This window comes from Frigidibacter albus (genome assembly GCF_009908165.1).
Classification (GTDB): Bacteria; Pseudomonadota; Alphaproteobacteria; order Rhodobacterales; family Rhodobacteraceae; genus Frigidibacter; species Frigidibacter albus.
The window spans coordinates 55,355-109,306 of the sequence record NZ_JAAAUC010000007.1 but is presented as its reverse complement, the minus strand read 5'-3'; the positions used below and the strand labels follow the sequence as shown (position 1 = coordinate 109,306).

Genomic DNA, 53,952 nt, shown 5'->3' with positions numbered 1-53,952 from the left:
GCCACGGCTTTCCCTGGATCTATGCCGACGAGCTGGTGACCGACCGACGCACGCAAGGACTCGCCCCCGGCACCATCGCCCGGCTGGAAGACAGCGAGCGGCGCGCCATGGGCACCGTCACCGTCAATGGCAATTCCAAGATCATCGCCCGGATGCTGGACCGCGACCCCGAGGCGGTGATCGACCGCGCCTGGATCGCGGCGCGGCTGACCCGCGCGCTGGCGCTGCGGGCGCGGCTGTATCCCGAGCCGTTCTACCGGCTGGTCCATGCCGAGGCGGACGGGTTGCCCGGCGTGGTGATCGACCGCTTCGGCGATGTCGCGGTGATCCAGCCCAATGCGGCCTGGGCCGAGGCGCTGCTGCCCGAGATCGCGGCTGCGCTGGCCGAGGTGACGGGGGTGACCGCCATCGTCAAGAACGGCCAGGGACGCTCGCGTACCCTGGAAGGGCTGCCGGAGGAGACGCTGCTGCTGCAGGGCGCGGTGGAGGGCCCGGTGCCGGTGCGGATGAATGGCGCGACCTATATGGCGGACGTTCTGGGCGGGCAGAAGACCGGCCTGTTCTTCGACCAGCGCCCGAACCATGCCTTTGCCGCCTTGCTTGCCAAGGATGCGAGGGTTCTGGACGTCTTCGCCCATGTCGGCGGCTTTGCCCTTGCGGCGCTGGCGGGTGGCGCTGCTTCTGCGCTGGCGGTTGATGGCTCGGTCCCGGCCTTGGCGCTGGCCGAGAAGGGCGCCGAGGCGGGCGGGATGGCAGATCGCTTCGCCACGCGGCAGGGCGATGCCTTCGAGGTGATGGACGCGCTGGCGGCCGAGGGCGAGGTCTTCGACCTCGTCGTCTGCGATCCGCCGGCCTTTGCGCCCGCGAAACCGGCACTGGAGGCGGGCCTTCGCGCCTATGAGCGAGTGGCGATGAAGGCCGCGGCGCTGGTGGCGCCCGGCGGCTATCTGTGCCTCTGCTCTTGTTCGCATGCCGCCGACCTCGCCAGCTTCCGCAACGCCAGCGCCCGCGGCATCGGGCGGGGCGGACGGCGCAGCCAGATCCTCTATACCGGGTCGGCCGGGCCGGATCATCCGGTGCTGCCGCAGCTGGCGGAGTCTGGCTACCTCAAGACGGTGTTCTTCCGGCTGGATGGCTGATGCGGGCGGTTCTGGACGCCTGCGTCCTTTACCCGACCGTGCTGCGCGAGGTGATGCTGGGGCTGGCGGGGCGGGGGCTTTACACCCCGCTCTGGTCGCCGCGGCTGCTGGAGGAATGGGCGCGGGCGGCGGCCCGGCTGGGGCCGGGGCAGGAGGTCGTGGCGCGCGGCGAGGCGGTGGCGGCGGCGCTGCGGTTTCCGGGGGCGAGCGTGGAGTTTGCCCCGGGCGCGGACCTAGCGCTGGACCTGCCCGATGCGGATGACCGGCATGTTCTGGCGGCCGCGATTGCGGCGGATGCCGATGCGATCATCACCTTGAATTTGCGCGACTTTCCAAGCTGGGCGCTGGCGCCGAAGGGCCTCCGCGCCGTGCATCCCGATGAGTTTTTGCTGGACCTGTGGCGGGCGCATCCTGCCGCGGTTGCCGCTGTGGTCGAGGCGGTGCGGGCTGAGGCGGAGCGGCTCTCGGCGGAGCCGCAGCCGCTGCGGGCGCTGATGAAGCGGGCGCGATTGCCGAGGCTGGGCAAGGCGTTGGCGGGCTAAGGGGGGCGCTGCCCCCCGTCTCCTGGCGGAGACTCCCCCCGGGATACTTGGACCAGCAAGAATGGGAAGAGGGATCAGCGCAGGCCCCAGCGGGCCTCGTTTGCCTCGATGGCGGCGATGCGGTCGGCTGTCGCCGGGTGGCTCAGCAGCCAGGCGGGGGCGCTGCCGCGGTTGCCGGTGAGGGCGTTCAGCTTGGTGAAAAGGGTCTTTTGCGGGGCGGTGCCGATGCCGGCCTTGACCAGCAGCGCCGAGGCCCAGGCATCCGCCTCATACTCATCGCCGCGCGACAGGCGGGCGGCGAGCAGGCCGGCAACGAAATTGGCGATGACGGCGCCGAGGCCGGGGATGACGCGGCCGATGACGGCCATCAGCAGCATCCGCACCGCGTTCTGCCCGGTGAAGTCGATCATCCGCCGGCGGGAATGGCCAAGCGCCACATGGCCAAGCTCATGCGCCACCACAGAAGCCAGTTCATCGGCGCTGACTGCGCCCTCGCGGAATTTCTGGTAGAAACCGCGGGTCAGGAAGATGCGGCCGTCGGGGGCGGCGAGGCCGTTCACCGCCTCCATCTCGTAGATCTGCACCGGGATCGACTGTACCCCCGCCGCTGCCGCCAACCTGTCCAGCACCGGGCGCAGGGTGGGATCGACGAGGCGGGCGGATTTCTGGTCCAGCTCCTTGCGCAGTTTCCACGAGGAGAACTGCCACATCAGCAGGCCATAGCCGAGCATCAAGAGGATCGGCAGGAATTTCAGCATGGGCGGTTCACCTTGTCAGGACCAGCGTGTCGCGGCGGATCTCGATGCTGGAGAAGCGCGAGAGATAGCCCATGCCCAGAAGCGATTCCTCCAGCCCGCCATCGGTAACGGTGGCGCGGACATTGCGGTCCTCGACCCCGCCCAGGACCACGCTGTCGATGCGGATCGGCGCGGTGGCGACGCGGCCATTGGCGGTCATCGCCGAGCCGACATAGGCCAGCGTTTCGGGGTTGATGCCGATGCGGGCGGCGTCGGCCCGGCTGAGCACCATGTCGGTCGCACCGGTGTCGACGACGAAGCGCACCGGCTTTGCGTTCAACTCCAGCGTCAGGTGGTAATGGCCATCGCGGCTGACCGGCACCTGGACGCGGGCGCCTTCCTCGAAGGCGGATTGGCGGGGGATCACCTCATGGCTGATGTCGTTCCACAGGCCGCGCGCGGCGATGACGCCGAGGAAGATCAGCACCCAGATCGCGGCCTGGCTGGCCATGCGGGCGCCGTTGCGGCGGGCGGCGAGGAACACCGATCCGCCGACGACCAGCGCCAGCAGCCCCAGGTAGATCAGCCTTGCATAATCGTCGCCGGTCATCGCGCGCCTCCCCGGTGGAATGTAGGGTGCCGGGGGGCAAATGTCAGGGGCCGAAAGGTCACCGTCCTGTGGGGATCATGCCGATCATCCCGGCGCCGCGCATTCCGTCGAGCACGAATTGCACGGCGAGGGCGGCGAGCAGCATCCCCAGCAGCCGGGTGACGACCAGCGTGCCGGTGCGGCCAAGCGCGCGCTCGATGGGGCCGGCGATGAGGAACAGGGCCATCACGCAGGCGAGCACCGAGAGCATCACCCCATGGATGGCGGCGACATGGCCCCAGCCGGCGCCGGGGCTGCCGACCAGCAGGATCATCGTCGCCATGGCGCCGGGGCCGGCGATCAGCGGGGTCGCCAGCGGGAAGATCGAGGGGTCATCTGCTTGATCTGCCGCGGATTCTGCCGATTGCCCCTCTCGCCTTTGGGTGCGGCGTTCGAAGAGCATGTCGAGCGCGGTGAGGAAGAGGAGCAGGCCCCCGGCGATGCGGAAGGCGGGCATGGAGATGCCGATGCCGCCCAGAAGCTGTTCACCGAGCAGGCCGAAAAGGGTGAGCAGCACGGCCGCGACACCGCAGGCGCGCAGGCCGACGGCGCGGCGCTGGCGGGGGTTCATGCCTTGGGTCAGGGCGATGAACAGGGGGGCGAGGCCGATGGGATCGACCACGATGAACAGGGTGACGAAGGCGGTGATGTAGAGCGAGAGGTCGGCCATGGGGGGAGTGTGCGGCGGCGGCGGGCGGGGTGCAAGCGGGGTTGTGGGGGAGGGAGGTAGGGTGTCCGGAGTGCGGCAGAAGCCGTTGGATTTGCCAAAAACTCGTATGTGGAAACCATACAGAAGCTATATGGATGTCATATGTATAGCAAAAAAGTCAGGATCGCGGAGACGCCGGACGCCCGCCGCAGGTTGCGAGACCGGCAGCTGGGCGCTGCCAAAAGCGGTCATCGCACCATGAGGCAACAAGCCCGGTGCGCGCGGGTCGCTGTTCGGCAATCCCCGGCGGGATTGCGGGAAGGCTGGTTCAGCGCTCGTAGTCTTCCAGGCGCGGCGCGGGGCCCGGCTTGCCGGACCTTATCCAGTCGAGCTTGCCGAGAAGAAAGGCCAGAGCGGCATCCATCGCCTCCTTGCGGTGCTGGAGTCTTTCGATCTGCAACTGGATGACTTCGATGGTGCGTTCCGAGGAGTGCTCTCCTGCGCGGTATTCCTCGTTGAGAGCAAGGATTTCTCCAAGCGTGTAGCCGAGCTTCTGCTGAAGCTTGATCATCCGAGCGGCGGTCACATCCTCGGGCTTGAACAGCTGATACGGATTTGAGCCGCCCTTGAGGGCGCGGTCAGGCTTCAGCAGACCCTTGGCGATATAGAACCGGATCGTATCGACGGGGAGCCCCGCCTTTCTTGCAAATTCCGAGATGAGCATTCTAAACCATTGACCATGGAGCGCACTCCACGCTTATAGACAGGGCTTGTCGAAATGTGGAGACCCAACATGACAAGCGAAAACACGTCCATGCCTCAGGTTCAACTTGGCCAGGATGGCCCCATGATCGGCGTTCAGGGCCTTGGTTGCATGGGCATGAGCGAATTCTACGGAGAGACCGACCAAGCCGAGTCGCGTTTGACGCTGGAGCGGGCGATAGAGCTCGGGATCAGCATGTTTGATACCGCCGACATGTACGGCGTCGGTGCCAACGAGGAGTTCCTGGCCCCCTTCGTCGCGGCCAACCGCGAGCGCGTCATCATCGCTACGAAATTCGGCTATCGTCGCACGCCGGAAAGCCCCGACGACTGGAGCATCGACAATCGTCCGGACTTCATCCGGGCGGCCGTTGACAGGTCGCTCCAGCGGCTCGGGGTCGAGGTGATCGACCTCTATTACATGCATCGCCGGATCGACAGCGTTCCGCTGGAGGAGTCGGTCGGCGCAATGGCCGAACTGGTCGATGCGGGAAAGGTGAAGTGGCTCGGCTTGTCCGCTGTCAGCGCGCCCGAGCTGCGCGCGGCCCATGCTATTCATCCCATCGCGGCCCTGCAGTCGGAATGGTCGATCTTCACCCGCGATATCGAACGGGACGTGGTCCCGGCCGCGGCCGAACTCGGGGTGACGGTGGTGCCCTACTCCCCGCTTGGGCGCGGGATGCTGACCAGCCAAGCTTTTGCAACATCCTTGGCCGATACCGATGCGCGCCAGCAGTTCCCGCGGTTTTCCGCCGAGAACCGGGCGGCGAACATGCGGCTGGTCGCAAGGATCGAGGACATCGCGTCGGCGCGCGGCGTTTCGGCAGCGCAGATCGCGCTTGCCTGGCTCTATGCGCAAAGCCGCAAGCTCAAGGTCAAAACGGTGCCGATCCCGGGAACGCGGAAGCGCAGCCGTCTGCAGGAAAACGTCGCGGCGGCGTCCATGATCCTGACCGTGCCGGAAATGGAAGCCCTCGCGCCTCTCGCTGCCGCAGTCGAGGGGATCAACGTCTAGACGATCTGGCCGCAGGTGGCGCGGGTGGCGGCACAGGCCGCTGGCCGCCCGTCCCCCTCACGCCGCCTCGGCAGCCTCCAGCCGTTCCTGGGCCTTCATCCACATCGCCTCGGCGCGGTCGAGGCCGTCCATGACTTCGGAATATTTCTTCTGCCAGGTCTCGACCTCGCCGCCGCGGCCCTTCTCGTAGAGCTCGGGGTCGGCCAGCTTTTTCGCCAGCCGGTCGCGCATCTCGTTGATCTTGGCGAGGCGCTCCTCGCATTTGCGCAACTCGGCCTTCAGCGCCAGGATCTCGTCGCGGCTGGCGCGTTTCTTCTCGGCCTTCGGCTTTTCGGGTTTGGGGTCGTCGGATTGCAGCAAGAGGGCGCGGTAGGCCTCGAGGTCATCCTCATAGGGGGCCACGGCGCCGCCCTTGACCAGCCAGAGCCGGTCGGCGACGAGGCTGAGGAGGTGCATGTCGTGGCTGACGAGGATCACGGCGCCGGAATAGTCGGTCAGCGCCTCGACCAGCGCCTCGCGCGATTCGATGTCGAGGTGGTTGGTGGGCTCGTCGAGGATCAGGAGGTGCGGCGCCTCGATGGTGGCGAGCAGCAGCGACAGGCGGGCCTTCTGGCCGCCCGAGAGGCGGGCCACCGGCGTTTCGGCCTGATCGGCGCCCAGGCCGAAGCCGGCGAGGCGGGCGCGCAGGCGCGGCTGGCCTTCCGCCGGGCGGATGCGCATGATGTGCTGGAGCGGTGTTTCCTCCAGATGCAGCTCATCGACCTGATGCTGGGCGAAATAGCCGATGCGCAGCTTGTTCGAGCGGGTGACCTTGCCGGTGCTGGCGGTCAGCTTGCCGGCGAGCAGCTTGGACAGCGTCGACTTGCCCTCGCCATTGCGGCCCAGAAGCGCGATGCGGTCATCCTGGTCGATGCGCAGCGACAGGTTGCGCAGCACGGGCGGGCCGCCATAGCCCACCGAGGCATCTTCCATGTTGATGATCGGCGGCGGCAGCTCTTCGGGCGCGGGGAAGGTGAAGACGTGCTTGGCGGCCTCTTCGGGGGCCGTGATCGTCGTCATCTTTTCCAGCATCTTGACGCGGCTTTGCGCCTGCTTGGCCTTGCTGGCCTTGGCCTTGAAGCGGTCGACGAAGGCCTGCAGGTGCTGGCGGCGGGCGTCCTGCTTGCGCGCCTCGGCGGCCTGCACGGCGAGCGAGGCGGCGCGGTTCTTGGCGAAGGTGTCGTAATTGCCGGTCCAGAGCGTCAGCTTGCGGTTGTCGAGATGCAGGATGGCGCCGACGGCGCGGTTCAGCAGGCCACGGTCATGGCTGATGATGAGGACTGTATGGGGGTATTTCGCCAGATAGGCTTCGAGCCAGAGCGCGCCTTCAAGGTCGAGATAGTTGGTCGGCTCGTCCAGCAGCAGATAGTCGGGCTGCGCGAAGAGAACGCCGGCCAGTGCCACCCGCATCCGCCAGCCGCCCGAATAGTCGGAACAGGGGCGCAGCTGCGCTTCGGCATCGAAGCCGAGGCCCTTGAGGATGGCAGAGGCGCGGCCCTCGGCGGACCAGGCGTCGATATCGGTAAGGCGGGTCTGGATCTCGGCGATGCGGTGGGCGTCGGTGGCGGTGTCGGCCTCGGCCATCAGGCTCGCGCGTTCGACATCGGCGGCGAGCACCGTGTCGATCAGCGAGGTGCCGGAGGAGGGGACTTCCTGCGCGACGCCGCCGATGCGGGCGCGGTTGGGCAGGGTGATGGTGCCCCCCTCCAGCGCCAGCTCGCCCCGGATCAGGCGGAACAGCGTGGTCTTGCCGGCGCCGTTGCGCCCGACGAGGCCGACCTTGTGGCCGGTGGGAATCGTGGCCGTGCCGCCTTCGAACAGCGGGCGGCCTTCCACGGAATAGGTGATGTCGGATATCTTGAGCATGGCGTCTCCCTGCCTGAGGCGCGCGCGAAGGTCAATTGCTGCTTGGCAGCATGGTTGCGGTTGTTTGCCTGGCCGAGGCCGGGGGGCCAGCCCCCCGGACCCCCCGGGATACTTGGACCAGCAAGAAGGGGGGAGGGGCGCAGGGCGGGCCTGCCGGAAAGGCGGGTTTTCAACGCGGGGCGGGCGTGGTAGCAGGCGCGGGCAATGACCGCTGCGGGCAGGGGCTCGCAGCCGAACGGAAAAAGGCAAGGCACATGGCCATCGAACGCACCCTTTCGATCATCAAGCCCGACGCGACCCGGCGCAACCTGACCGGCAAGATCAACGCGAAATTCGAGGAAGCCGGTCTGCGCATCATCGCGCAGAAGCGGATCTTCCTGAGCCTGGCGCAGGCGCAGAAATTCTACGAGGTCCACAAGGACCGGCCCTTCTTCGGCGAGTTGACCGAGTTCATGGCGTCGGAACCGGTCGTCGTGCAGGTTCTGGAAGGCGAGGGCGCCATTGCCAAGAACCGTGAAGTGATGGGCGCGACCAACCCGGCCAATGCCGAGGATGGCACGATCCGCAAGGAATTCGCGCTGTCGGTCGGCGAGAACTCGGTCCACGGCTCGGACGCGCCGGAAACGGCTGCCGAAGAGATCGCGTATTTCTTCTCGGGTCTTGAGCTGGTCGGCTAAGCCGCACAGTCGGTCAGCGCGCTGACCGCACCCCAAGCGCATCGAGGGCCGCTTCCAGTTGGGAGCGGCCTTTGTCGTTTGGAGCGGCCGCGGCTTTGATCTTGTCGAAGCGGGCGCGCAGAGCGTCCTTCTCGGTCCCGCGGCAATCGTTCCAGGGGCGTCCCTGCAGCCCCATGACCAGCGCGTAATACATGATGAAATGCGGGCGGGTGCCGCCCGCCAGCAGCCGCGCATAGGCGGCATCGGCGCCAAGGGCGATCAGCGCCTCGGCGGAGGTGATGCCGATGCGGGCGAAATCGGCCTCGGCCGCGGGGCCGAGGTTGGGGATGGCGGAGACGGGGCGCGCGCCGTGCGGGCTCAGCCGTTCGGCGGGGCTTGCGGCGCGGGGCCGGCTGGTTTTGGGCACAGCGGGCTTGGGCTCGGCTGGCATCGCAACGCTCCTCAGGCTTGCGGCGATGCTGCCGCGGCGCCCGAGGCGGCGTCAAGCGATCAGATCGAGGCCCAGTCGGTGAAGCGCGGGGCGGGCGCCGCGGCCTGCATCTGCTGCGGGGCATTGGCCTCGCGCTTGGCCTCGGGCTTCGGGGTGGGCTCTGCGCCCTGTTGCTGCGCCGGGGCGCTGCTGGAAGACATCTGGGAAATGGTCATGCGCGTTGATCCTGTTGCCCCGATGATTCGGGGTCTTTCTGCTGCCTCTGCCCCAGCGTGACAAGCGTGCCTGTCTGAAGCGAGGCGCAGATATGACGGGATCATGGCTGCGTCAATGGGTCTGCGCGGCCAGCACCGGGGTGCAGGCGGGCGCCCGCCGCGGGGTGACCAGGAACAGCAGATGTTCGAGAGGCACGTTATCCTCGACCAGATCGGCGAGGCTGAGCCTGTCGAGCGAGGAATAGAAGGCCTCCAGCGCATCGACGAGGCCTTTGCGCAGGCGGCAGCAGGCGGCCAGCGGGCAGGTGTTCACTTCGGGATCGAAACATTCCGTGAAGGGCACCCCGGTCTCGAACGCGCGGCAGACCTGGCCGACGGTGATGGTGTCCATCGTCCGCGCAAGGCGCAGACCCCCGGCGCGGCCGCGCTGCGTGTCGACGAAGCCCAGTTGCGCCAGCGTGTTCACCACCTGCGCCAGATGGTTTTCCGAGGCGTTGCAGGCGCTGGCAATCTCGTGCTTGCGGACATAGCGCCCCTCGTTCACCGCACAGAACATCAGCGCGCGCATGGCGAGGTTGGTGCGGATGGTCAATCTCATTGCGGAATGTCCTCGGAGGGGCTGCGGTTGTAGATGACCTTAGGCGCGTCCTGCACCCGGCGAATTGACGCAGATCACATATTCGGGATGTATGTTTTGATCTGCATCAAGTAGCTCCCCGCAAATACATGCTAGCTTTTGCATGTGTAGCAGGGAGACGGCTTTGATGAACGGATTTGACGGGGTGGTTTCGTCCCGCCGGGGATTTTTGGGGCTTGCGGGCGGATCCGCGGCGCTGCTGGCCTTGGGCTCTGCCCCGGTGCAGGCAGCGCGGGTGAAGACCGCGGCCAGGATCATTATTCTGGGCGCGGGGGCCGCCGGCACGGCGCTGGCAAACCGGCTGGTGGACCGGCTGGAGGGGGCCGAGATCACGCTGCTGGATGCGCGCAAGCAGCACCTTTATCAACCGGGCTTCACGCTGATCGCGGCGGGGCTGAAGCCGGCGGGCTATTCGGTGTCGGCCACGAAGGACTGGCTGCCACAGGGCGTGACCCTGATCGAGGAGGCCGCGGCCGAGATCGACCCGGTGGCGCGAACCGTCACCTCGACCGGCGGCACGGTGCTGGCCTATGACTTCCTGGTGGTGGCGACCGGGCTGACGCTGGACTACGATTCAATTCCCGGCATGTCGCTGGACCTGATCGGCAGCAACGGGATCGGGTCAGTCTATGCCGGGCCGGACTATGCGGCCAAGACCTGGGAGGCGATGGACACATTCACCTCGGAGGGCGGCGTCGGCCTGTTCTCGCGCCCCGCGACCGAGATGAAATGCGCCGGCGCGCCGCTGAAATACACCTTCATCACCGATGACTATGCGGTGCGCAAAGGCACCCGTGACAAGGTGGAAATCAAGTATTTCGCCCATAACAAGGCCTTCTTCTCAGTCCCGATCGTGTCGGAAAAGGTGCGGATGCTGTTTGGCGAGCGGGATATCCAGACCGCGTTCGAGCATGTCCTGATCGCGCTGGACCCGGGCAAACGCATCGCCACCTTCCAGACGCCCGAGGGCACCAGGGAAGAGGGCTATGACTTCATCAACGTGATCCCGCCGATGCGGGCGCCCGATGTGGTGCGGGCCTCCGGCCTGTCCTGGGCGGACAAATGGACCGATCAGGGCTGGATCGAGGTGGACAAGGGCACCCTGCGCCATGCCCGCTTCCCCGAGGTGTTCGGGCTTGGCGACATCTGCGGCGTGCCCAAGGGCAAGACCGCGGCCAGCGTCAAATGGATGGTGCCGGTGGTCGAGGATCATCTGGTCGCGCAGATCGAGGGCCGCGAGGGCACGCAGATTTACAACGGCTATACCTCGTGCCCGCTGATCACCCGGATCGGCAAGGCGATGCTGGTGGAGTTCGATTACAACGACAACCTGACCCCGTCTTTCCCCGGCGTGATCGCGCCGCTGGAGGAGTTGTGGATCTCCTGGCTGATGAAGGAAATCGCGCTGAAACCCACCTATAACGCCATGCTGCGTGGCTTGGCCTGAGGAGAGACGGGAATGAAAGACCTGACATTCGAGACGCTTCTGGCCGTGTTCGAGGAAATCTTCGGCTTTGGCCTGTTCTGGGCGATGGTCGTGGCGGCGGCACTGGGGACGGCCGCCTTCGTCTTTGTGCTGATCCGCGACCGCAACCTTGTCAGCCGCCGCCTGGTGCGGGCCGAACTGCTGGCCCCCATCGGCGCCTTTGCCGCGATCTGGTTCGTGCAGGCGATGACCTCCTCGGGCTTCCGCGACATCGGCGGCCCGATCGACGTGATCGTGCTGATCGGCATCGGCGCGGCGGGCGCGGTCGGGCTGACGATCTTTGCCTATGTCGCGCAGGCGCTGATCGGCGGGCCGCAGCGCGGCTGACGCAGGTCCGGGCGACCGAAACCTGCCCTTGCCCGCGCAGCTGTCGCCGCGCGCTGGCCCCCCTTTGCCGGAGTTGTCCCGATGATCTCGTCCAGTCCCACCGCCTCTGCCCCCGCCGTGCCACACGCAAGGCTGGAGCATTTCCCGATCACCTTCTTTGCCACGACCATGGGCCTTGGCGGCTTCACGCTGGCGGTTCACGCGGCAGAGCGGGCGCTTGGCCGTGGCCCCGGCCTGTCGCATCTGCTGCTGGCGGTGACGGTGGCGGTGTTCGCCTCGCTGATCGCGCTCTATGCCGCCAAGGCGCTGCGCCATCCGGCGGCGGTGCGGGCGGAGTGGCAGCATCCGGTGCGGCTGGCCTTCTTTCCCACCGTGTCGGTGTCGATGCTGCTGCTGGCCACGGCCTTGCTGGGGGACTGGCGGCGGCTGGCGCTAGGGGTCTGGGCTTTGGGGACGCTGCTGCAGGGTGCGCTGACGCTGGCGGTGATTTCGGGCTGGATCGGCACCCGGGCCTTCCAGCACGGGCATCTGAGCCCGGCCTGGTTCATTCCGGCGGTGGGCAATGTGATCGTGCCGGTGGCGGGGGCGCCGCTGGGATACATGGACCTCTCGTGGTTGTTCTTCTCGGGCGGGCTTTTGTTCTGGCTGGTGCTGCTGACGCTGGTGTTCAACCGGCTGGTGTTCCACGACCCGCTGCCGGGGCGGCTGCAGCCGACGCTGGTGATCCTGATCGCGCCGCCGGCGGTGGCCTATGTCGCCTGGCTGCGGTTGATGGCGCCTGCCACGGGCGTGGATGCGTTCGGCCATATCCTGCTGAGCCTTGGCTACGTCTTTGCCGCCATCGTCGCGCTGCAGGCGCCGCGCATCCTGCGGCTGCCCTTTGCGATGTCGTTCTGGGCGCTGTCCTTCCCGCTGGCGGCGCTGACCATTGCCAGCTTTGCCCATGGCGCCGCGGCAGGCTCGGCGGCGCATCAGCGCATCGGCTTTGCGCTGCTGGCGCTGCTGGCCGTGGTGATCGCCGGGCTGGTCGGGCGCACCGCGCTGGCCATCGCCCGGGGCGAGATCTGCCGGCCCGAATGACCCTGTTTTTCCCTCACCTGAAAAGGACGACCCAATGACCCTTACCCGCTTTCTGCCCGCCGCGATTGCCGCACTGATGATCGCCCAGCCTGCCGCCGCCGACGAGGCGCAAAAGCTGATCACCATCCTGACCGCGCCCGAGCCGCAGACCCAGCTGATGGCGATGGTGCTGACGATGAATGCCGTCGCCGCGGGGGCCGAGGCGCGGATCCTGCTCTGCGGTCCGGCTGGCGATATCGCGTTGAAAGAGGCGCCGGACACCGCCACCGCCGGCCAGCCGCCGAAGGGCGCAAGCCCGCAGGGGCTGATGAAGATGCTGATGGAGAAGAACGGCGTGCAGGTCGAGGTCTGTGCGATCTACCTGCCGGGCAAGGGGGCCGATGCCTCGGTGCTGATGGACGGCGTGACCGCTGCGGCCCCCGATGCGATGGGCGCGGCGATCGTTGCGGAAGATACGCAGGTGATGAGCTTCTGATCCGGGGATCAGCGCGAGGATGGGGGCCGCCGGCTGTGCCGCGCGGCCCTTGGCATGTGTGGGGGGATTGGCGCGGAATGGCAGCTTCGAGCCAGTCGCGTAATTCGGATCGCGCAGTTCGGGCGGGAAAAGGCGAGGCACTGCCTCGCCCCGCCCGTGCGGGACCTGTCCCCCGGAGCCATCGGCAGCAAGAGACTGTGTGAGGACAGCGCCCGACCTGGCGGGCGAGAAGCGCCCGCCAGGGGCGGGGCGGGCGCTGGCCGGGCCCTTTGGGGGCCCGTCCGGGTGGGTTGATATGGCGGGAAGTGGCGAAGGCGATGGCCTTCGCCAAGGCAAGCGGCGCGAGCTGACTGACTAACGCCCGCATCTGCCTGCGCAGCAGGCCGTCAAGGTCTTCATACGGAGGGCCGTATCAAGCCGAAGCTGACTCGGCCGCTTTCGCTCCTCAGAACGGAATGTCGTCGTCCAGATCCTGCCGCGCAGCGCCGCCACCGCCGCCGCCCGACCGGCTGCCCGAGGAGCCGCCCGAACCGCCGCCATAGCCGCCCGACGACCCGCCGCCATAGCTCTCGCCGCCGCCATAGCCCTCATCGCGGTCGCTGGAGCCACCGCCGCCGCCGCCCGAGGCATCGCCGCGGCCGCCGAGCAGGGTCAGCTCGCCGCGGAACTGGCGCAGCACGATTTCCGTCGTGTATTTGTCGGCCCCCGACTGGTCCTGCCATTTGCGGGTTTCCAGCTGGCCCTCGATGTACACGGTCGAGCCCTTGCGCAGGTATTGCTCGGCGATCTTGGCGAGGTTCTCGTTGAAGATCGCCACCGAATGCCATTCGGTGCGCTCTTTCCGCTCGCCGCTTTGCTTGTCGCGCCAGGTTTCCGAGGTGGCGATGCGCAGGTTGCAGACCTTGCCGCCATTGGGGAAGTTGCGCACCTCGGGGTCGCGCCCCAGATTGCCGACCAGAATGACCTTGTTGACCGAGCCCGCCATTGCGTGCCTCCCCTGAGCTTGTGCCGGTGCGCGCCCGTGGGGCGGCCCCGCGAATCCCGAAAATTGGCTTCCGGTTAGACCATCCGATCAGGGTTAAGGAAAGCCTAATTCTCCCCCGCGCCGCGGGCACCACGCCTGAAGACTCGCGTAGACGAGAAAAACCGCTATAGTCCGCCCCCGGGACCAGGGGCAAAACGGGTGGGCGAAACGTGACGAGAGCCATGGTGCGAGTTGGAGCCGGTGCGCCCCGGTCCGTGTCTTCGTCAGTATCCTTGCCGGTTGGCCTTGCGCTGGTGGCCTTGTTGATCGCCGGGCCGGCCTTTGCCGAGGGGCTGTCTGCATCAGGATCCGCCAAGAACCGCGCGATCCTGTTCCAGAACCAGACCCGCCTGCTCGATACCCGCGGCGCGCAGCAATATGAGAACTCGGTGCGCTACCAGCCGAATTTCGATGCCGCGAGCCGCAGCGTGACCGGCGCGGTGCCGCGCTATACCGGCAAGTACAAGGGCGAGTATCTGGAGGTGGCGAAGGCCGCCGCCCGGCGCCACGGCATTCCCGAAGACCTGTTCTTGCGCCTCGTGCAGCAGGAGTCCGGCTGGAACCACGGCGCGGTCTCGCCCAAGGGCGCAGCCGGGCTGGCGCAGCTGATGCCCGGCACCGCCGCCCTGCTGGGAGTGGATTCGGCCGATCCGGCACAGAACCTCGAAGGCGGGGCGAAATATCTGCGGATGATGTATGACCGTTTCGGCAACTGGCGGCTGGCGCTGGCCGCCTACAATGCCGGGCCGGAAGCGGTGCAGAAGCACGGCGGCATCCCGCCCTATGCCGAGACCACCAATTACGTGAAGGTCATCCTGGGCAGCTGATCGCTTCTGGCGGCCGGAAAATATGGCCGGGCAAAAAAATGGCCGGGCACTTGGCCCGGCCAGGAAGAGGGTATCCGTCAGGGGTTGGCGGAACCCAAACTCGGTGGGTCAGCTCAGCCAGAACGGCTTGGCGACCTCTTGCCGCGCGTGCTGCGGTTCAAGCCCGACATCGCGCAGCAGATGGCTATCGAGACGCGCCAGCGCCCGGCGGGTGGCGCGGCGGGTCGTATAGGTGGAAATGGCACGGGTGGCCTGACGCAGGATCCCGGCGCGGCGCGGCAGCGTCACGCCATTGGAGGCGGATTGCGAGGCGTTGAGCAGCAGGGACGACATCGGATGGCCTTTTGTGTTGATACAATGATCGGTGTTTGGTAGGCATGTGAATACAAAGCCGCAGACGCACCTTCCAGAGAAACATTGTGACTGATACAACTTGGTGTCCCGATCTGGCACAATTCGCCGGTCCAAAATATCTCGCGCTCGCCCATGCGCTGCGCGACGCGGTGCGCGAGGGCCGGCTTAATGAAGGCGTCAAGCTGCCGCCGGTGCGCGAACTGGCCTGGCGGATCGGCGTGACCCCCGGCACTGTGGCCCGCGCCTATACCATCGGCACCGATGAGGGACTGCTGGAGGCGGCGGTGGGGCGCGGCACCTTCGTCGCCGCCCGCGCGCCCCGGCTGGGGCCGAGCCAGCCGCTGCATATCGAACGCCCCGAGCCCGACGCGCAGGGCCGGGGGCCGGTGGACCTGCGCTCGCCGCAACTGCCCGACGTCGGCCAAAGCGCGGCGCTGGCCGAGGCGATGGTGCGGGTGTCCACGCAGATCGGGTCGGATTGGCTGGAATATCCCTCGCTCCGGCGGGACAAGCCGCTGCGCGAGGCGCTGGCGGCGTGGCTGCAGGGAAGGGTGCTTGGCGCCTTCGATGCCGATGAGATTGTACCCGCACATGGCGGACAATCGGCGATGAACCTGGTGCTGCAATGCTGCCTGCGCGGCGACCGGCCCATCGTGTTTGCCGAGGAACTGGCCTATCCGGGCTTTCGCCATGCCGCGCGGCTGAACCGGGCCGAGATGGTGCCGGTGGCGATGGACGAGCACGGCATGCGCGCCGATGCGCTGGACGCGGCCTGCCGCCGCCATGGCGGGCGGATCCTGTTCCTGACGCCCGAGGCGCAGAACCCAACCACGGTGCGGATGCCGCTGGCCCGGCGCGAGGAGATCGTGGCCGTCGCCCGCGCCCATGACCTGCAGATCATCGAGGATGATTGCTATTCGGTGCCGGGCGGCGCCGAGCCTTCCTTGCGCGCGCTGGCGCCGGAACGGGTGTGGCATGTGACCAGCCTGTCGAAATCCGTTTCAGCCGGACTGCGCATGGGCTTCATCGTCACCCCGCGCGGCATGGGCGAGGCGGGGCGGCTGACGGCGCAGCACAGCTTCTTCGGCCTTGCGCGCCCGCTGACCGATATCGTGACCGACCTGCTGGTGTCAGGCCGGGCGGCAGAACTGCGTGACCGGGTGAATGCCGTCTATGCGCGGCGGCTGACCACGGCGGTGAACGCGCTTGGCCGCTATGACCTGTCCTGGCAGCCGGGGCTGTCCTTCTTGTGGCTGCGGCTGCCGATCGGCTGGCGCGCCTCGACCTTTGCGCGCGAGGCCGAGGGGGCGGGGGTGCTGATCCGCTCTGCCGATGAATATGCGCTGCAAGATGGCCACGCGCCCAATGCGGTGCGGATCGCGGTCGCGGCGGGGGTGAGTGAAGAGCGCTATGCCGCGGCGCTGGCGACGCTGGCGCGTCTGCTGGCGCGGCCGCCCGGCGACCTGCCGGTCTGACGGGGATGGACGGGGATCTTTCCGAACGGCGGCTGACGCATTTCGTGGGCGGCGCCTGGCGCGCGCCGCTGTCGCAGCGCATGGCCGGCGGGCGGCGCGGGCGCCGGGTGCTGGCGGGGCCCGAGGATCTGGCGCGGGCGCTGGCGGTGGCCGACGCTGCGGCGCCGGAATGGCATGCGCTGCCGCCGGGCATCCGCGCGGGGCTGCTGGCAGAGGCGGGGCTGGCGGTGGCCGAGACACCGGCGTTCCCTGCTACTGCGCCGCTGCTGCGCTTCACCCTGCCTCAGCCTGCAAAGCTGGGCGTGCTGCTGGCCTCGGGCCGGGTGCTGGTGCTGGTGAGCCCGCGCGCGACGCCGCGGGCGATGCTGGGGCTGATCGAGGCGTTGCGCAGCGCCGGGCTGCCGCCGGGGGTGCTGAACCTGCTGAACGGCCATGCCGCCGACTTGGCGCAGACGGCAAGCGCCCCGGCCCAGCAAATGAGTCCCCTGGCAAAGCCCAAAACCTAGGCGTCTGCCAAAGCATCATGCGCCGCGAGGCCAAGTCCCGGCGATTGGGGCCTTTTCACGCGCCCGATCCTGTGCAAACTGAACCCGATACGGCGCGGCAGGCGGGCGCGGGGGACCGGGGCGGCATGGAAGAGAAATCACGGTGGCACCGCTTCCGGCGGAGCGAGGCTTTTGCCGGGTTGACGCTGATCAGCCCCACCGCGCTTTACGCGCTGCTGCTGCTGGTCGCGCCGCTGGCGACGATCCTTGTCTATTCCTTTCTGACCGATGGCGACACGGTGACCAGGATCGTCTGGGAGTTCACCTTCGAGAATTACATCACCACCTGGACCCAGCCGATCTACCGGGCGGTGATGATGCGCTCGCTGAGCGTGTCGATGATGGTTACTGCGGTGACGGTGATCCTGGCCTTTCCGGTGGCCTATTACGTCTCCTTCCACGTCGCCCCGGGCCGCAAGGCGCTGTGGCTGTTCCTGATCACCATCCCGTTCTGGACCAGCTACCTGATCCGGGTGTTCCTGTGGAAGGTGATCCTTGGCTATAACGGCGTGATCAACTCGGGCCTGACCTCGCTGGGGCTGATCGACGAGCCGCTGACCTTCATCCTCTACAACGTCAATTCCATCGTGCTGACGCTGGCCCATGCCTATGCACCCTTCGCAATCCTGCCGATCTTCGTGGCGCTGGAGAAGATCGACCGATCTCTGCTGGAGGCCGGGCAGGACCTGGGCGAATCGCGGCTGATGACCTTCTGGCGGGTGACGCTGCCGCTGGCGATGCCGGGCGTGGTGGCGGCGGTGCTGATCGTGCTGATCCCGACCATCGGCGACTATGTCACCCCGCAGCTGATCGGCGGCGGCAAGATCCCGATGATCGCCAACCTGATCCAGAGCCAGATGCTCGATCAGGACAACCGGCCGCTTGGCTCGGCGCTGGCGGTGTCGGCGATGCTGATCGTGACGGTGGTGGCGCTGGCCTTCGTGCTGCTGAACGCCCGGTTCCTGCGGGTGAAGAAATGAGGGGCGCCCCGATGGGCCGAGCCATGCGCCGGAAGGAGAGCCGCGGATGAAGGGTCAGGGTCTTCGCCTCTATGCCATCCTCTATCTGGTGTTCCTCTATGCGCCGATCGCGCTGCTGCCGATCTTCGCCTTCAACGATGCCACCATCATCTCTTTCCCGCTGCGCGGCTTCACCACCGAATGGTTCGCGGCGCTGGCCGATCTGCCGACGCTGCATCTGGCGCTGAAGAACTCGCTGATCATCGCGGTGTCGTCCTCGGTGCTGGCGACTTCGCTGGGGATCTTCGCCGCCCGCGCCTCCACCCGCTACGAGTTTCCGGGCAAGGGCGGGCTGATGGGCCTGATCATGCTGCCGCTGGTGCTGCCCGAGGTTATCGTGGCGATGTCGCTCTTGATGGTGCTGCTGGGGATCGGGGTGAACCTGGCGATCTGGACGGTGATCCTGGGCCATACGCTGATCTGCACGCCCTTCGCAATCGCCATCCTGTCGGCGGCGTTCCAGAGCCTCGACAAGTCGCTGGAGGAAGCGGCCTATGATCTGGGCGAAAGCAAGCTGTCGACCTTCCGGCTGATCACGCTGCCGCTGGTGATGCCGGGGATCATTTCGTCGCTGCTGATCTCGTTCACCATCTCGCTTGATGAATTCATCATCGCGTTCTTCCTTGCCGGATCCGAACCCACGCTGCCGGTCTATATCTATTCGCAGCTGCGCTTCCCCAAGCAGATCCCGGCGATCATGGCGCTTGGCACCATTCTTGTCGCGCTGTCGGTGCTGCTGCTGACCATCGCTGAATATTTCCGCCGCCGCGGGCTGAAGAAGACCGGCGCCAAGGATACCGGAGGCTTCCTGTGAACAACGTCCCCCAAGCTGCTGCCCCTGCGCCCATCGCCTCGCGCCCGACGATGATCGAGTTCCGGGACGTGCATAAATACTACGGCGATTACCACGCGCTGCGCGGGATCAACGCCACCATCAAGGCCGGCGAGTTCTTCTCGCTGCTGGGGCCGTCGGGCTGCGGCAAGACCACGCTGCTGCGCACGATTGCGGGGTTCGAGGATATCTCCTCGGGCGCGGTGCTGATCGACGGCAAGCATATGGTGGATGTGCCGGCGAACGTGCGGCCGACCAACATGGTGTTCCAGTCCTACGCGATCTTCCCGCATCTGACGGTAGAGCAGAATGTCGGCTTCGGCCTGCGCCGCGAGGGCGGCACGCCCGCCGAAAAGGCACGCCGGGTCGAAGAGGCGCTGGAGATGGTGGGGCTGAAGGGCTTTGGCAAGCGCGCCGCCCATGCCCTGTCCGGCGGGCAGCGGCAGCGGGTGGCGCTGGCGCGGGCGCTGATCCTGAAACCCAAGGTGCTGCTGCTGGATGAGCCGCTGTCGGCGCTCGACAAGAAGATGCGCGAGCAGATGCAGGTGGAGCTGATCCGCCTGCAGCGGCAGGTGGGCATCACCTTCATTCTGGTCACCCATGACCAGGAAGAGGCGCTGGTGATGTCGGACCGCATCGCGGTGATGTTCGAGGGGCAGATCGCGCAATTGGCCGACCCGGAGACGCTGTATCGCCGCCCGAACTCCCGCCAGGTGGCGAACTTCATCGGGGTGATGAACTTCCTTCCCGCGAAGGTGCTGACCGAGGCCGCGGGCCGCATCGCCATCGACGTGCAGGGCCTTGGCCAGACCGAGATCGACGCGACGCAAGCCCCCGGCGCCGTCACCGGCGGCGAGATCAGCGTCGGCTTCCGGCCCGAGACGCTGACGATGCTCTACGAAGGCCAGACCACCACCGAACGCGAGACCCCCGGCACCATCGAGGAGGTCGTCTATTACGGCGACATGACCTATTACGACGTCCGGCTCGACGGGGTCGACAGCCCGGTGCGGATTTCCATGCGCAACGTCTTCGGGCGCCCGGTGCTCGACATCGGCACCCGCACCCGCGTGGCCTGGAGCGCGGGGGCGCTGGTGCTGTTCCGGTGACGGTCCGGTTGACAGGCTGGCTGCGCTGCAAGGATGAGGCGGAGCTGGCGACGGTGCTGCGCTATCTGCCCGAGCATGTGCGGCTGACGCTGGAGGAGCCCGGCTGCCTCACATTTCACGTTGAGCAGACCGAAGACCCACTGGTCTGGCGCGTGGCCGAAACCTTCACCGATGCTGCGGCCTTTGACGCGCATCAGGCCCGCACCCGCGGCTCGGACTGGTTCCGTGCGACCAACGGGATACAGCGCGAGTTCCAGCGCAGCGGCTAGGCTGGACATTCCCCAAGGGCGGCCCGACAACTCGGCTGCCCGGGGAGACGCGCAATGACATCCACAAACGTGAATCACCCCGCGCCCGCGCGCGGAACGCAGCACCGCCCGCTGCTGGCGGCGCTGTGGATGATGGGCGCGATCTTCGGCTTCTCGGCCATGGCCGTTGCGGGGCGCGAGGTGCAGGGGCAGCTTGATACCTTCGAGATCATGCTGTGGCGCTCGCTTCTGGGGCTGATCATCGTCGATGCCATAGCGCTGGCGCTGCGGCGGCGGGATGAGCTGGCGCCGCGCTTCATGGGCCAGCACCTTCTGCGCAACACCGCGCATTTCGCCGGGCAGAACCTGTGGCTTTACGCGCTGACGCTGATCCCGCTGGCGCAGCTGTTCGCGGTGGAGTTCTCGTATCCGATCATGGTGGCGCTGGCCGCGCCGCTGCTGCTGGGAGAGCGGCTGATGCCGGTCAAGCTGCTGACCGCCGCCATCGGCTTTGCCGGTATCTTGCTGGTGGCGCGGCCCTGGGGCGTGGGCGGGATCAGCCCCGGCATCCTTGCGGCCTTTGGCGCGGCGCTTGGCTTTGCGGGCTCGGCCATCGTGACAAAGCAGCTGACGCGCAAGGTGACGACGCTCGGCATCCTGCACTGGCTGTGCGCAATCCAGCTGGCGCTGGCGCTGGTCTTTGCGCTGTGGGACGGGCAGATGACCTGGCCCACCCCGGCCAGCTGGCTGCCGCTGGTGGTGATCGGGCTGTCGGGGCTTGGCGCGCATTGGTGCCTGACCACGGCGCTGTCACTGGCGCCTGCCTCCATCGTTACGCCCATCGACTTCCTGCGGCTGCCGCTGATCGGAGTGGTGGGCATGGCGCTCTATGGCGAACCGCTGGACATCTGGGTCTTTGCCGGCGGCGCGATCATCTTCGGGGCGAACTGGATCAACCTTGCGGCCGATGCCCGGGCCGGGCGACGGCCGGTGCCGCCGGTGGTGGGTTGAGATGCTGCGGCGCCGCAAAGATATGGGAAACTTGCTGCGTTGCAAAAATCGCAATGCAGCTATGTCGCGACGTGACGTCATTGATTGACGCAAGGGCCGGTTACGTGAACGTTACAACTGAACTCGTAGGGATGAGGTTCTAATATGAGACGTGTCTTGATGACGGTCAGCGCCACGGCTCTGACTGCGGGTGGCGCCTATGCCGGTGGTATCGAGCGTTCGACCCAATCTGTCGCAATCCTGTTCGAACAGGGTAATTACATCGAGTTCAGCCTCGGCGAGGTGTCGCCCAATGTCAGCGGCGTTCAGCAGATCGCGCTGACGACGCCTCCGGGCAGCTCGTCCGGCGACATGGCAGGGGATTACACAACCTGGGCGCTGGCGGTGAAGACCGCCCTGACCGACAAGCTGGACTTCGCGCTGATCCTGGATGAACCGGTCGGCGCCGATGTCGAGTATGGGACGGGCACGGGCTATTTCTATGCCGGGTCCACAGCGACCATCGACAGCCATGCCCTGACGGCCCTGTTGCGCTACAAGGCGACGCCAGCCTTCTCGGTGATCGGCGGCGTGCGGGCCGTGCAGACCGAGGGTGAGGTGGGGCTGTTCAACGGCTACCAGATGGAAGCCAAGAAAGAGACCGACTGGGGCTATGTCGTCGGCGCCGCCTGGGAGAAGCCAGAGATCGCCGCGCGCGTGTCGCTGACCTACAACTCGGCGATCGACCACGACTTCACCGCGAACGAATCCGCGCTGGTGACGGTCGCCCCGGGAGTCGTGATCCCGGTCTCGCAGCAGAACGAATTCACCACCACCATCCCGCAATCGCTGCACCTTGAGGCGCAGACCGGGATCGCGGCCGATACGCTGCTGTTCGGCTCGGTTCGCTGGGTGGACTGGTCGGAGTTCAAGATTGCGCCGCCGCTCTATGTTCTGGGCGCGGGCGACAATCTTGTGGACTATGACGGCGACACGATCACCTACAGCATCGGCCTTGGCCGGCGCTTCAACGAGACCTGGTCGGCGGCGGTCACCGCAAGCTACGAGGACGCGATCGGCGGCTTCTCGGGCAACCTCGGCCCGACCGACGGCGCCACCTCTGTCGGGCTTGCCACGACCTATACGCGCGGCCCGATGAAGATAACCGGGGGCGTGCGCTATATCTGGCTGGGCGATACCGAAACCGAGGCACCCTCGCCGGTTCCGCCGGGCACCACCTTCGCCAAGTTCAAGGACAACGAGGGCGTCGCCCTGGGTCTGCGGGTCGGCTACAGCTTCTGACGCGGTATTCCGCGCAGATCACGAAAGGCCCCGCCCCGGCGGGGCCTTTTGGATTTGCGCGACTGTATTTGGCACAAGATCCGGGTGGCGGAGCGGCCTGTGGGGGCCTAGCGTCCGCCCATCATGAAACAGACAACGATCTCCCCGCTCGCCTGGGCGCTGATGGCCGCGCTTGCCCTGATCTGGGGCGGGTCGTTCCCGTCGAACCGGCTGGCGCTGGCCGAGGTCGGGGTGCTCACCACCGTCGCCTTCCGCGTCGGCGTGGGCGCCCTGCTGATGTGGGGCGTGGTGGCGCTGCGCGGCATCGCCCGGCCGCGGGGCGCACGGGTCTGGGCGGGCTTCCTGGGCATGGGCCTGCTGAACAACGCCATCCCCTTCACGCTGATCGTCTGGGGGCAGACCCGCATCGACTCGGGTCTGGCGGGAATCCTCAACGCCGCCACCGCGATCCTGGGGGTGGCGGTCGCCGCGGCGGTGTTCCGGGATGAACGGCTGGGGCTGCGCAAGGGCGCGGGGGTTCTGCTGGGCTTCACCGGGGTGGCCGTCGCCATCGGCATCGGCGCGCTGGCGCGGTTCGATCCCGGCTCTCTGGGCCAGCTGGCGGTGCTGGGGGCGGCGCTGAGCTATGCCTTTGCCGGCGCCTTCGGCCGCGTCACCACCCGCGGCATGGCGCCGGAACTTGCCGCCGCCGGGATGCTCACCGCCGCCGCGCTGGTGATGGTGCCCGCCGCGCTGCTGGTCGAGGGGGCGCCGCCGCTGGACCTTGCGCCGGCCACCTGGGGGGCGCTGGCCTATCTGGCGGTGATCGCCACGGCGGGGGCCTATGTGCTCTATTACCGGGTGATGCAGATGGCGGGGGCGGGCAACCTGAGCCTGGTGACGCTGCTGGTCGCCCCCGTCGCCATCGTCCTTGGCGCGGTGATGTTCGACGAGGCGTTGCCGCTGCGCGCCTATCTGGGCTTCGCGCTGCTGGCCCTGGGGCTGATCGTGATCGACGGGCGGGCCCTGCAGAAAAGCCGTGACCCTGCGGCGGGGCAGGGTTAAATCCCCCTGACGAAGCGGCAGGGGGCGGCAATGATCTATGCGGATGCGGCACAGTGGCGGGCGGCCCCGGACAAGCGGGTGCTGCTGTTCGGCATGTCCGGCCTTGGCAAGACCCACCTTGCGAACCTCCTGCGCGAGGGCGGCGACTGGTTCCACTACTCGGTCGATTACCGCATCGGCACCCGCTACATGGGCGAGCATATCGCCGACAACTTCAAGCGCGAGGCGATGAAGGTTCCGCTGCTGCGCGAACTGCTGATGACCGACAGCGTCTATATCGCGTCCAACATCACCTTCGACAATCTGGCGCCGCTGTCGACCTACCTCGGCAAGCCGGGCGACCCGGCCAAGGGCGGCTTGCCCTTCGCCGAGTACATGCAGCGGCAGGAACAGCACCGACTGGCCGAGATCGCGGCCTTGCTCGACACCGGCCATTTCGCCCGCCGCGCGCAAGGGATCTACGGTTACCCGAATTTCGTCTGCGATTCCGGCGGCAGCATCTGCGAGGTGGTGAACCCGCATGACCCCGCCGACCCGGTGCTGACCGCGCTGGCGCAAGACACGCTGATGATCTGGATCGAGGGGTCGGACGCGCATACCGCCGAACTCGTCCGCCGTTTCGACCGCGCGCCGAAGCCGATGTATTACCAGCCCGCCTTCCTGCACGCCGCCTGGGCGGACTATCTGGCCGAGACCGGCGCCGAGGAGGGTGCGGTCGATCCCGATGCCTTCGTGCGCTGGACCTATGCCCGCGCGCTGGCCCATCGCCAGCCGCGCTATGCCGCGATGGCCACGAACTGGGGCCTGAAGGTCCGCGCCGAAGACGTCGCCCGCCTGCGCAGCGCCGAGGACTTCACCGATCTGGTGGCCACGGCGCTGGATCGCAGGGCTTGAGTGCGCGGCCCGCACGGCTTATCTGACCTCCTCTGCCTGTTCCGCCAGCTCTGAAGGAGAGCATGATGCCCATCACCCTGCCCGAGACGCTTCCCGCCTTCGACATCCTGTCGGCAGAGGGCGTCATGGTCATGTCGCCGGGCAGGGCGGCGATGCAGGATATCCGGCCGCTGCGCATCGGCCTGCTGAACCTGATGCCCAAGAAGATCCAGACCGAGAACCAGTTCGCCCGGCTGATCGGCGCGACGCCGTTGCAGATCGACCTGTCGCTGATCCGCATGACCGACCACGAGACGCGCAACACCGCCGCCGAGCATATGGAAGAGTTCTACCGCCCCTTTGCCGAGGTGGAAGCCAGCGGCGACAAGTTCGACGGGCTGATCATCACCGGCGCGCCGATCGAGCATCTGGAGTTCGAGGACGTCACCTATTGGGACGAGCTGGCCCGGGTCTTTGCCTGGACCCAGACCCATGTGCATTCCACCTTTGGCGTGTGCTGGGGCGGGATGGCGATGATCTGGCATTTCCACGGCGTCAAGAAACATATCCTGCCGGCCAAGGCCTTCGGCTGCTTCCGCCACCAGAACCTCGCGCCCGCCTCGCCGCTGCTGCGCGGCTTTTCCGATGACTTCGTGATCCCGGTCAGCCGCTGGACCGAGATGCGCCAGGCCGAGATCGACGCTGCGCCGGGACTGGTGACGCTGCTGGGGTCGGATGAGGTGGGCCCTTGCCTCGTGCAGGACGAGGGTCACCGCGCGCTCTATATCTTCAACCACTTCGAATACGACACCGGCACCCTGAAAGAGGAATACGACCGCGACATCGCGGCGGACAAGCCGATCAATGTGCCGATGAACTACTATCCCGGTAACGATCCCGCGCGCCCACCCTTGAACCGGTGGCGCAGCCACGCACATCTGCTTTATGGAAACTGGATCAACGAAATCTACCAGACCACCCCGTTCCGGATCGAGGATATCGGCACGCCGGTTTCCGCGTAGGATGAGCCGTGTCGCCGCTGCCCTTGCATTGCTGGCCAGCTTCGGGCTGACCGCCTGCGCCGCCTCGCGTGAGGCGGCGACGCGCGCCGCCAACCCGCCGCAGGGGCAGTTCGTGACCGTGGGCGGCACCCGGCTGCATGTGGTCGTGGCGGGGCAGGGGCCGGATCTGGTGCTGATCCACGGCGCCTCCGGCTCTGGCCGGGACATGACCTTCGACCTGCTGGGCCGGCTCAGCGACCGCTACCGCGTGATCGTGCCCGACCGTCCCGGCTTTGGCTATTCCGACGCGCTGCCGGGCGGAGGCACGCTCAGGCAGCAGGCGGACCTGCTGGCCGATCTGGCGGTGGAACTGGGGGCCGACCGGCCGCTGGTGGTGGGGCACAGCTATGGCGGATCGGTGGCGTTGGCCTGGGCGGTGCATCGGCCGCAGAATGCCGCGGGCCTCGTGACGCTGGCGGGCGCCTCGCATCCGTGGGACGGCGATCTGTCGCTGTTCTACCGCGTCACCTCCTCCGCCGTGGGCCGCGCCGTCGCGGTGCCCGCGATTACCGCGCTGGTGCCGGAGGGCACCGTCAGCGGCATGGTCGAGAGCGTCTTTGCCCCGCAAACCGAGCCCGAGGGTTATGCCGAGTATTTCGGCCCGCTGATGTCCGCCTCGCGCAAGACGCTGGCGGCCAACGCGCAGCAAAGGGCAACGCTGAGCGATGAGCTTGCGGTGCAATCCCGGCAATACCCCGTGATCGACCTGCCGGTCGAGGTGCTGCACGGCGATGCCGACACGACCGTGGGGCTTGAAATCCACGCCCGCCCGCTGTCGCGCGAGGTGCCGGGGGCGCGGCTGACGGTGCTGCCGGGCGTCGGCCACATGCCGCACCATGCCGACCCCGAGGCGGTGGTGGCCGTCATCGACCGCGCCGCTGCCCGCGCCGGGCTGCGCTGATCCTGAAAGCCCACGGACACCCGCCCGTCCGCCTTCCATTGCGGCGCGCGCCCCAATCGCCATACTGGTGCGAAACTTCGAGGTGCCCGATGCCGTCTGACAAGACCCCCGAGATCCCGTTCGTTGCCGATATCCTCAGCTTCTACAGTGATGAGGCGCCCAAGGAGCTGCGCCACGCCATCGAGAAGGCGGGCAAGAAGGATATCCTGTCCGGCAGCTATCCCTATGCTGAAGAGATGTCCGGCAAGGATTACGACGCGCAGATGGAGAAGCTGCAGATCGAGCTGGTGAAGATGCTGGCGGGGGTCAAGGCCAGCGGCGGGCGTGTCTGCGTGCTGTTCGAGGGCCGTGATGCCGCCGGCAAGGGCGGCACCATCGAGCGGATGCGTGAGAACCTGAATCCCCGCAACGCCTATATCGTCGCCCTGCCGAAGCCGAACGAGCGCGAGGCGACGCAGTGGTATTTCCAGCGCTATGTCGACTGGCTGCCCGCCGCGGGGGAAATCGCGCTGTTCGACCGCAGCTGGTACAACCGCGGCGTGGTCGAGCAGGTCTTCGGCTTCTGCACCCCGATCCAGCGCGGCCAGTTCTTCCAGCAGCTGCCGCATTTCGAACGGATGCTGGTCGATGAGGGCATCACCCTTGTGAAGATCTGGCTGGAGGTCAGCCGCGCCGAACAGCTGCGCCGCTTCCTCGACCGGGCCAAGGATCCGCTGAAGCAGTGGAAGCTCAGCTGGATCGACGTGGAAGGCCTGAAGAAATGGGACGCCTATTGCGCCGCCATCGCCGAGACCCTGGCGCTGAGCCATCTGGCCGGCGCGCCCTGGACGGTGGTGCTGTCCGACGACAAGGACCGCGCCCGCATCGCCGCGATCCAGACGCTGCTGCTGGCGGTGGACTATCCGGGCAAGGACCTGGAGGCCATCGGCAGCATCGATGGCAAGGTCTGCGGCGGGCCCGAGATCATGCCGGCGGAGGTCATGGCGACCAGTACCTCGGGGCGCGAGGGCAAAGCCGGCTGATGGGCAAGCAGGGCTACCATCACGGCAATCTGCGGCAGGCCCTGGTCGAGGCGGCGCTGACTCTGATCGAGACGCAGGGGCCGCAGGGCTTTACCCTGTCCGAGGCGGCAAAGACGGCCGGGGTGACGCCCGCCGCGGTCTATCGCCACTTCGCCGGGCGCGAGGACCTGATCGCCGAATGCGCGCGGCAGGGTTTTGGCATCTTCGCCGACCTGATGGACCATGCCTGGAATGGCGGCAAACCCTCGTCGCTGGCCGCCTTCGAGGCGACGGGGCGGGCCTATCTGGCCTTCGCGCGGCGGTTTCCGGGGCATTACATGGCGATGTTCGAAAGCGGTATCGCCCCCGGTACCACGCCGGAACTTGCGGCTGCCTCTGCCCGCGCGCAGGCAGTGTTGACGCGGGCCGCCGCCGCGCTCAGCCAGCATCTGCCCGAGGGGCGGCGCCCGCCCGCCAGCATGGTCTCGGCCCATATCTGGGCGATGAGCCACGGCGTGGTGGAACTTTACGCCCGCGGCGCCCCCGGCGCCCGCGGCCCGTTCCCGCCCGAGGACCTGCTGGAAACCGGCATCGGCATCTATCTGCGCGGGCTGGGGCTGCTGCCCGGCGATACCTGAGGTCTAGAGGGCCAGCGACCAGCTTTCACCGATCAGGTCATGGCCGAAGGAGTGATGCGGCACCTCTTCCAGCAGCACGAAGCCCGCGCGCTGATAGATCCGCCGCGCGGCGCCAAGCACAGAGTTGGTCCAGAGGTCGAGCCTTGTGTAGCCCGCCGCCCGTGCCCGCTCGATGCAGGTCCGTACCAGCAGATCGCCGATGCCCTGCCCGCGGGCGGCAGGCTCCACATAGAGCAGCCGCAGCTTGCCCGCCCCCGCCTCGCCGCGCACCAGGAAGACGGAGCCGACCATCTGCCCGTCGATCTCGGCGATCCACCCATCCTCGCAGGCCGGATCGAAATTGGTGTGGAAGTCGGCCAGGATGCGCGCCGCCAGTGCCTCGAACTCGGCAGTCCAGCCATACTCCTGCGCATAGAGCATGGCCTGCCGCGAGGCGACGAGGCCGAGATCCCCGGGCCGCAGCCCGCGCAGCACCGGCTGCGGCGGCGCGGTGTCCGTGAAAATTCGCGTCAATGTCTCGGCCGCGTGGCGCAGGCTGTCGCGGCGCACGGGCGGCAGCGTCTCCAGCAGCGCGCCCATGGCGGTGCAGGTGCTTTGCTCCAGCGCGGCATAGGTGCTGCGCCCCTGATCGGTCAGCGACAGCAGCTGATGCCGGCCATGCGCAGGATCATCGCGCGCGGCGACCAGATCGCGGGCAACGAAACGCTTGATCGTGCGGCTGATCTGGCCCGGGTCCATGCGCAGCGTGCGCGCAAGCTCTGCCCCGGTCAGGTCGGTCCGGTTCGCAAGCTCATACAGCACCCGCGCCTCGCTGAGCGTGAAGGGGCTGTTGTCGAGCTTGGTGTCGAGCAGCCCCAGCCGGTTGGTATAGACGCGGTTGAAGGCGCGCAGGGCGTCGATGTCGTCTGCCGGGATCATGCTGCCGCTCCTGAATGTTGACACAATCAAGATCGTAAAATGATGACTGAGTCAACATTATTTACGCAGGCAACCGCCGCCCCGGGGGGCAGCGGCGGGCGGTCATTCCATTTCGATGGTGCCCGGCGGTTTCGAAGTGATGTCATACATCACCCGGTTGATGCCGCGGACCTCGTTGATGATCCGCGTTGCCGTCTCGCCCAGGAAATCATGGGTGAAAGGGTAGTAATCCGCCGTCATGCCATCGACCGAGGTCACGGCGCGCAAGGAGCAGGCAAATTCATAGGTGCGCCCGTCGCCCATCACGCCGACGGTCTTGACCGGCAGGATCGCAACGAAAGCCTGCCAGATCTCATCGTAGAGGCCATGCTTTCGGATCTGGTCGATATAGACCGCGTCGGCCTGGCGCAGGATCTCCAGCTTTTCGCGGGTGATCTCGCCGGGGCAGCGGATCGCAAGGCCGGGGCCGGGGAAGGGGTGGCGGCCGATGAAGCTTTCGGGCAGGCCAAGCTCGCGGCCCAAAGCGCGGACCTCGTCCTTGAACAGCTCGCGCAGCGGCTCGACCAGCTTCAGCCCCATCTTTTCCGGCAGGCCGCCGACATTGTGGTGCGACTTGATGGTGACCGAGGGCCCGCCCGAGAAGCTGACCGATTCGATCACGTCGGGGTAAAGGGTGCCCTGGGCCAGGAACCTGGCCCCGCCCACCTCATGCGCGTGCTTCTGGAACACGTCGATGAAGAGGCGTCCGATGGTCTTGCGCTTGACCTCGGGGTCGCTGACCCCCTCTAGCTCGCCCAGGAACAGCTCCGACTCGTCGGCATGGATCAGCGGGATGTTGTAGGTGTCGCGGAACATGGTAAGCACCTGCTCCGCCTCGCCAAGCCGCAACAGCCCATGGTCGACGAAGACGCAGGTCAGCTGGTCGCCGATCGCCTCATGGATCAGCACGGCCGCGACCGAGGAATCGACGCCGCCCGACAACCCGCAGATCACCTTGGCGTCGCCGACCTGCTCCCGGATCTTGCGGATCGCCTCATCGCGGTAGGCGTCCATCGTCCAGTCGCCCTTGAAGCCGGCCAGACGCACGAAATTCTCGTAGAGTTTCGCGCCCTTGGGGGTGTGATGCACCTCGGGGTGGAACTGCACGGCGTAGAAATGCCGGTCCGGGTCGGCGGTGATGGCGAAGGGGGCGTTGGGCGAGGTGCCGAACACCCGGAAGCCCGGCGCGATGGCAGAGACATGGTCGCCATGGCTCATCCACACCTGCTCGCGCCCCTCCGCGAACCAGCCCGCCAGCAGCGGCAGCGACTCTGGCTCGGGCGTCACATAGGCGCGGCCGAATTCGGCGGTCTTGTGGCCACGCTCCACCTTGCCGCCTAGGCAATGCATCATCACCTGCTGGCCGTAGCAGATGCCAAGCACCGGCACGCCAAGGGTGAACACGCCCGCAGGCGGCATCGGCGCGCCTTCCGCGAAGACCGAGGCCGGCCCGCCCGACAGGATCACCGCGCGCGGCGCGAACTCTGCCAGGAAGGCATCCGTGACCTTCTGGAAGGGATGGATTTCGCAATAGACATTCAGTTCGCGCAGGCGCCGGGCGATCAGCTGCGTGACTTGCGATCCGAAGTCGATGATGAGGAGGCGATCATGCTGGGTCATGGATGGGCAATATTGCCTTCCCCGCTGGCGTGCAAGAGGCCCGCGCGGTGTTTTGGCCAGCCGCGGACGGGGGCTGCCTGCCCCCCGGGCCTTCGGCCTCCCCCCGGGGATATTTGGAAAAGGCAAAGGGGAAGCGGGCGGAGCAGGCATGTCGTTTTTTGGTGCCGGATGCCGGAAACCGACACCGGAGGGCGCGGGATCGGAGTAGAACCGTTGGCAAAGCCCGTGATGGAGGACTGGTGCGATGAATGAACAGGCAGGACGGCGGGCGCGGGGCGGTGGCGGCGCGGCGCGGCGGGCAGAGCGCAGCGCGGTGCATTTCGAGACCGCGCGGTTCATCGAACGCAACATTCCTAATCTCGAGATCCTGAACGAGGAGGCGCTGGAGATCATCGAGCGCAATGCCGAGACGGTGCTGGCCGAGATCGGGGTGAATTTCGTCGAGAATCCCGGCGCGCTGGAACTGTGGCGCGCGGCGGGCGCGGATGTGCAGGGCGAACGGGTGCGGATCCCGCGGGGCCTCGCGCGGCAGCTCTGCGCCACCGCGCCGGGCCGGATCGTGCAGCACGCGCGCAACCCGGAGCGGACGGTGGAGATCGGCGGACGGTCCCTCGTGCTGGCCCCGGTCTATGGCCCGCCCTTCGTGCGCGATGCGGCTGGCGGTCGCCGCTATGCGACGATGGCCGATTTCAACAACTTCGTGAAACTCGGCTACATGTCGAAATGGCTGCACCATTCCGGCGGCACCGTCTGCGAGCCGACCGACGTGCCGGTGAACAAGCGCCATCTGGACATGCTGTTCGCGCATATGACGCTCAGCGACAAGCCCTACATGGGCTCTGTCACCGAGCCCAGCCGGGCGGCGGATTCGGTCGAGATGTCGAAGATCCTGTTTGGCGCCGAGTTCGTCGACCAGAACACGGTGATGACCAGCCTGATCAACATCAACTCGCCAATGACCTTCGACGGGATCATGATGGGCGCGCTGGAGGTCTATGCGAAGGCAAATCAGGCCTGCATCATCTCGCCCTTCATCGTCGGCGGGGCGATGGCGCCGGTGTCGGTGGCGGGGACGCTGACGCAGGTTCTGGCCGAGGTGCTGGCCGGGGTCGCCTACAGCCAGCTGGTGCGCAAGGGCGCGCCGGTGATCTTCGGGGCGTTCGTGACTTCCATCGACATGAACTCGGGCGCGCCGACCTTCGGAACCCCCGAGGCCAGCCACATCACCTATGGCGCCGGGCAATTGGCGCGGCGGCTGGGGCTGCCCTATCGCAGCGCCGGGGCGTTCTGCGGATCGAAGCTGCCCGACGCGCAGGCGGCCTACGAATCGGCCAATAGCCTGAACATGGGCCTGCTGTCGGGCGTGAACTTCATGCTGCATGCCTGCGGCTGGCTGGAGGGGGGGCTGGTGTCCAGCTACGAGAAGTTCGTGATGGATGCCGATCAGCTGGGGATCCTGCATCGCCTTGCCGCCGGGGTGCGCATGGATGAGGAAGCACAGGCGATGGACGCGATCCGCGAGGTGGGGCCGAGCGGGCATTATCTTGGCTGCGAACACACGCAGGCGAACTTCAAGGACGCGTTCTGGCGCACCGACCTGCTGGACTACAAACCCTTCGAGACCTGGGAGGAGGAGGGCGCGCGCGATACCGTGGCGCTGGCGTCCGAGCGGGTGAAGAAGCTGCTGGCGGATTACCAGAAGCCGGCGATTGATCCGGCCGTGGAAGAGGCGCTGGCCGCGTATGTCGCGCAGAAGAAGGCCGGGATGGCCGACGCTTTCCTGTAGATTTGTTGCACAATAAGAAACGATGGAAGGGGCGCCGCAGCGGGCGCCCTTTCGCATTCTGTTCTGAAGTTGGCTCAGGCGGCGGGGATGGCAGGGCGCGGCAGCAGCCGCACCTCGGCCATCATCGCGATCAGCACCTCGATATGCCGCGCCACCGAATAGCGGCCATCGCCAGCCTTCCGCGTCTCCTCCAGCAGCGCCTCCTCGGTCAGCAGCGCATCCAGCGCCCGTTCCGGCGCGGGCGGATGCGGCAGCCGCATCAAGCGCTTGAGGTCGCGGTTGCGGTTGTATTCCACCAGTCCTGCGCGCGCCGCGCGAATCAGCAGGGCCGGGCGGCGCAGCCCGGTGACCAGCAGGGCGAGCGGGTGGGCGGTGGGGGTGGTCGCGTCAGTGGCGGGGGGGATGGCTGCACCGGTCATGTCTGGTCCCTTTCTGAAGGTGATGGGGGACCATGCAGCAGCCTGCTGGGGCGTTGCGGAAATTGCACTGTCCCCGTTCGCTGGTTTTGGTTGGTGTTCATGTTTTGGAAACAATTATGGCTGTGACCTGTGGAGATTAACGAACCGGTAACCATTGCAACCCACGGTTGAAATCGTTCACGACCTGCGGCGTTGCAGCCGCAGCAGATACGGGGGAAAACCATGACCATGACCGTGGAGCTCGCTTCGGCGATGCCCGCCTGGCTGCCAAATGGCGCGCGGCTCTATCTGCGGCATATCGAGTGCGGCCAGTCGATCCGCGAGATCGCGCGGGCCGAGGGCTGCCATGCCTCGACGATCCTGCGCCGGGTGCGGCGCATCGAGAACCGCCGCGATGACCCCTTGGTGGACGAGGCGCTGTCGCGGCTCGGCCATCCCATCCCGCACCAACCTGTCCCAGTCAAGGAGACCCCGCCGATGAGCGCCCCGATCCGTTCCCCCCTCGCCGCATCCGAAGAGCAGACCGTTCTGCGCGAGGCGCGGCGGGTGCTGCGCCGGCTGTGCGAGCCGGGGGCGATCCTGGCGGTCGCGCCCGACATGGAGAAGGCGGCGGTGCTGAAGGGTGCAGTGCGCATCGCTGTGACCGACCGCACCGCGGCGCAGGCTTTTGCGCTGAAGGACTGGATCGCCTGCGCCCGCCAGCAGGGCCGCGTCGCGATCTATGAGATCACGGCGGCGGGGCGGGCGGCGCTGAAGCGGATGCTGGCGGAGGAGGCGGGCGGGTTCGCCGAGGCGCAGGCGGGGTTCGATCCGCAGCCCTTTGCCGACCAGCACCGGGTCTGGGCTGAACGCTCGGTGACGGAGTCGGGAGGCGAGCCGCGGCGGCTGCGGGTCAACCTTGCCGAAAGCCCGCTGGCGGTGCTGGCCCGGCGGCGAGAGAAGGATGGCCAGCCGTTCCTGACGCCGGATCTGGTGGCGGCTGCCGAGCGGCTGCGCGAGGATTTCGAACTGGCGCAGATGGGGCCGCGTGTGGCGCAGAACTGGGACCGCTTCCTGACCAGCGGCGACCGCGGCAGCTTTCAGCCCGAGGGTGGCCCGGCCGAGGGCCCGCGACGGGCGCGCGACCGGGTGGCGGCGGCGCTGCGCGACCTCGGCCCCGGCCTTGGTGACATGGCGCTGCGCTGCTGCTGCTATCTGGAGGGGCTGGAGACGGCAGAGCGCCGGATGGGCTGGTCGGCCCGGTCAGGCAAGATCGTCCTGCGGATCGCGCTGATGCGGCTGAAGCGGCATTATGACGAGACCTATGGCGGGGCCTCGCCGCTGATCGGCTAAACTCGCTTAATAGCTGCGGATCAGCCCGACCAGACGGCCCTGCACCTTCACCGCATGGTCGGGCAGCATCCGCGTTTCATAGGCGGGGTTCGCCGCTTCCAGCGCGATCATCCCACCCTTGCGGCGGAAGCGCTTCAGCGTCGCCTCGGCGCCCTCGACCAGCGCCACCACGATATCGCCATTCTCGGCGGTGGACTGTTCGCGGATCACCACGATGTCGCCGTCGTTGATCCCGGCCTCGATCATCGAATCGCCCTTCACCTCGAGCGCGTAATGCTGGCCGCGGCCCGAGAGCATCGAGCCCGGAACGGCGATATGGTGCGACACCTCGGAGATGGCTTCAATTGGCACACCGGCGGCGATGCGGCCCATCACCGGCACTTCTATCGAATGCAATACCGCAACCGCCATCGCCCCGGCGGGCGCGTCCACGCGGTCGCCGTCGATCACGCGGGGGGTGAAGGCGGGGGGCTCCGCCGCGGCGGCGGCGCGGCTGCGCTCCATCGCCTCGGGCAGTTTCACGATCTCGATGGCGCGGGCGCGATGGGCAAGGCGGCGGATGAAGCCCCGCTCCTCCAGCGCCGTGATCAGCCGGTGGATGCCGGATTTGGAGCGCAGGTCCAGCGCTTCCTTCATTTCGTCGAACGAGGGCGGAACGCCGTCATGGTCCATCCGTTTCTGGATGAAATCCAGCAGTTCCAGTTGCTTGCGCGTCAGCATCGCCTATCCCCCGCGGTTCCGGGCCAGGCCCGTTTCCCGAATGTTCTAACCGCGTTCCCGTTTTGTGTCAACGGTTTCGGCGGATCAGAGCGTGATGTACTGGGCCACGTCGCCCGCCTTTCGCGGCCCGTCCTCGGCGGGCCGCACCAGCAGCGCCACGGCCTCGGTCAGCAGCCGCAGGCGCGAGCTGTCCTGGCTGGCAAAGGGCGTGATCCGGGGCAGGCCATCGCCCGCCTCCAGCCGCGACCGCATGTAATGGGCGCGGGGGCCGTTGGCCGGCAGATCCTCGGCCAGCACCGCGCGCCGCGTCGCCACCACCCCCGGCAGCCCCTGCATCGCCGCCAGCAGCGGCAGCAGGAACAGATGCGCGCAGACGATTGACGACACCGGGTTCCCCGGCAGCCCCAGCATCACCGCGCCGCCCAAGCGGCCCGCCATCAGCGGCTTGCCGGGGCGCATGGCGATCTTCCAGAAGGCCCGCTCCATCCCCAGGTCGGCCGCGACCTTGCCCACCAGATCATGGTCCCCGACCGAGGCGCCGCCAATGGTGACGATCACATCCGCCCCCTCCGCCAGCGCGAATCCCTGCTGCAGGCTCGCCTCGCTGTCGCGCGCGATGGGCAGCATCCGCACCCTGGCGCCCGCGGCCTCGGCCATCGCTGCCAGCGCGAAGCTGTTCGAGGCGATGATCTGGTCGGGGCCGGGGTCTTCGCCCGGCATCACCAGCTCATCCCCGGTGGCGAGGATCGCCACCTCGGGCCGCCGCGCCACCGAGACTTCGGGCAGGTTCATGCTGGCCAGCAGCGCCAGCTCCACCGGACGCAGGCGGCGCGGGGCTTCGAGGGCGTCGCCCGCCCGGAAATCGGCGCCCTGCGGGCGGATATGGGTCTGCGCTTCCAGCTTGTCGCCGAGGGTGATGCGGCCCCCATCGCGGCTGACGTCCTCCTGCAGCACCACGCGTTCCGCGCCCGCAGGCACCGGCGCGCCGGTGAAGATCCGCACGGCAGTGCCGGGTGCGAGGCTGCCCGCAAAGCCATGCCCCGCGCCGGCCTCGCCGGCCACGGCCAGCACCGCGCCGGGGACATGGTCGGCCTCGCGGATCGCGTAGCCGTCCATCGCCGAGGCGGCAAAGGGCGGCTGGTCGCGCTGCGCCAGCGCCGGATACAGCAGCACCCGGCCGGCCGCGGCGCGCAGGGCGACCTGCTCTGGCACCGCCTGCGGCGCGAGTGCCAGCACCCGGGCGAGCGCTTCGGCGACAGAGATCATGGGGGTGATCACGGGGCGGCCTCGTAGGTGCCGGACTTGCCGCCTGCTTTAAGGACGACCCGCAACCCTTCGATCCGCATGGATTTTTCGGCGGCCTTGAGCATGTCGTAGACCGTCAGCGCCGCGACCGACACTGCCGTCAGCGCCTCCATCTCCACCCCGGTCTGGCCGGTGGTCTTGACGGTGGCGGTTATGCGGATGCCGGGGAGGGCCTCGTCCGCCTCCAACTCCACCGCGACCTTCGTGATCGGCAACGGATGGCAGAGCGGGATCAGGTCGGCGGTCTTCTTGGCGGCCATGATCCCCGCCAGCCGTGCGACCCCCAGCACGTCGCCCTTCTTGGCAGTGCCTGCGGTCACCAGCGCCAGCGTCTCGGGCGCCATCACCACGCAGCCGGTTGCCACCGCGACCCGGTCCGTCACCGCCTTGTCCGAGACATCGACCATATGCGCCCGGCCCTCGGCATCGAAATGCGTGAGGGTCATGGCCGCGGCTCTGCCAGTGTCGGGACCGGCGCGGCAAGGATCGCGCGGGTTGCCGCCGTCACATCCGCCTGCCGCATCAGGCTTTCGCCGATGAGGAAGCTGCGCGCCCCGACCTCGGCCATTTCCGCCAGATCGGCGGGGGTGAAGAGCCCGCTTTCGCAGACCAGCCGCCGGTCGGCAGGCAGGCGCGGCGCAAGGCGGCGGGTGGTGTCGAGCGTCACCTCGAAGGTCTTGAGGTTGCGGTTGTTGACGCCGATCAGCGGGGATTGCAGCGCCAGCGCGCGGTCCAGCTCTGCCTCGTCATGCACCTCGATCAGCACATCCATGCCCCAGCCCTGCGCGGCGGCTTCCAGCTCGGCGGCCTGCATGTCGGACACGCTGGCCATGATGATCAAGATGCAATCGCCGCCCCAGGCCCGAGCCTCGACGACCTGATAGGTGTCATAGAGGAAATCCTTGCGCAGGCAGGGCAGCTCGCAGGCGGTGCGGGCGGCGGTCAGGAACTCCGGCGCGCCCTGGAAGGAGGGGCTGTCGGTCAGCACCGAAAGGCAGGTCGCCCCGCCCGCCGCATAGGCACGCGCCAGCGAGGCCGGGTCGAAATCGGCGCGGATCAGGCCCTTGGAGGGGCTGGCCTTCTTGATCTCGGCGATCAGGCCATAGCCGGTGACCGAGGCTGCAGCGAGCGCCGCCGCGAAGCCGCGCGGCGGGTCCGCGGCGCGGGCGGCCTCCTCGACTCCGGCAAGGGGACGGGCCGCCTTGGCGGCGGCGATTTCATCCAGCTTGTAGCGCTTGATCTTGTCGAGAATATCCATGGGGCTTTCATAGCCGGGTGGGGAGGGCTTGGGAAGTCGCGCTTGCCAAGCCACTGTCAGAGGGCTGCGCCTGTCCGCCGGGTGGGCGAGCAACGCTAATCCTAGGCGCTTTATGGTTCAACATACCCCCCAGGATTTCTAGGGGCTGACGTTGCAAAGCGCCCGCCCGAGGGGGGTGATGAGCGACAAGAAATCCTCCAGTGGAGGATTTCCGCGAAGAACGCCCGGCCCGTGGCCGGGCCGGGAGGCGGGCGCTGCCCGGCGGCGCCAAGGCGCCTTGATTCCGGGCAAGGGAAGGAAGGCAAGGGAAGGAACGGAAGGAACGCCACGGAACTCGGCGCGGCCTTTCACCCCGCCCAGTCCACCGGCACCTCCCCCTGCGCCGCCAGCCAAGCATTCACGCGGCTGAACGGGCGCGACCCGAAGAACCCCCGCCGCGCAGAGAGGGGCGAGGGATGCGCCGTCTCGATCCGCAGATGCGCGCCCGCAGGCGGAGCCACAATCGCCGCCCCCACCTTCTGCGCATGGGCCCCCCAGAGCAGGAAGGCCGCCCGCCGCCGCGCCGACACCTCCGCCAGTACCTCGGCCGCCAGCCGGTCCCAGCCCCACTTCGCATGGGCCCCGGCCGCCCCGGCGGGCACGCTCAGGGCCGTGTTCAGCAGCAGCACCCCTTGCCGCGCCCAATGCGACAGGTCGCCATCCGCCGGGCGCGCGCCGATATCGCCTTCCATCTCGCGGTAGATATTCGCCAGCGAGCGCGGCAGCGCCACCCCCGGTGCAACCGAGAAGGCGAGGCCGTTGGCATGGCCGGGCGTGGGGTAGGGGTCTTGCCCGAGGATCACCACCCGCACCGCCTCCACCGGCGTCAGCGCCAGCGCGGCAAACCGCTGCGCCTCGGGCGGCAGCACCGGCCCCGGCTCAGAGGCCAGCCGTGCGGCAATCCCCGGCCAGTCCCGCGCGAAGAACGGCAGATGGCCCCAGCCCGCCGCGACCACCTCTGCCGGAGCGCTCATGCCAGCGGCGACAAGGCCGCCAGCGCCGCCACGCGTGCGGCAGCGGCACCGCTGTCGATGCTCTCCACCGCCAGCTCCACGCCCTCCTTGAGGCTCACAGCCCGCTCTGCCACCACCAGCGCCGCGGCGGCGTTCAGCAGCACGGCATCGCGGTAAGCCCCCGGCGCGCCCGCAAGCAGCGCCCGGAACGCCACCGCATTCTCTGCCGGCATCCCGCCGAGGATCGCCTCGAACGGATGCACCGGCAGGCCGGCCTCCTCGGGGTGCAGCTCGAACTCGCTCACCGCGCCGTCCTCCAGCGCCGCGACCCAGCTGACGCCGCAGATCGACAGCTCATCGGTGCCATCGCCGCCATGCACCAGCCAGGCCCGGTCGGAGCCAAGCGCGCCCAGAACCTCGGCCATCGGCCGGATCCAATCGCGCGAGAAGGCGCCGGTCAGCTGGCGCTTCACCCCCGCCGGATTGGTCAGGGGCCCCAGCAGGTTGAACACGGTGCGGGTGCCGATCTCGGTGCGCGGACCCATCACATGGCGCATCGCGGGATGGTGCATCGGCGCCATCATGAAGCCGATGCCGCATTCGGTCAGCGCCCGTTCCACCACCTCCGGCCCGACCATCACATTGATGCCCATGGCCGACAGCGCATCCGCCGCCCCCGATTTGGACGAGAGGTTCCGGTTGCCATGCTTGGCCACCGGTACCCCGGCCCCCGCCACCACGAAGGCGGTCGCGGTCGAGATGTTCAGCGTGCCCTTGCCATCGCCCCCCGTGCCGACGATGTCCATTGCCCCCGCGGGCGCCGTCACCGCCACGCATTTGCTGCGCATGACGCGGGCGGCGGCGGTGATCTCGGCCACCGTCTCGCCGCGGCTGCGCAGCGCCAGCAGGAAGCCGCCGATCTGCGCCGGGGTCGCCTCACCCTCGAACAGCGCCTCGAAGGCCGTCGTCGCCTCGGCCTCGGTCAGCGGGCGGTCGCAGGCGGGCCCCAGCATCGGCTTCAGCCGGTCGCTCATGCCGGCACCGCCGCAAGGTCAAGGAAGTTGCGCAGGATCTGGTGGCCATGCTCGCTGGCGATGCTCTCGGGGTGGAACTGCACGCCCTCGATCGGCAGTTCGCGGTGGCGCAGGCCCATGATCGTGCCATCCTCGACCTCGGCGGTGATCTCGAGGCAGCCCGGCAGGCTGCTCCGCTCCACCATCAGCGAGTGATAGCGCGTGGCCTGGAAGGGCGAGGGCAGGCCGCGGAACACGCCTTTGCCCTCATGGATCACGGTGCCCATCTTGCCATGCACGATCTGCGGGGCGCGGATCACCTTGCCGCCGAACGCCTCGCCAATGGTCTGGTGCCCGAGGCAGACCCCCAGCAGCGGCGTGCGGGTTTCGGCGGCAGCGGCGGTCAGCGCCAGGCAGATCCCCGCCTGCGCCGGATCGCAGGGGCCGGGGCTCAGCACGATCGCCGAGGGGTTCAGCGCCATCGCCTGCTGCACGTCGAGCGCGTCATTGCGGCGCACCAGAACCTCGGCACCAAGCTCGCCCAGATAATGCACGAGGTTGTAGGTAAAGCTGTCATAGTTGTCGATGAGCAGAAGCATCGGGCGCGCTTTCGTCTGGGGTCGGGGTCTGGTGGGCAAGGGGGATGCACCTTGCGGCGGGTCCGGCTATAGATGCCCCCGCGGGGCCGCCGGGGTCAAGGGCGCTTGGCTGCTGGCTGCCGCGGCGAGGGCTTGCGCAGCTTGCGGCGACGGACGCAGAATGCGGCAGACAATCGGCCCCCCGGGGCCGCAGGAATGGCAAGATCCCGGCGCCGCGTGGTGCAGCGGGGCTGGTAAGGGGGCAGGCATGGGTCTGGGCAGGGGCGTGATATTCGGGGCGATCTGGGGCATGCTCGCCTCGGCGCTGCTGCTGGTGGTGCTGTCGCTCGCCGCGCCCGCGCCGCAGGGGGAGATGGCGGAGGCGGAGCCCGCTGCCCTGGCCCCCGCCGCGCCCGAGGTCTCCCCCGACCTCGCCCCGACCCTTGCCGCGCCGCAGGCCGCCGAAGACGGCCCTGCGCTGCCCGAACCGATGCCCGCCGCGCCGGACCTGCCGCCGGGCCTCGCCGCCGCGCCGCAGGCGCCGGGCGGGGTGGGGGAGGCGCCTGTGCAGGCCGCGCCGGTCGATCCCGCGGGTGATGCCCCGCAGGTCCCGGCCGTGGTCGGTGCCGCACCGCCCGCCCCAGGTGACGATGACGTGGCTGCTTCGGGCGAGCCGGCATCCGAGCCTGGCGCCGAGGTCGCAAGCGAGTCCACGGCAGCCGCCGACGATGCCCGCCCCTCCGCCGCCGAAGCCTCCGCCCCCGTCGCCAGCCTGATCCCCACTCCCTATGGCAGCGAGTTCGCCCGCGAGGCGCCCGACGTCTCCCCGGCGCTCCCCGCCACGGAAGCCGCGCCGTCCGCCACCCCGGCACCGCGCCCCGCCGCGGCGGCCCCGGACGTCCCCACCAGCGCCGGTCTCGATGCCGCGTCCGCGCCGCAACCCTCGGCCAGCGCCGCCCCGGCCGCGCCGATGGCGCCTGCGAGCCCGCCCGAAACCTCCGGCGCCATCGCCGCGGCCCCGACCGCACCGCGCCCCGAGGCCAGCGCTCCCGGCCTCGTCCAGCCGCTCCCGCAGCGCGGCGCCGAACCTGCGCTGCCGGTGACGCCGGCGCGTGAGTCCGCTCCCGACGCCGCTGCGACAGAGCCGGCGCCCGAGGCCATTGCCGAAGCCGATCCGGCGCCCCAGCCTGAACCGGCCGAACCCGCCCGCACCCTGCCTCGACCCGCCCCGGAGCCCGGTTTCCGCCAGGCGACGGGCATCAGGGTCAACCAGCTGCCCAAGATCGGCGATGCCGTGCTTCCCGGCCCGCTGCCGGGCGCCGAGCCGCCCGCCGAGCTTGCCCCCGAGGCGCTTCCGGCCCTCGCCGCCCATGCGGCTGCCTTCACCGCCGCCCCCGAGGCGCCGCTGCTGGCCATCGTGCTGATCGACGACCGCTCCGGCCCCAATGCTGGCCCCGCCATCGCCGCGGATCTGCTGGCCGATCTGCCCTTCCCGGTGACCATCGCGCTCGACCCTGCCGCCCCCGGCGCCGCCGAGGCGGCCCGCGCCCACCGCGCCGCGGGGCAGGAGGTGGCGATCCTCGCTGGCCTGCCGCGCGGCGCAACGCCGTCGGATCTGGAAGTCTCCTGGCAGGCCTTCATGCAGACGCTGCCCGAGGCCGTGGCGGTGCTCGACGCGCCCGCCGCGCGCCTGCAGAACGACCGCCGTCTGGCCGAGCAGCTGATGCTGCTGGCGGGCGAGGAGGGGCATGGCCTGCTGACCTGGGATATCGGCCTCAATCCCGCCGCGCAGCTGGCCGCGGCCGCCTCGGTGCCGCAGGCGCAGGTGTTCCGCCGCCTCGATGCCGAACAGGAAACCGCCCCCGTCATCGGCCGCTACCTCGACCGCGCCGCCTTCGAGGCGACCCGCAGCGGCGCGGTGGTGGTGACCGCCAGTACAAGGCCCGAGACGTTGGCCGCGATCCTCGACTGGGCCGTCAGCCAAAGCCGCGCCGTCACCCTGGCCCCGCTCTCTGCGGTGCTGATGCGGGACTTCTAAGCCCTGTCAGGCTTCTTGCTGGCGCAAATATCCCACGGGGGTCCGGGGGTGTGAAACCCCCGGCGCCGGCCAAGGGCGCTTCCTCAGCCGTTCCCGCGCCGCACGAACACCCCGGCATCCTCGGCCGCACGCATCAGCGCCCGGCTCTTGTTCACCGTCTCCAGCCATTCCGCCTCGGGGGCGCTGTCATAGACGACGCCGCCGCCCGACTGCACGTAGAGCTTGCCGTCCTTCAGCACCGCGGTGCGCAGGGCGATGCACATGTCCATCTCGCCACTGGCCGAGAAATAGCCCGCGCCGCCGCCATAGACGCCGCGCTTTTCCGGCTCCAGCTCGTCGATGATCTCCATCGCCCGGACCTTGGGCGCGCCCGACACGGTGCCCGCCGGCAGGCCCGCCAGCAGCGCCGACAGCGCGTCCTCGCCCTCCGCGATCTGGCCGACGACGTTCGACACGATGTGCATCACGTGCGAATAGCGCTCGATCACGAATTTCTCGGTCGGATGCACGGTGCCGATCTTCGCCACCCGGCCGACATCGTTGCGCCCGAGGTCGAGCAGCATCAGATGCTCGGCCAGTTCCTTCGGGTCCGACAGCAGATCCGCCTCCAGCGCGCGGTCCTCTTCCGGCGTCGCGCCGCGCGGCCGCGTGCCAGCAATCGGGCGCACCGTCACCTCGCCGTCGCGCAGCCGCACCAGGATCTCGGGGCTCGCGCCGATGATCTGGAAGCCGCCCATGTTCAGGAAGAACATGAAGGGCGAGGGGTTGGTGCGGCGCAGGCTCCGGTAGAGCGCGAAGGGCGGCAGCGGAAAGTCCTGGGTCCAGCGCTGGCTGGGAACCACCTGAAAGATGTCGCCGGCGCGGATGTAGTCCTTCGCCTTCTCGACCGCGGCCTTGTAGCCGTCCTTGGTGAAGTTCGACACCGGCGCGCCCACCACCGTCGCCTCGCCAAGGCTGCGGCTGTCGCTGGCCGGCTGGCGGTCGAGGTCGCGCACCGCGTCCATCACCCGCTCGGCCGCCTGCGCATAGGCGGCGCGGGCCGAAAGGCCCGAACTGGCCCAGGCCGGCGCCAGCACCGTCACCTCGCCCTTGACCCCGTCCAGCACCGCCACCACCGAAGGGCGCAGCAGCATCGCATCGGGCACGCCGATCGGGTCGGGGTTGATGTTCGGCAGATGCTCGACCAGACGGATCATGTCATAGCCGAGATAGCCGAACAGGCCGGCGGCAATCGGCGGCAGTCCGGCCGGCATGTCGATATGGATCTCGGCCAGCAGCGCGCGCAGCAGGTCGAGCGGGTGGCCCTCCTGATCCTCGAACCCGGCGGCATCGAAGCGCGCCTGCCGGTTGATGCGGGCCTGCGTGCCGCGGCATTCCCAGATCAGGTCGGGCTTCATGCCCACGACGGAGTAGCGCCCGCGCACCTCGCCCCCGGTCACGCTTTCCAGCATGAAGGACAGCGGCCCGGCCTCGGCCAGTTTCAGCATCAGCGAGACCGGCGTATCGAGATCGGCGGCCAGACGTGTCCAGACCAGCTGGTTCTTCCCCGCATCATATCCGGCTTCGAATTCGGCGAAGGAAGGGGTCAGGGCCACGGGACTTGTCCTTGGATTGCCGATGAACGGCCTTGGGTCTGGGGAAGCAGGCCGGGCGCGCCCGGCCCTGCCGTTACGGCATCTGGGCGTGGACGGCGTTGATCGCGGACTGGTTCAGCGTCACGCCGGCCTCGTCCTCGATGGCGCGGGTGAACAGCTCCAGCGCGTCCTGCGCGATGCCCTGGCGCGCCTGGGTGTCGAGCGCGGTGCGCATCTGCGCTGCGGCCTCGTCCTCGGCGGCCGGCAGTGCGACGGAAGTCAGCCGCACCACATGGGCCGAGGCACCGTCGGTGCCGTCGCCCGCCAAGGCGCGGGTCTCGCCCTCGGCCATCTCGAACACCGCCTCGACGCCGCCCTCGGGCAGCCCCTCGACAAAGCCGTCGCGGGTGATCGGGGCAACGTCCGTCACCTCCAGCCCGCGGTCGGCGGCCGCGGCGGCAAGGTCGGGCGCGGCGGCGAGCGCCTCGGCCTCGGTCAGCAGGCGGCTGGAGGTTTCGGCCTCGATCCACAGCGCCGTCGCCTGCTCACGCACCTCGGCCAGTGGCCGCAGCGTCGGCTCGCGCACCTCGTCAAGCTGCAGCGCGAAGACGCCGCCATCTTCCATCTCATGCAGTTCGGGGAAGTCATCCGGGGTTGCGGCCAGCGCGACCTCGCGGACCTCGATATAGGCGGCAAGTCCCTCGCCGCCCTCGGCGGTCACCTCGACCGTGCCAAACTCCATCCCCGCCTCGGCTGCCAGCTCCTGCAGCGTGGCACCGCCAGCCAAGAGGTCATCAAGCTCCTGCGCGCGGTCGGCGATCATCCGGCGGGCGCGGTCCAGCGCCACCTCTTCGGACAGGCTGTCCTGCGCCTCCTCGAAGCTGACCTCCTGCGCCAGCAGGATCGCGTTCATCGCATAAAGCGCCGGGCCCAGATCGGATGGCAGCGGCCCGACAACGCCGGTGGCCTCCAGCGCGAACACACCTTCGCCCGCAGCGCCAAGCTCGGCTTGCGTCACCTCGCCCAGGTCTACATCCTGCAGGGCCAGGCCGCGTTCGTTGACCAGCTGTTCAAAGCTGACATCGCCCGCATCGATCCGCGCCTTGGCGGTCGCCGCCTCTTCCTCGGTCCCGAACACCAGCTGCTCCACCATCCGCCGCTCCGGCTGCACGAATTCCGCAATCCGTGCGTCGTATTCCGCGCGCAGTGCCGCCTCGTCCATGGGCACCTCGTCCAGCATCGCCTCGGGCGAGAGCCAGGCATAGGACAGCACGCGGGTCTCGGGCGCGGTGAAGGGGGCAGGGTTCCCGGCGTGGAAGGCGACAAGCTGGTCATCGGTCGGCTCCGGGACCGGCTCGGTCAGCAGATCCGCCGTCAGCACCACATGGTCAAAGCCGCGCGCCTCGCCGGCCCAGGTGGCAATCGCCTCGACATAGGCCGCCGGCGCGGCGATCCCGCCCGCCACCGCGCCCTGCAGCAGCACCCGCGCCGCCTCGTCGCGCAATTCGGCTTCGAATTCGGTTTCGGTCAGGCCCTGCTGGCGCAGCGCCAGCGTATACAGCTCGCGGTCGAACTGGCCGTCGATGCCGCGGAAGGTGCTGGCGCCGATGATCTGGTCGCGCACCTGCCCGTCGCCGGCCGACAGCCCGATCCGGTCCGCTTCGACATCCATCGCCGCCCCGGCGATCAGCCGGGCGCGCACGCCCTGGTCAAGGCCGAAGGCCTGGGCCTGCGCAAGGCTGATCGGCTGGCCGAACTGTGCCGACAGCGCATCCACCTCAGCGCGCAGGGCGCGGGCGTAATCGTTGACGTCCACCTCGCGGTCCCCGACCGTGGCCACGCTCTGCGTCGCGCCGCCGAAGCTCGTCACCCCAAAGCCGCCAAGGCCCAGGATCAGCATGGCCATCAGCAGCCAGACGACGGTGTTGGCACCCTTGCGCCGAAGTCCCTTTGCCATGCCCATCCCCTGCACATTATCCAACCGTTCCGGGCTGTTTACGGGTTCGGCCGTTCCGGGGCAAGGCTCCGCGCGGCGCGAAGGCTCAGAAGGCCAGCCGCTCCAGCCGGTCGAACAGCGCGCCGATCCCGGCAGCATCGACATTGGCAAAAGCGATACGCAACTGCCGCGCGCCCGCCGGGTCCTCGGCAGGCATGAACATGGTGCCCGGCAGCAGCAGCACGCCCGCCTCACGCACCAGCGCCCGTGCGAAGGCGGGCGAGGGCAGCGGGTGCGGATGCTCGACATAGGCGAAATAGGCGCCGCAGCCCAGCAGCCGCCAGCCCTCCAGCCGGGCAAAGCCCTGCACCATCGCCGCGCGCCGCGCCAGAATCTCCAGCCGCTCGCCTGCCACCCAGCCGCGCAGATTGCGCATCCCCCACAAGGCCGCGATCTGGCCAAGCTGGCCGGGGCAGATGGCGACGGTGTCGAGGAACTTCTCCACCTGCGCCAGCCGCGCGGCACTGGCGGTGATCGCCCCCACCCGGTGCCCGGTCAGCCGGTAGGCCTTGGAGAAGCTGTAAAGCTGGATCAGCGTGCCCGCCCAATCCGGATCGGTGAACAGGTCATGCGGCGCGCCGCTGCGGCTGTCGAAATCGCGGTAGGTCTCGTCCACAACCAGCGCGATCCCGCGGGACTGCGCCAGATCGTGGAAGGCGCGCAGTACCTCCGCCGGATATTCCACGCCGCCCGGATTGTTGGGGCTGACCAGCACGATGGCCCGGGTCCGCGGCCCGATCAGCTGCGCCGCCGCCTCGGGGTCTGGGATCAGCCCGTCCCCCGTCGCCAGCGGCACCGCCCCGACGCCCTGCATGTCCAGCCACATCTTGTGGTTGAAATACCACGGGGTCGGCAGGATCACCTCATCCCCGGCGCCGGCGAGCGTGGACATCACCGCGCAGAACGCCTGATTGCAGCCCTGGGTGATCGCCACCTGATCCGGCGCCACCACGCCGCCATAGGCCGCTGACCACTGCGCCGCCACCTCGGCCCGCAACGCCGGCAGCCCCAGCACCGGCCCATAAAGATGCGCCGCCGGATCCTCGAGCGCCGCCCGCGCAATCTCCTGCCGCAGCGCCAGGGGGGGCGGATCGACCGGTGCCGCCTGGCTGACATTGATCAGCGGCCGCCCTTCGGGAAACACCATCCCATCGAGCCAGCGCCGCGCCTCCATCACCGGAGGCAGGAACGTCGCTTCCATCGCGGGGTTCAGCGGGTGGATCATCGGGGCGCACCTGTGTTTCTTGCTGGGTGAAATATCCCGGGGGTGCGGGGGCTGGCCCCCGCTGCCTTGACCTGTGCGGGGGCTGGCCCCCGCTGCCTTGGCCTGTGCGGGGAATGCCCTCCGCTTCTGGCCCCCGCTGCTGTCAGTCCGCCCCGCGGAACGGCTGCACATATTGCAGCGCCATGTCCCAGGGGAAGAAGATCCAGGTATCCTGGCTGACCTCGGTCACGAAGGTATCCACCTGCTTGCGACCCTGCGGCTTGGAATAGACCGTGGCGAAATGCGCCTTGGGATAGAGGCTGCGAACCAGCTCCAGCGTCTTGCCGGTATCGACCAGATCATCGACGACCAGGATGCCGGTGCCATCGCCCATCAGCTCGGCCTGCGGGCTTTTCGTCACCACCGCATCCTTCTGCGCCTGATGGCTGTAGCTTTTCACGCTGATCGTATCGACGACCCGGATGTCCAGCTCGCGGCTGACGATCATCGCCGGCACGAGGCCACCGCGGGTGATGCCCACCACCGCGCGCCAGCCGCCGTCATCGGGTCCGTGGCCCTGCAGCCGCCAGGCCAGCGCCCGCGCGTCGCGGTGCAGCTGGTCCCAGCTGACGTGAAAGCCCTTTTCATGCGGCAGCCGGTCGGACATGGGCCCCTCCTCAGGTGGCGGCGATCTTCAGCCCCAGCAGGGCCAGAAGCCCGCCAAAGCTGCGGTCGATGATGGTCTTGAGGCTGATATAGGCAGCGCGGCTGCGGTCCAGCGAGAAGATGCGCGCGACGCCGATATTCCAGACGAATTCGTTGACGAACACGACGGCCAGCAGCGCGGCATAAACGGCGGCCGGTGTGCCCTGCGGCACGGTGCCAAGGAAGATGGCCGAGAACACCACCGGGGCCTTGGGGTTGGCCAGCTGCGTGAACAGGCCCAGCCGGAAGGCCGACAACGCCGAGCGCGGCACCGGGCGGGCATCGGCGGTGATGAACGGCTTGTCCGCCTTGCGCCACAGCTGCAGGCCCAGCCAGATCAGATAGCCGCCGCCGATGATCTTCAGCGCCCAGAGCAGGGCAGGGGCCGCGGCGAACACCAGGTTCAGCCCGAACATCGCCACCCCGGCCCAAATCGCCGCGCCGGCGCCGATCCCGGCCGCCAGCAGCGCGCCGGTGCGGAACCCCTCGCTAAGCCCGGTGCGCGCCGCCATCAGCACCGCAGGGCCAGGCGACACCGCGGCCAGCAGCGACAGCATGTAGAAGGCGATGAAGCCGGCGAGGGTCATGGCTCAGGACTCCTTGCGCCCCGTCACCACGTCGATATCCGGCGCATCGACCGATTTCATGCCAACGACATGGTAGCCGGCGTCGACATGATGGGTCTCGCCGGTCACGCCGCTGCCAAGGTCCGACAGCAGGTACAGCGCCGATTTCCCGACCTCGTCCTGCGTCACGTTGCGCCGCAGCGGCGAGTTCAGTTCGTTCCACTTCAGGATATAGCGGAAATCGCCGATGCCGCTGGCCGCCAGCGTCTTGATCGGCCCGGCCGAGATCGCGTTGACGCGGATCCCGTCCTTGCCGAGGTCTTCGGCCAGATACTTGACGCTCGCCTCCAGCGCGGCCTTGGCGACGCCCATCACATTGTAATGCGGCATCACCTTCTCGGCGCCGTAATAGGTCAGCGTCAGCAGGCTGCCGCCGGGGCCCATCATCGCGGCGGCGCGCTGGCACACGGCGGTGAAGGAATAGACCGAGATATCCATGGTCATCTGGAAATTCGCAGCGCTGGTGTCGACATAGCGGCCGCGCAGCTCGTTCTTGTCGGAAAAGCCGATGGCATGGACGACGAAGTCCAGCGTGCCCCAGACCTCTTTCAGCCGGTCGAAGACCGCATCCAGAGAGGCGCCGTCCGACACGTCGCAATCGACCAGCTCGGTCACGCCGATCCCGGCGGCCAGCGGCTCCACCCGTTTGCGGAAGGCATCGCCCTGGAAGGAGAAGGCCATCTCCGCGCCCTGGGCCGCGAGTGCCTTGGCGATTCCCCAGGCAATCGACTTGTCGTTCGCCAGGCCCATGATCAGCCCGCGCTTGCCCGCCATCAGGCCGTTTGACATTTCTTATCTCCCGCGCATCTTGCAGTTCGAGAGCTTTAGGCGATTGGCGGGCCTGCATCAAGCGCGGTTCGGGCGCCGCACGATGAAGGGGCCAGCGCCATGACAGACAGGACAGGGATTTTCGCGGGGGACGATCCGTTCCGCATCGCGCAGGACTGGCTGGCCGAAGCGGAACCGGCAGAGCCGAACGATCCCAACGCGATTGCGCTGGCAACGGTCGATGCGGCCGGCCTGCCCAATGTGCGGATGGTCCTGCTCAAAGAGATCGAAACGGCAGGGCCGCTTGGCGGGGCCTTCGTCTTCTATACCAACTACACCAGCGCCAAGGGGCAAGAGATCGAGGCCAGCGGCAAGGCCGCCTTCGTGATGCACTGGAAGTCGCTGCGCCGGCAGATCCGGGTGCGGGGCCTGACCAGCCGCGAGGAGGGGCCGCTGGCGGATGCCTATTATGCCTCGCGCTCGCTGAAGTCGCGGCTGGGGGCCTGGGCCTCGGCGCAATCTCAGCCGCTGGACAGCCGTGGCACGCTGATGGCCGAAGTTGCAAAGGTGACGTTGCGGGAAGGGCCGATGCCCAGGCGTCCGCCCTTTTGGGGCGGGATCCGGATCGTGCCGTTGGAGATCGAATTCTGGGCAGATGGGGCATTTCGGTTGCATGACAGATTCCGATGGTCGCGCACCACACCCGGCGCGGCATGGGAAATTGTTCGCCTTAACCCATGAAATTCACGCTTCGTGAATGGCACAGGTATGGAATTCCGTGCTTTGGGGGCTTGCAACCTGATTGCCGCTTGTGACAACTCCCGTCGTGGGAGCGAGCATTGGGAAGCAGGAATTATGACGGACAGCGACGAGAGCCAAGCCCGGGTCGAGGGACGCGTCAAGTGGTTCGACGCCAGTAAAGGGTTTGGATTCATTGTCTCTGATGCCGGCGGTCCCGACATCCTGCTTCATGCCAATGTGCTGCGGAATTTCGGCCAAAGCTCTGTCGCCGATGGCGCCCGGATCACGGTGCTGATGCAACTGACCCAGCGGGGCGCGCAGGCCGTCGAAGTGGTCGAGATCGTTCCACCCGTCCACGAGACCTCCACCCCGCTCGAAGAGATGGTCGAAGGCGATCTGGCCGAGCTGGCAACGCTGCCGATGCTGCCCGCGCGGGTGAAATGGTTCGACAAGGCCAAGGGATTCGGGTTTGCAAACATCTTCGGCAAGCCCGAGGATGTGTTCATCCATGTCGAGGTGCTGCGCCGGTCCGGCTTTGCCGATCTGGCTCCGGGCGAGGCAGTCTGCCTGCGGGTGGTCGATGGCAAGCGGGGCCTGATGGCCGCGCAGGTGCTGTCCTGGGAAAGCGCGACACGCGCGCAGGCGGAAGGTGCAAGGCTGCAATGATCCGGGCGGGACTTCTGGCAACGGCGCTGTGCCTTCTGTCGCAGGGGGCCGCGGCCGCCTGTTCCGAGGGGGTGGCGGGCCTGCGCTGGCCGGATGGAAGCGCCAGCTTTACCGTCGAGATTGCCGACGATGCTGCCGAACGCGCGCAGGGGCTGATGTTCCGCGAAAGCCTCGATCCCTCGGCCGGGATGCTGTTCATCTATGAACGCCCGCAGCCTGCCGCGTTCTGGATGAAGAACACCCTGATCCCGCTGGACATCCTGTTCTTCGATGCGTCCGGGCGGCTGACCGCCGTCCACGAAAACGCGGTTCCGCACGACGAAACCCCGCTGCCCGGCGGCGATGCCGTGGCGATGGTGCTGGAGATCCCGGGCGGGCGGGCGCGAGAGCTTGGCCTGTCGGGCGCGGTCGAGCTGCAGCATCCGCGGCTGCCCAACCCGGTCTGGCCCTGCGAGTAGGGGCATCGGGGGGCTTCCCCTCGCCGCGCTCTCGCGCTAGGAGGGCGTCAGTCGGAGTGTAGCGCAGCCTGGTAGCGCATCTGGTTTGGGACCAGAGGGCCGGGGGTTCGAATCCCTCCACTCCGACCATATCCCCCCATTCCCCCCAATGACGACCTGCCGTGCCCGACCCCGGCGCCAGCACCTGAAAATCCGGCTTTCCCCCGTCCTGCCGATGGGGCACGCTCGGCATCTGCCGCCGGGAACCGCGGCGCCGCTTGCGGGCTTTTACACCACACATCCCCGGCGCCCTGCATTGGAGACCCCGATGATCCGCATTCTCATTCCTGCCCTTCTGCTGGCGGCTTGCATGCCCTCCACCCCGCCCCCCGATCCGGCGGGGGCCTCGGTCTCGCATCTGGGCGTGGTCTATCCGATCGAGGCCACGGCCTATGGCTGGCAGCTGCAGAGCAAGGGCCAGCGCGTGATCTGCCGCGCGCCGACCACGGACGATTGCTACTGGTCGCTGCGGGGTCACCTGACGGCCGAGGCGCGGCTTGCCGACATCCCCTGACGGAACGCCGGTCGGGCTTGCGGGTTGATCCGGGCAGCAACCAAGGTGATGCCCATGTCCCGCCCAGAACCTCCGAAGCCCGACTCGCCCCACCCCGGCGGGATGCAGACCCCCGATTACGAACGTCTGGACCAGCCCGGCAAGACCCCGAAGCCGGACGCGGGCCCCGAGGGCGATGTCGATGTGCCCGGCCCGGGTGACGGCCCGCGTGGCCCCAAGGGCTGAAGCTGCCGTGACCGATTCCAGCCGTTCGGCACCTCGCATGTGACAGCCCGGCCCGCGAGGCGGTCGCCGCGCAGTTTTGTCGCGCCGCTGTGCCATTCCGGCCACCCCCCGTCGCGGCGCCCGGACTGTCCACAGCGGGCTGTGGATGCTTTTCATGCAAAGTCTCAGCTTCCCCTGCCAAAGGTGCGGGACTGCTTGGGTTTTCGTCCACAGGGCAGTTTCGCGGGCCTTGTGCGTGAATCGCCTCGCCCTGGCCCGCCCACAGCCCCCCCCGCCGGTCAATCCAAAAACCCCCGCATCATGGTGAAAAAACCGGTTGCGAGGCTGGCGTTTTGGGGTCAGGTTGTGTTGACTGACCAAGAGCCCACCAGATGTAGTGGTGGTGTGGGACGGCAAAACAAACCGAAGACGCGGCCGATCGGGGGATACGGCCAGGCCTGCGCGGCACAGCGCGGGCAGCGGTCGGCTTGTGCTTGCCCGAGCATTCAGGGGCCCCGGTCACGAGGCAAGCGGCGCCTGCAAGCCGCGTGAACGTGAAACGAAAAAACGACGGGGCAGACATGAAGATCGAACGCAAATTCACCGCTGCGGGCGCCGATGCCTATGCGGCGCTTGGCTTTACCACCACCGTGTCCGAAATCCGCAATCCGGATGGCACGGTCGTTTTCCGCAATGACAGCGTCGAGGTGCCGGCCGGATGGAGCCAGGTCGCCTCGGACGTGCTGGCGCAGAAGTATTTCCGCAAGGCCGGCGTTCCGGCGGTGCTGAAGAAGGTGCGCGAGAAGAACGTCCCCGAGTTTCTGTGGCGGTCGGTCCCGGACGAGGACGCCTTGGCGAAACTGCCGCAGGATCAGCGGTTTGCGGGCGAAACTTCAGGTAAACAGGTCTTCGACCGCCTCGCCGGTGCCTGGGCCTATTGGGGCTGGAAGGGTGGCTACTTCAGTAGTGAAGATGACGCCCGCGCCTATTTCGACGAGATGCGCTTCATGCTGGCCGCGCAGATGGGTGCGCCCAACAGCCCGCAATGGTTCAACACCGGGCTGCACTGGGCCTACGGCATCGACGGGCCGAGCCAGGGGCACTACTATGTGGACTTCAAGACCGGGAAGCTGACGCGGTCGGAATCCGCCTATGAACACCCGCAGCCCCATGCCTGCTTCATCCAGTCGGTGCGCGACGATCTGGTCGGCGATGGCGGCATCATGGACCTGTGGGTGCGCGAGGCGCGGCTGTTCAAGTATGGCTCGGGCACCGGCACCAACTTCTCCAGCCTGCGCGGCGAGGGCGAGAAGCTGTCGGGCGGTGGCAAGTCCTCGGGCCTGATGGGCTTCCTGAAGATCGGCGACCGGGCGGCGGGCGCGATCAAGTCGGGCGGGACCACGCGGCGGGCGGCCAAGATGGTGATCTGCGACATGGATCACCCCGATATCGAGGCCTTCATCAACTGGAAGGTGATCGAAGAGCAGAAGGTGGCCAGCCTCGTCGCCGGATCGAAGATGCACGAGCGCCAGCTGAACGAGATCTTCGGCGCGATCCGTACCTGGGACGGGTCCAGCGAGGATGCCGTCGATCCGGCGAAGAACGCCGCGCTGAAGGCCGCGATCCGCGCCGCCAAGAAGGTGTCGATCCCCGAGACCTATGTGAACCGGGTGCTGCAATATGCGCGGCAGGGTTTCACCTCGATCGAGTTCCCGACCTATGACACCGACTGGGATTCCGAGGCCTATATCTCTGTCTCGGGCCAGAACTCCAACAACTCCGTTCGCGTCACCGACAGCTTCCTGAAAGCGGTGCGCGATGATGCCCCGTGGGAGCTGATCCGCCGCACCGATGGCAAGGTCGCCAAGACGGTGGGCGCACGCGAGCTGTGGGACCAGATCGGCCATGCCGCCTGGGCCTGCGCCGATCCCGGCATCCAGTTCCACGACACGGTCAACGCCTGGCACACCTGCCCGGAAGACGGGGCGATCCGCGGGTCGAACCCGTGCTCGGAATACATGTTCCTGGACGATACCGCCTGCAACCTGGCGTCGATGAACCTGCTGACTTTCCAGAAGGCGGGCAAGTTCGACGCCGAAGCCTATGTCCATGCCTCGCGGCTCTGGACCGTGACGCTGGAAATCTCTGTCGCGATGGCGCAGTTCCCGTCGAAGGAAATCGCGCAGCGCAGCTATGATTACCGCACCCTGGGGCTGGGATACGCGAACATCGGCGGCCTCTTGATGACCATGGGCCTTGGCTATGACAGCGCCGAGGGCCGGGCCCTGTGCGGCGCGCTGACGGCGGTGATGACCGGCGTTGCCTATGCCACCTCGGCCGAGATGGCGGCAGAGCTGGGGCCGTTCCCGGGCTATGCCCGCAATAGCGCCCACATGCTGCGGGTGATCCGCAACCACCGCGCGGCGGCCTATGCGAAGGTGACGGGCTATGAGGGCGTCAACGTCAACCCG

At 68.1% G+C, this 53,952-nt stretch carries 58 protein-coding genes and 1 tRNA gene (2 of these 59 only partly in view); 33 read left to right on the top strand and 26 right to left on the bottom strand.

Translation table 11 applies throughout. The features are described 5' to 3' along the window. Together GVY41_RS12190 and GVY41_RS12185 are read left to right on the top strand one after the other, a co-directional pair. A protein-coding gene (locus GVY41_RS12190) for an RSP_2647 family RNA methyltransferase (protein WP_161346886.1) crosses the window boundary here: on the top strand, positions 1–1,139 show its 3' portion. It extends 88 nt beyond the left edge of the window; only the last 1,139 of its 1,227 coding nucleotides appear in the window; its start codon lies beyond the left edge, outside the window; its stop codon occupies positions 1,137–1,139. Then, a complete protein-coding gene (locus tag GVY41_RS12185) occupies positions 1,139–1,681 on the top strand; it encodes an RSP_2648 family PIN domain-containing protein (RefSeq protein WP_161346888.1) in 543 nt (180 codons plus the stop codon). Before GVY41_RS12190 ends, GVY41_RS12185 begins: the two co-directional genes overlap by 1 nt. A gap of 74 nt (positions 1,682–1,755) precedes the next feature. On the opposite strand, the gene GVY41_RS12180 is transcribed toward GVY41_RS12185, so the two are convergent. The 4 genes from GVY41_RS12180 to GVY41_RS12165 all read right to left on the bottom strand — a co-directional run bounded on the left by GVY41_RS12180 (position 1,756) and on the right by GVY41_RS12165 (position 4,440). Next, positions 1,756–2,439, bottom strand: coding sequence for a M48 family metallopeptidase (locus tag GVY41_RS12180; protein WP_161346890.1), 684 nt, complete (start codon positions 2,437–2,439; stop codon positions 1,756–1,758). Between the two features lie 7 nt (positions 2,440–2,446). Continuing rightward, entirely contained in the window at positions 2,447–3,028 is a 582-nt protein-coding gene (locus GVY41_RS12175; RefSeq protein WP_161346892.1) for a retropepsin-like aspartic protease family protein, read from the bottom strand. A gap of 58 nt (positions 3,029–3,086) precedes the next feature. Further along, positions 3,087–3,737 carry a MarC family protein gene (locus tag GVY41_RS12170; protein WP_161346894.1) on the bottom strand — a complete coding sequence of 217 codons (651 nt, stop codon included), beginning with the start codon at positions 3,735–3,737 and terminating at the stop codon, positions 3,087–3,089. A 307-nt stretch (positions 3,738–4,044) separates the two neighbouring features. Continuing rightward, positions 4,045–4,440, bottom strand: coding sequence for a helix-turn-helix domain-containing protein (locus GVY41_RS12165; protein WP_161346896.1), 396 nt, complete (start codon positions 4,438–4,440; stop codon positions 4,045–4,047). 123 nt (positions 4,441–4,563) lie between these two features. On the opposite strand from GVY41_RS12165, the gene GVY41_RS12160 reads away from it, so the two are divergent. After that, the gene (locus GVY41_RS12160) at positions 4,564–5,493 is read left to right on the top strand and encodes an aldo/keto reductase (protein WP_229726046.1); all 930 of its coding nucleotides are present in this window, start codon (positions 4,564–4,566) and stop codon (positions 5,491–5,493) included. A 57-nt stretch (positions 5,494–5,550) separates the two neighbouring features. Here GVY41_RS12160 and GVY41_RS12155 read toward each other — a convergent pair whose 3' ends face one another. Next, positions 5,551–7,398 carry an ABC-F family ATP-binding cassette domain-containing protein gene (locus tag GVY41_RS12155; protein WP_161346899.1) on the bottom strand — a complete coding sequence of 616 codons (1,848 nt, stop codon included), beginning with the start codon at positions 7,396–7,398 and terminating at the stop codon, positions 5,551–5,553. A 254-nt stretch (positions 7,399–7,652) separates the two neighbouring features. Between GVY41_RS12155 and ndk the strand changes: the two genes are divergently transcribed. Continuing rightward, positions 7,653–8,075, top strand: a complete 423-nt coding sequence (gene ndk / locus GVY41_RS12150; RefSeq protein ID WP_161346901.1) for a nucleoside-diphosphate kinase — start codon at positions 7,653–7,655, stop codon at positions 8,073–8,075. A 13-nt stretch (positions 8,076–8,088) separates the two neighbouring features. Here the strand turns inward: ndk and GVY41_RS12145 are convergent, their stop codons facing one another. From GVY41_RS12145 to GVY41_RS12135, 3 genes are all read right to left on the bottom strand, one after another. Beyond that, on the bottom strand, positions 8,089–8,505 hold the full coding sequence (locus GVY41_RS12145; RefSeq protein ID WP_161346903.1) for a TfoX/Sxy family DNA transformation protein: 417 nt from the start codon (positions 8,503–8,505) through the stop codon (positions 8,089–8,091). 59 nt (positions 8,506–8,564) lie between these two features. Beyond that, positions 8,565–8,720: a hypothetical protein gene (locus GVY41_RS12140; protein ID WP_161346905.1), complete on the bottom strand. Its 156-nt coding sequence runs from the start codon at positions 8,718–8,720 to the stop codon at positions 8,565–8,567. A gap of 112 nt (positions 8,721–8,832) precedes the next feature. After that, positions 8,833–9,318 carry an RrF2 family transcriptional regulator gene (locus GVY41_RS12135; protein WP_161346907.1) on the bottom strand — a complete coding sequence of 162 codons (486 nt, stop codon included), beginning with the start codon at positions 9,316–9,318 and terminating at the stop codon, positions 8,833–8,835. A gap of 166 nt (positions 9,319–9,484) precedes the next feature. On the opposite strand from GVY41_RS12135, the gene GVY41_RS12130 reads away from it, so the two are divergent. From GVY41_RS12130 to GVY41_RS12115, 4 genes are all read left to right on the top strand, one after another. Then, a complete protein-coding gene (locus GVY41_RS12130) occupies positions 9,485–10,804 on the top strand; it encodes an NAD(P)/FAD-dependent oxidoreductase (RefSeq protein ID WP_161346909.1) in 1,320 nt (439 codons plus the stop codon). A gap of 12 nt (positions 10,805–10,816) precedes the next feature. Beyond that, positions 10,817–11,170: a DUF5368 domain-containing protein gene (locus tag GVY41_RS12125; RefSeq protein WP_161346911.1), complete on the top strand. Its 354-nt coding sequence runs from the start codon at positions 10,817–10,819 to the stop codon at positions 11,168–11,170. Between the two features lie 81 nt (positions 11,171–11,251). After that, a complete protein-coding gene (locus tag GVY41_RS12120) occupies positions 11,252–12,250 on the top strand; it encodes an SLAC1 anion channel family protein (RefSeq protein ID WP_161346913.1) in 999 nt (332 codons plus the stop codon). Between the two features lie 34 nt (positions 12,251–12,284). After that, a complete protein-coding gene (locus GVY41_RS12115; protein WP_373283299.1) occupies positions 12,285–12,725 on the top strand; it encodes a DsrE family protein in 441 nt (146 codons plus the stop codon). A gap of 445 nt (positions 12,726–13,170) precedes the next feature. Here the strand turns inward: GVY41_RS12115 and ssb are convergent, their stop codons facing one another. Beyond that, on the bottom strand, positions 13,171–13,710 hold the full coding sequence (gene ssb, locus GVY41_RS12110) for a single-stranded DNA-binding protein (protein WP_161346915.1): 540 nt from the start codon (positions 13,708–13,710) through the stop codon (positions 13,171–13,173). A gap of 221 nt (positions 13,711–13,931) precedes the next feature. On the opposite strand from ssb, the gene GVY41_RS12105 reads away from it, so the two are divergent. Next, positions 13,932–14,576 (top strand): lytic transglycosylase domain-containing protein, encoded by a 645-nt coding sequence (locus GVY41_RS12105; protein ID WP_161346917.1) that lies wholly within the window; start codon positions 13,932–13,934, stop codon positions 14,574–14,576. Between the two features lie 108 nt (positions 14,577–14,684). On the opposite strand, the gene GVY41_RS12100 is transcribed toward GVY41_RS12105, so the two are convergent. Continuing rightward, the gene (locus GVY41_RS12100) at positions 14,685–14,909 is read right to left on the bottom strand and encodes a YjiS-like domain-containing protein (protein WP_161346919.1); all 225 of its coding nucleotides are present in this window, start codon (positions 14,907–14,909) and stop codon (positions 14,685–14,687) included. Positions 14,910–14,995: 86 nt separating this feature from the next. On the opposite strand from GVY41_RS12100, the gene GVY41_RS12095 reads away from it, so the two are divergent. From GVY41_RS12095 to GVY41_RS12030, 14 genes are all read left to right on the top strand, one after another. Then, positions 14,996–16,405: an aminotransferase-like domain-containing protein gene (locus GVY41_RS12095; RefSeq protein ID WP_161346921.1), complete on the top strand. Its 1,410-nt coding sequence runs from the start codon at positions 14,996–14,998 to the stop codon at positions 16,403–16,405. 5 nt (positions 16,406–16,410) lie between these two features. Next, on the top strand, positions 16,411–16,911 hold the full coding sequence (locus tag GVY41_RS12090) for an aldehyde dehydrogenase family protein (protein ID WP_161346924.1): 501 nt from the start codon (positions 16,411–16,413) through the stop codon (positions 16,909–16,911). A gap of 125 nt (positions 16,912–17,036) precedes the next feature. Next, positions 17,037–17,930 carry an ABC transporter permease gene (locus GVY41_RS12085; RefSeq protein ID WP_161346926.1) on the top strand — a complete coding sequence of 298 codons (894 nt, stop codon included), beginning with the start codon at positions 17,037–17,039 and terminating at the stop codon, positions 17,928–17,930. A gap of 46 nt (positions 17,931–17,976) precedes the next feature. Then, on the top strand, positions 17,977–18,783 hold the full coding sequence (locus GVY41_RS12080) for an ABC transporter permease (protein ID WP_161346928.1): 807 nt from the start codon (positions 17,977–17,979) through the stop codon (positions 18,781–18,783). Positions 18,784–18,833: 50 nt separating this feature from the next. Then, positions 18,834–19,910, top strand: a complete 1,077-nt coding sequence (locus tag GVY41_RS12075; RefSeq protein ID WP_161347109.1) for an ABC transporter ATP-binding protein — start codon at positions 18,834–18,836, stop codon at positions 19,908–19,910. Next, positions 19,907–20,179 (top strand): putative quinol monooxygenase, encoded by a 273-nt coding sequence (locus GVY41_RS12070; RefSeq protein WP_161656899.1) that lies wholly within the window; start codon positions 19,907–19,909, stop codon positions 20,177–20,179. Before GVY41_RS12075 ends, GVY41_RS12070 begins: the two co-directional genes overlap by 4 nt. A gap of 54 nt (positions 20,180–20,233) precedes the next feature. Beyond that, positions 20,234–21,169 carry a DMT family transporter gene (locus GVY41_RS12065; protein WP_161346930.1) on the top strand — a complete coding sequence of 312 codons (936 nt, stop codon included), beginning with the start codon at positions 20,234–20,236 and terminating at the stop codon, positions 21,167–21,169. 144 nt (positions 21,170–21,313) lie between these two features. After that, on the top strand, positions 21,314–22,450 hold the full coding sequence (locus tag GVY41_RS12060; RefSeq protein ID WP_161346932.1) for an outer membrane protein transport protein: 1,137 nt from the start codon (positions 21,314–21,316) through the stop codon (positions 22,448–22,450). Between the two features lie 123 nt (positions 22,451–22,573). Beyond that, entirely contained in the window at positions 22,574–23,494 is a 921-nt protein-coding gene (locus GVY41_RS12055; protein WP_161346934.1) for a DMT family transporter, read from the top strand. A gap of 30 nt (positions 23,495–23,524) precedes the next feature. Continuing rightward, entirely contained in the window at positions 23,525–24,388 is an 864-nt protein-coding gene (locus GVY41_RS12050) for an ATPase (RefSeq protein ID WP_161346935.1), read from the top strand. 65 nt (positions 24,389–24,453) lie between these two features. Beyond that, positions 24,454–25,389 carry a homoserine O-succinyltransferase gene (locus GVY41_RS12045; protein WP_161346937.1) on the top strand — a complete coding sequence of 312 codons (936 nt, stop codon included), beginning with the start codon at positions 24,454–24,456 and terminating at the stop codon, positions 25,387–25,389. A 1-nt stretch (position 25,390) separates the two neighbouring features. Beyond that, the gene (locus GVY41_RS12040; protein ID WP_161346939.1) at positions 25,391–26,329 is read left to right on the top strand and encodes an alpha/beta fold hydrolase; all 939 of its coding nucleotides are present in this window, start codon (positions 25,391–25,393) and stop codon (positions 26,327–26,329) included. Between the two features lie 89 nt (positions 26,330–26,418). Beyond that, positions 26,419–27,351, top strand: coding sequence for a polyphosphate kinase 2 (gene ppk2 / locus GVY41_RS12035; protein ID WP_161346941.1), 933 nt, complete (start codon positions 26,419–26,421; stop codon positions 27,349–27,351). After that, positions 27,351–27,968, top strand: coding sequence for a TetR/AcrR family transcriptional regulator (locus GVY41_RS12030; protein ID WP_161346943.1), 618 nt, complete (start codon positions 27,351–27,353; stop codon positions 27,966–27,968). The genes ppk2 and GVY41_RS12030 overlap by 1 nt, the downstream gene beginning before the upstream one ends. A gap of 3 nt (positions 27,969–27,971) precedes the next feature. Here GVY41_RS12030 and GVY41_RS12025 read toward each other — a convergent pair whose 3' ends face one another. Together GVY41_RS12025 and guaA are read right to left on the bottom strand one after the other, a co-directional pair. Then, positions 27,972–28,886 carry a bifunctional helix-turn-helix transcriptional regulator/GNAT family N-acetyltransferase gene (locus GVY41_RS12025; RefSeq protein ID WP_161346945.1) on the bottom strand — a complete coding sequence of 305 codons (915 nt, stop codon included), beginning with the start codon at positions 28,884–28,886 and terminating at the stop codon, positions 27,972–27,974. 102 nt (positions 28,887–28,988) lie between these two features. After that, a complete protein-coding gene (guaA, locus tag GVY41_RS12020) occupies positions 28,989–30,545 on the bottom strand; it encodes a glutamine-hydrolyzing GMP synthase (protein ID WP_161346947.1) in 1,557 nt (518 codons plus the stop codon). A 244-nt stretch (positions 30,546–30,789) separates the two neighbouring features. Here guaA and GVY41_RS12015 point away from each other — a divergent pair, with 244 nt between their 5' ends. Continuing rightward, entirely contained in the window at positions 30,790–32,331 is a 1,542-nt protein-coding gene (locus GVY41_RS12015) for a trimethylamine methyltransferase family protein (protein WP_161346949.1), read from the top strand. A 74-nt stretch (positions 32,332–32,405) separates the two neighbouring features. Here the strand turns inward: GVY41_RS12015 and GVY41_RS12010 are convergent, their stop codons facing one another. After that, on the bottom strand, positions 32,406–32,750 hold the full coding sequence (locus GVY41_RS12010) for a DUF6477 family protein (protein WP_229726044.1): 345 nt from the start codon (positions 32,748–32,750) through the stop codon (positions 32,406–32,408). A gap of 222 nt (positions 32,751–32,972) precedes the next feature. On the opposite strand from GVY41_RS12010, the gene GVY41_RS12005 reads away from it, so the two are divergent. Next, positions 32,973–34,082: a DUF6456 domain-containing protein gene (locus GVY41_RS12005; RefSeq protein WP_161346951.1), complete on the top strand. Its 1,110-nt coding sequence runs from the start codon at positions 32,973–32,975 to the stop codon at positions 34,080–34,082. Between the two features lie 6 nt (positions 34,083–34,088). Here the strand turns inward: GVY41_RS12005 and lexA are convergent, their stop codons facing one another. The 7 genes from lexA to GVY41_RS11970 form a co-directional block, all read right to left on the bottom strand. Beyond that, positions 34,089–34,802: a transcriptional repressor LexA gene (lexA, locus tag GVY41_RS12000; RefSeq protein ID WP_161346953.1), complete on the bottom strand. Its 714-nt coding sequence runs from the start codon at positions 34,800–34,802 to the stop codon at positions 34,089–34,091. Between the two features lie 84 nt (positions 34,803–34,886). Further along, a complete protein-coding gene (locus tag GVY41_RS11995; protein ID WP_161347115.1) occupies positions 34,887–36,068 on the bottom strand; it encodes a molybdopterin molybdotransferase MoeA in 1,182 nt (393 codons plus the stop codon). An 8-nt stretch (positions 36,069–36,076) separates the two neighbouring features. Further along, positions 36,077–36,553, bottom strand: a complete 477-nt coding sequence (gene moaC, locus GVY41_RS11990; RefSeq protein WP_161346955.1) for a cyclic pyranopterin monophosphate synthase MoaC — start codon at positions 36,551–36,553, stop codon at positions 36,077–36,079. After that, a complete protein-coding gene (gene trpC, locus GVY41_RS11985) occupies positions 36,550–37,365 on the bottom strand; it encodes an indole-3-glycerol phosphate synthase TrpC (protein WP_161346957.1) in 816 nt (271 codons plus the stop codon). Before trpC ends, moaC begins: the two co-directional genes overlap by 4 nt. 347 nt (positions 37,366–37,712) lie before the next feature. Continuing rightward, positions 37,713–38,378, bottom strand: coding sequence for a uracil-DNA glycosylase (locus GVY41_RS11980; protein WP_161346959.1), 666 nt, complete (start codon positions 38,376–38,378; stop codon positions 37,713–37,715). Further along, positions 38,375–39,391, bottom strand: a complete 1,017-nt coding sequence (gene trpD / locus GVY41_RS11975; protein WP_161346961.1) for an anthranilate phosphoribosyltransferase — start codon at positions 39,389–39,391, stop codon at positions 38,375–38,377. The genes GVY41_RS11980 and trpD overlap by 4 nt, the downstream gene beginning before the upstream one ends. Next, positions 39,388–39,969, bottom strand: coding sequence for an anthranilate synthase component II (locus GVY41_RS11970; protein ID WP_161346963.1), 582 nt, complete (start codon positions 39,967–39,969; stop codon positions 39,388–39,390). Before GVY41_RS11970 ends, trpD begins: the two co-directional genes overlap by 4 nt. A gap of 247 nt (positions 39,970–40,216) precedes the next feature. On the opposite strand from GVY41_RS11970, the gene GVY41_RS11965 reads away from it, so the two are divergent. Continuing rightward, a complete protein-coding gene (locus tag GVY41_RS11965; protein ID WP_161346965.1) occupies positions 40,217–41,986 on the top strand; it encodes a divergent polysaccharide deacetylase family protein in 1,770 nt (589 codons plus the stop codon). An 83-nt stretch (positions 41,987–42,069) separates the two neighbouring features. Here the strand turns inward: GVY41_RS11965 and trpE are convergent, their stop codons facing one another. The 6 genes from trpE to fabI all read right to left on the bottom strand — a co-directional run bounded on the left by trpE (position 42,070) and on the right by fabI (position 48,880). After that, positions 42,070–43,581, bottom strand: coding sequence for an anthranilate synthase component I (trpE, locus tag GVY41_RS11960; RefSeq protein ID WP_161346967.1), 1,512 nt, complete (start codon positions 43,579–43,581; stop codon positions 42,070–42,072). Positions 43,582–43,654: 73 nt separating this feature from the next. After that, the gene (locus GVY41_RS11955; protein ID WP_161346969.1) at positions 43,655–45,517 is read right to left on the bottom strand and encodes a SurA N-terminal domain-containing protein; all 1,863 of its coding nucleotides are present in this window, start codon (positions 45,515–45,517) and stop codon (positions 43,655–43,657) included. Between the two features lie 85 nt (positions 45,518–45,602). Beyond that, positions 45,603–46,781 carry an aminotransferase gene (locus GVY41_RS11950; RefSeq protein WP_161346971.1) on the bottom strand — a complete coding sequence of 393 codons (1,179 nt, stop codon included), beginning with the start codon at positions 46,779–46,781 and terminating at the stop codon, positions 45,603–45,605. A 142-nt stretch (positions 46,782–46,923) separates the two neighbouring features. Next, a complete protein-coding gene (gpt, locus tag GVY41_RS11945; protein WP_161346973.1) occupies positions 46,924–47,427 on the bottom strand; it encodes a xanthine phosphoribosyltransferase in 504 nt (167 codons plus the stop codon). Between the two features lie 10 nt (positions 47,428–47,437). Beyond that, on the bottom strand, positions 47,438–48,052 hold the full coding sequence (locus GVY41_RS11940) for a LysE family translocator (RefSeq protein WP_161346975.1): 615 nt from the start codon (positions 48,050–48,052) through the stop codon (positions 47,438–47,440). A 3-nt stretch (positions 48,053–48,055) separates the two neighbouring features. Further along, on the bottom strand, positions 48,056–48,880 hold the full coding sequence (fabI, locus tag GVY41_RS11935) for an enoyl-ACP reductase FabI (protein WP_161346977.1): 825 nt from the start codon (positions 48,878–48,880) through the stop codon (positions 48,056–48,058). A 99-nt stretch (positions 48,881–48,979) separates the two neighbouring features. Here fabI and pdxH point away from each other — a divergent pair, with 99 nt between their 5' ends. The 7 genes from pdxH to GVY41_RS11900 form a co-directional block, all read left to right on the top strand. Further along, positions 48,980–49,600: a pyridoxamine 5'-phosphate oxidase gene (gene pdxH / locus GVY41_RS11930; RefSeq protein ID WP_161346979.1), complete on the top strand. Its 621-nt coding sequence runs from the start codon at positions 48,980–48,982 to the stop codon at positions 49,598–49,600. A gap of 114 nt (positions 49,601–49,714) precedes the next feature. Beyond that, a complete protein-coding gene (locus tag GVY41_RS11925; RefSeq protein WP_161346981.1) occupies positions 49,715–50,266 on the top strand; it encodes a cold-shock protein in 552 nt (183 codons plus the stop codon). Continuing rightward, the gene (locus GVY41_RS11920; RefSeq protein ID WP_161346983.1) at positions 50,263–50,724 is read left to right on the top strand and encodes a DUF192 domain-containing protein; all 462 of its coding nucleotides are present in this window, start codon (positions 50,263–50,265) and stop codon (positions 50,722–50,724) included. Before GVY41_RS11925 ends, GVY41_RS11920 begins: the two co-directional genes overlap by 4 nt. Before the next feature lie 52 nt (positions 50,725–50,776). After that, a tRNA-Pro gene (locus GVY41_RS11915) sits at positions 50,777–50,853 on the top strand. Between the two features lie 178 nt (positions 50,854–51,031). Further along, positions 51,032–51,277, top strand: coding sequence for a hypothetical protein (locus tag GVY41_RS11910; RefSeq protein ID WP_161346985.1), 246 nt, complete (start codon positions 51,032–51,034; stop codon positions 51,275–51,277). 54 nt (positions 51,278–51,331) lie between these two features. Further along, complete coding sequence (locus GVY41_RS11905) at positions 51,332–51,502, top strand: hypothetical protein (protein WP_161346987.1); 171 nt, start codon at positions 51,332–51,334, stop codon at positions 51,500–51,502. Positions 51,503–52,062: 560 nt separating this feature from the next. Next, a protein-coding gene (locus GVY41_RS11900; protein WP_161346988.1) for a vitamin B12-dependent ribonucleotide reductase crosses the window boundary here: on the top strand, positions 52,063–53,952 show its 5' portion. Its footprint extends 1,800 nt past the window's final position; 1,890 of the gene's 3,690 nt are visible here — the first part of the coding sequence; it begins with the start codon at positions 52,063–52,065; its stop codon lies beyond the right edge, outside the window.

Excerpts from the sequence above, each read along its gene's own strand:
- GVY41_RS12185 (WP_161346888.1), top strand. The coding sequence starts at position 1,139 with ATGCGGGCGGTTCTGGACGCCTGCGTCCTTTACCCGACCGTGCTGCGC.
- GVY41_RS12180 (WP_161346890.1), bottom strand. The coding sequence starts at position 2,439 with ATGCTGAAATTCCTGCCGATCCTCTTGATGCTCGGCTATGGCCTGCTG.
- GVY41_RS12175 (WP_161346892.1), bottom strand. The coding sequence starts at position 3,028 with ATGACCGGCGACGATTATGCAAGGCTGATCTACCTGGGGCTGCTGGCG.
- GVY41_RS12170 (WP_161346894.1), bottom strand. The coding sequence starts at position 3,737 with ATGGCCGACCTCTCGCTCTACATCACCGCCTTCGTCACCCTGTTCATC.
- GVY41_RS12165 (WP_161346896.1), bottom strand. The coding sequence starts at position 4,440 with ATGCTCATCTCGGAATTTGCAAGAAAGGCGGGGCTCCCCGTCGATACG.
- GVY41_RS12160 (WP_229726046.1), top strand. The coding sequence starts at position 4,564 with ATGATCGGCGTTCAGGGCCTTGGTTGCATGGGCATGAGCGAATTCTAC.
- GVY41_RS12155 (WP_161346899.1), bottom strand. The coding sequence starts at position 7,398 with ATGCTCAAGATATCCGACATCACCTATTCCGTGGAAGGCCGCCCGCTG.
- ndk (WP_161346901.1), top strand. The coding sequence starts at position 7,653 with ATGGCCATCGAACGCACCCTTTCGATCATCAAGCCCGACGCGACCCGG.
- GVY41_RS12145 (WP_161346903.1), bottom strand. The coding sequence starts at position 8,505 with ATGCCAGCCGAGCCCAAGCCCGCTGTGCCCAAAACCAGCCGGCCCCGC.
- GVY41_RS12140 (WP_161346905.1), bottom strand. The coding sequence starts at position 8,720 with ATGACCATTTCCCAGATGTCTTCCAGCAGCGCCCCGGCGCAGCAACAG.
- GVY41_RS12135 (WP_161346907.1), bottom strand. The coding sequence starts at position 9,318 with ATGAGATTGACCATCCGCACCAACCTCGCCATGCGCGCGCTGATGTTC.
- GVY41_RS12130 (WP_161346909.1), top strand. The coding sequence starts at position 9,485 with ATGAACGGATTTGACGGGGTGGTTTCGTCCCGCCGGGGATTTTTGGGG.
- GVY41_RS12125 (WP_161346911.1), top strand. The coding sequence starts at position 10,817 with ATGAAAGACCTGACATTCGAGACGCTTCTGGCCGTGTTCGAGGAAATC.
- GVY41_RS12120 (WP_161346913.1), top strand. The coding sequence starts at position 11,252 with ATGATCTCGTCCAGTCCCACCGCCTCTGCCCCCGCCGTGCCACACGCA.
- GVY41_RS12115 (WP_373283299.1), top strand. The coding sequence starts at position 12,285 with ATGACCCTTACCCGCTTTCTGCCCGCCGCGATTGCCGCACTGATGATC.
- ssb (WP_161346915.1), bottom strand. The coding sequence starts at position 13,710 with ATGGCGGGCTCGGTCAACAAGGTCATTCTGGTCGGCAATCTGGGGCGC.
- GVY41_RS12105 (WP_161346917.1), top strand. The coding sequence starts at position 13,932 with ATGGTGCGAGTTGGAGCCGGTGCGCCCCGGTCCGTGTCTTCGTCAGTA.
- GVY41_RS12100 (WP_161346919.1), bottom strand. The coding sequence starts at position 14,909 with ATGTCGTCCCTGCTGCTCAACGCCTCGCAATCCGCCTCCAATGGCGTG.
- GVY41_RS12090 (WP_161346924.1), top strand. The coding sequence starts at position 16,411 with ATGGACGGGGATCTTTCCGAACGGCGGCTGACGCATTTCGTGGGCGGC.
- GVY41_RS12085 (WP_161346926.1), top strand. The coding sequence starts at position 17,037 with ATGGAAGAGAAATCACGGTGGCACCGCTTCCGGCGGAGCGAGGCTTTT.
- GVY41_RS12080 (WP_161346928.1), top strand. The coding sequence starts at position 17,977 with ATGAAGGGTCAGGGTCTTCGCCTCTATGCCATCCTCTATCTGGTGTTC.
- GVY41_RS12075 (WP_161347109.1), top strand. The coding sequence starts at position 18,834 with ATGATCGAGTTCCGGGACGTGCATAAATACTACGGCGATTACCACGCG.
- GVY41_RS12065 (WP_161346930.1), top strand. The coding sequence starts at position 20,234 with ATGACATCCACAAACGTGAATCACCCCGCGCCCGCGCGCGGAACGCAG.
- GVY41_RS12060 (WP_161346932.1), top strand. The coding sequence starts at position 21,314 with ATGAGACGTGTCTTGATGACGGTCAGCGCCACGGCTCTGACTGCGGGT.
- GVY41_RS12055 (WP_161346934.1), top strand. The coding sequence starts at position 22,574 with ATGAAACAGACAACGATCTCCCCGCTCGCCTGGGCGCTGATGGCCGCG.
- GVY41_RS12050 (WP_161346935.1), top strand. The coding sequence starts at position 23,525 with ATGATCTATGCGGATGCGGCACAGTGGCGGGCGGCCCCGGACAAGCGG.
- GVY41_RS12045 (WP_161346937.1), top strand. The coding sequence starts at position 24,454 with ATGCCCATCACCCTGCCCGAGACGCTTCCCGCCTTCGACATCCTGTCG.
- GVY41_RS12040 (WP_161346939.1), top strand. The coding sequence starts at position 25,391 with ATGAGCCGTGTCGCCGCTGCCCTTGCATTGCTGGCCAGCTTCGGGCTG.
- ppk2 (WP_161346941.1), top strand. The coding sequence starts at position 26,419 with ATGCCGTCTGACAAGACCCCCGAGATCCCGTTCGTTGCCGATATCCTC.
- GVY41_RS12030 (WP_161346943.1), top strand. The coding sequence starts at position 27,351 with ATGGGCAAGCAGGGCTACCATCACGGCAATCTGCGGCAGGCCCTGGTC.
- GVY41_RS12025 (WP_161346945.1), bottom strand. The coding sequence starts at position 28,886 with ATGATCCCGGCAGACGACATCGACGCCCTGCGCGCCTTCAACCGCGTC.
- guaA (WP_161346947.1), bottom strand. The coding sequence starts at position 30,545 with ATGACCCAGCATGATCGCCTCCTCATCATCGACTTCGGATCGCAAGTC.
- GVY41_RS12015 (WP_161346949.1), top strand. The coding sequence starts at position 30,790 with ATGAATGAACAGGCAGGACGGCGGGCGCGGGGCGGTGGCGGCGCGGCG.
- GVY41_RS12010 (WP_229726044.1), bottom strand. The coding sequence starts at position 32,750 with ATGACCGGTGCAGCCATCCCCCCCGCCACTGACGCGACCACCCCCACC.
- GVY41_RS12005 (WP_161346951.1), top strand. The coding sequence starts at position 32,973 with ATGACCATGACCGTGGAGCTCGCTTCGGCGATGCCCGCCTGGCTGCCA.
- lexA (WP_161346953.1), bottom strand. The coding sequence starts at position 34,802 with ATGCTGACGCGCAAGCAACTGGAACTGCTGGATTTCATCCAGAAACGG.
- GVY41_RS11995 (WP_161347115.1), bottom strand. The coding sequence starts at position 36,068 with ATGATCTCTGTCGCCGAAGCGCTCGCCCGGGTGCTGGCACTCGCGCCG.
- moaC (WP_161346955.1), bottom strand. The coding sequence starts at position 36,553 with ATGACCCTCACGCATTTCGATGCCGAGGGCCGGGCGCATATGGTCGAT.
- trpC (WP_161346957.1), bottom strand. The coding sequence starts at position 37,365 with ATGGATATTCTCGACAAGATCAAGCGCTACAAGCTGGATGAAATCGCC.
- GVY41_RS11980 (WP_161346959.1), bottom strand. The coding sequence starts at position 38,378 with ATGAGCGCTCCGGCAGAGGTGGTCGCGGCGGGCTGGGGCCATCTGCCG.
- trpD (WP_161346961.1), bottom strand. The coding sequence starts at position 39,391 with ATGAGCGACCGGCTGAAGCCGATGCTGGGGCCCGCCTGCGACCGCCCG.
- GVY41_RS11970 (WP_161346963.1), bottom strand. The coding sequence starts at position 39,969 with ATGCTTCTGCTCATCGACAACTATGACAGCTTTACCTACAACCTCGTG.
- GVY41_RS11965 (WP_161346965.1), top strand. The coding sequence starts at position 40,217 with ATGGGTCTGGGCAGGGGCGTGATATTCGGGGCGATCTGGGGCATGCTC.
- GVY41_RS11955 (WP_161346969.1), bottom strand. The coding sequence starts at position 45,517 with ATGGCAAAGGGACTTCGGCGCAAGGGTGCCAACACCGTCGTCTGGCTG.
- GVY41_RS11950 (WP_161346971.1), bottom strand. The coding sequence starts at position 46,781 with ATGATCCACCCGCTGAACCCCGCGATGGAAGCGACGTTCCTGCCTCCG.
- gpt (WP_161346973.1), bottom strand. The coding sequence starts at position 47,427 with ATGTCCGACCGGCTGCCGCATGAAAAGGGCTTTCACGTCAGCTGGGAC.
- GVY41_RS11940 (WP_161346975.1), bottom strand. The coding sequence starts at position 48,052 with ATGACCCTCGCCGGCTTCATCGCCTTCTACATGCTGTCGCTGCTGGCC.
- fabI (WP_161346977.1), bottom strand. The coding sequence starts at position 48,880 with ATGTCAAACGGCCTGATGGCGGGCAAGCGCGGGCTGATCATGGGCCTG.
- pdxH (WP_161346979.1), top strand. The coding sequence starts at position 48,980 with ATGACAGACAGGACAGGGATTTTCGCGGGGGACGATCCGTTCCGCATC.
- GVY41_RS11925 (WP_161346981.1), top strand. The coding sequence starts at position 49,715 with ATGACGGACAGCGACGAGAGCCAAGCCCGGGTCGAGGGACGCGTCAAG.
- GVY41_RS11920 (WP_161346983.1), top strand. The coding sequence starts at position 50,263 with ATGATCCGGGCGGGACTTCTGGCAACGGCGCTGTGCCTTCTGTCGCAG.
- GVY41_RS11910 (WP_161346985.1), top strand. The coding sequence starts at position 51,032 with ATGATCCGCATTCTCATTCCTGCCCTTCTGCTGGCGGCTTGCATGCCC.
- GVY41_RS11905 (WP_161346987.1), top strand. The coding sequence starts at position 51,332 with ATGTCCCGCCCAGAACCTCCGAAGCCCGACTCGCCCCACCCCGGCGGG.